The organism is Bythopirellula sp., from assembly GCF_041737835.1.
Lineage (GTDB): Bacteria > Planctomycetota > Planctomycetia > Pirellulales > Lacipirellulaceae > Bythopirellula.
Window position 1 is genome coordinate 230,686 of the sequence record NZ_JBGSQY010000001.1, and the last position, 57,671, is coordinate 288,356.

Annotated in this window: 45 protein-coding genes and 1 tRNA gene (2 of these 46 only partly in view); 22 read left to right on the forward strand and 24 right to left on the reverse strand. The window is 55.2% G+C overall.

From position 1 onward, the window contains the following. The 3 genes from AC6T8Q_RS00950 to AC6T8Q_RS00960 form a co-directional block, all read right to left on the reverse strand. Positions 1-592: the 5' portion of an LLM class flavin-dependent oxidoreductase gene (locus AC6T8Q_RS00950; protein ID WP_500677303.1), read on the reverse strand. Its footprint begins 395 nt before the window's first position; the window shows 592 of its 987 coding nt (coding positions 1-592); its start codon is at positions 590-592; its stop codon lies off the left edge, out of view. Positions 593-721: 129 nt separating this feature from the next. Then, the gene (locus AC6T8Q_RS00955; RefSeq protein ID WP_500677304.1) at positions 722-1,885 is read right to left on the reverse strand and encodes an NADH:flavin oxidoreductase/NADH oxidase; all 1,164 of its coding nucleotides are present in this window, start codon (positions 1,883-1,885) and stop codon (positions 722-724) included. A 39-nt stretch (positions 1,886-1,924) separates the two neighbouring features. Further along, a complete protein-coding gene (locus tag AC6T8Q_RS00960) occupies positions 1,925-2,452 on the reverse strand; it encodes a GNAT family N-acetyltransferase (RefSeq protein WP_500677305.1) in 528 nt (175 codons plus the stop codon). A gap of 132 nt (positions 2,453-2,584) precedes the next feature. Here AC6T8Q_RS00960 and AC6T8Q_RS00965 point away from each other — a divergent pair, with 132 nt between their 5' ends. Next, positions 2,585-3,883, forward strand: a complete 1,299-nt coding sequence (locus AC6T8Q_RS00965) for an amylo-alpha-1,6-glucosidase (protein ID WP_500677306.1) — start codon at positions 2,585-2,587, stop codon at positions 3,881-3,883. Here the strand turns inward: AC6T8Q_RS00965 and AC6T8Q_RS00970 are convergent. The 3 genes from AC6T8Q_RS00970 to AC6T8Q_RS00980 form a co-directional block, all read right to left on the reverse strand. Then, on the reverse strand, positions 3,870-4,631 hold the full coding sequence (locus AC6T8Q_RS00970) for an HAD-IIB family hydrolase (protein ID WP_500677307.1): 762 nt from the start codon (positions 4,629-4,631) through the stop codon (positions 3,870-3,872). The genes AC6T8Q_RS00965 and AC6T8Q_RS00970 overlap by 14 nt on opposite strands. Before the next feature lies 1 nt (position 4,632). Next, positions 4,633-5,958, reverse strand: coding sequence for a glycosyltransferase (locus AC6T8Q_RS00975; protein WP_500677308.1), 1,326 nt, complete (start codon positions 5,956-5,958; stop codon positions 4,633-4,635). A gap of 138 nt (positions 5,959-6,096) precedes the next feature. Further along, positions 6,097-6,903, reverse strand: coding sequence for a M90 family metallopeptidase (locus AC6T8Q_RS00980; protein ID WP_500677309.1), 807 nt, complete (start codon positions 6,901-6,903; stop codon positions 6,097-6,099). A gap of 196 nt (positions 6,904-7,099) precedes the next feature. On the opposite strand from AC6T8Q_RS00980, the gene AC6T8Q_RS00985 reads away from it, so the two are divergent. Both AC6T8Q_RS00985 and AC6T8Q_RS00990 read left to right on the forward strand, forming a co-directional pair. Beyond that, complete coding sequence (locus AC6T8Q_RS00985) at positions 7,100-7,462, forward strand: STAS domain-containing protein (protein WP_500677310.1); 363 nt, start codon at positions 7,100-7,102, stop codon at positions 7,460-7,462. Positions 7,463-7,646: 184 nt separating this feature from the next. Continuing rightward, entirely contained in the window at positions 7,647-8,027 is a 381-nt protein-coding gene (locus tag AC6T8Q_RS00990; RefSeq protein WP_500677311.1) for a winged helix-turn-helix domain-containing protein, read from the forward strand. A gap of 89 nt (positions 8,028-8,116) precedes the next feature. Here AC6T8Q_RS00990 and AC6T8Q_RS00995 read toward each other — a convergent pair whose 3' ends face one another. After that, positions 8,117-8,776 (reverse strand): PEP-CTERM sorting domain-containing protein, encoded by a 660-nt coding sequence (locus AC6T8Q_RS00995; RefSeq protein WP_500677312.1) that lies wholly within the window; start codon positions 8,774-8,776, stop codon positions 8,117-8,119. Between the two features lie 191 nt (positions 8,777-8,967). Here AC6T8Q_RS00995 and AC6T8Q_RS01000 point away from each other — a divergent pair, with 191 nt between their 5' ends. Further along, positions 8,968-9,420, forward strand: coding sequence for a hypothetical protein (locus AC6T8Q_RS01000; protein WP_500677313.1), 453 nt, complete (start codon positions 8,968-8,970; stop codon positions 9,418-9,420). 255 nt (positions 9,421-9,675) lie between these two features. On the opposite strand, the gene AC6T8Q_RS01005 is transcribed toward AC6T8Q_RS01000, so the two are convergent. Beyond that, on the reverse strand, positions 9,676-10,227 hold the full coding sequence (locus tag AC6T8Q_RS01005; RefSeq protein WP_500677314.1) for a cysteine hydrolase family protein: 552 nt from the start codon (positions 10,225-10,227) through the stop codon (positions 9,676-9,678). A 295-nt stretch (positions 10,228-10,522) separates the two neighbouring features. On the opposite strand from AC6T8Q_RS01005, the gene AC6T8Q_RS01010 reads away from it, so the two are divergent. Then, complete coding sequence (locus tag AC6T8Q_RS01010; protein ID WP_500677315.1) at positions 10,523-13,108, forward strand: dynamin family protein; 2,586 nt, start codon at positions 10,523-10,525, stop codon at positions 13,106-13,108. Between the two features lie 852 nt (positions 13,109-13,960). On the opposite strand, the gene AC6T8Q_RS01015 is transcribed toward AC6T8Q_RS01010, so the two are convergent. Next, positions 13,961-14,338, reverse strand: a complete 378-nt coding sequence (locus AC6T8Q_RS01015) for a hypothetical protein (RefSeq protein WP_500677316.1) — start codon at positions 14,336-14,338, stop codon at positions 13,961-13,963. A gap of 436 nt (positions 14,339-14,774) precedes the next feature. Here AC6T8Q_RS01015 and AC6T8Q_RS01020 point away from each other — a divergent pair, with 436 nt between their 5' ends. The 6 genes from AC6T8Q_RS01020 (at position 14,775) to AC6T8Q_RS01045 (ending at position 23,843) form a co-directional block, all read left to right on the forward strand. Beyond that, on the forward strand, positions 14,775-15,734 hold the full coding sequence (locus AC6T8Q_RS01020; protein ID WP_500677317.1) for a serine O-acetyltransferase: 960 nt from the start codon (positions 14,775-14,777) through the stop codon (positions 15,732-15,734). Between the two features lie 88 nt (positions 15,735-15,822). After that, positions 15,823-17,586 carry an ABC transporter permease gene (locus AC6T8Q_RS01025; RefSeq protein WP_500677318.1) on the forward strand — a complete coding sequence of 588 codons (1,764 nt, stop codon included), beginning with the start codon at positions 15,823-15,825 and terminating at the stop codon, positions 17,584-17,586. A gap of 87 nt (positions 17,587-17,673) precedes the next feature. Then, entirely contained in the window at positions 17,674-19,389 is a 1,716-nt protein-coding gene (locus AC6T8Q_RS01030; protein ID WP_500677319.1) for a vWA domain-containing protein, read from the forward strand. Between the two features lie 450 nt (positions 19,390-19,839). Beyond that, positions 19,840-21,705: a hypothetical protein gene (locus AC6T8Q_RS01035; protein ID WP_500677320.1), complete on the forward strand. Its 1,866-nt coding sequence runs from the start codon at positions 19,840-19,842 to the stop codon at positions 21,703-21,705. Positions 21,706-21,993: 288 nt separating this feature from the next. Then, positions 21,994-22,896: a PEP-CTERM sorting domain-containing protein gene (locus AC6T8Q_RS01040; RefSeq protein WP_500677321.1), complete on the forward strand. Its 903-nt coding sequence runs from the start codon at positions 21,994-21,996 to the stop codon at positions 22,894-22,896. A gap of 59 nt (positions 22,897-22,955) precedes the next feature. Further along, positions 22,956-23,843 (forward strand): DUF4394 domain-containing protein, encoded by an 888-nt coding sequence (locus AC6T8Q_RS01045; protein WP_500677322.1) that lies wholly within the window; start codon positions 22,956-22,958, stop codon positions 23,841-23,843. A 79-nt stretch (positions 23,844-23,922) separates the two neighbouring features. Here the strand turns inward: AC6T8Q_RS01045 and AC6T8Q_RS01050 are convergent, their stop codons facing one another. Beyond that, positions 23,923-26,307, reverse strand: a complete 2,385-nt coding sequence (locus AC6T8Q_RS01050; protein WP_500677323.1) for a carboxylesterase family protein — start codon at positions 26,305-26,307, stop codon at positions 23,923-23,925. Between the two features lie 258 nt (positions 26,308-26,565). On the opposite strand from AC6T8Q_RS01050, the gene AC6T8Q_RS01055 reads away from it, so the two are divergent. The 3 genes from AC6T8Q_RS01055 (at position 26,566) to purB (ending at position 29,811) form a co-directional block, all read left to right on the forward strand. Beyond that, positions 26,566-26,796 carry a hypothetical protein gene (locus AC6T8Q_RS01055; RefSeq protein ID WP_500677324.1) on the forward strand — a complete coding sequence of 77 codons (231 nt, stop codon included), beginning with the start codon at positions 26,566-26,568 and terminating at the stop codon, positions 26,794-26,796. A gap of 63 nt (positions 26,797-26,859) precedes the next feature. Then, complete coding sequence (locus AC6T8Q_RS01060; protein ID WP_500677325.1) at positions 26,860-28,257, forward strand: HD domain-containing protein; 1,398 nt, start codon at positions 26,860-26,862, stop codon at positions 28,255-28,257. Between the two features lie 126 nt (positions 28,258-28,383). Further along, positions 28,384-29,811 carry an adenylosuccinate lyase gene (gene purB / locus AC6T8Q_RS01065; protein WP_500677326.1) on the forward strand — a complete coding sequence of 476 codons (1,428 nt, stop codon included), beginning with the start codon at positions 28,384-28,386 and terminating at the stop codon, positions 29,809-29,811. Here the strand turns inward: purB and AC6T8Q_RS01070 are convergent. Both AC6T8Q_RS01070 and AC6T8Q_RS01075 read right to left on the reverse strand, forming a co-directional pair. Further along, the gene (locus AC6T8Q_RS01070; protein WP_500677327.1) at positions 29,808-30,311 is read right to left on the reverse strand and encodes a Fur family transcriptional regulator; all 504 of its coding nucleotides are present in this window, start codon (positions 30,309-30,311) and stop codon (positions 29,808-29,810) included. The two genes, purB and AC6T8Q_RS01070, sit on opposite strands and share 4 nt — an antisense overlap. Before the next feature lie 206 nt (positions 30,312-30,517). Further along, on the reverse strand, positions 30,518-30,796 hold the full coding sequence (locus AC6T8Q_RS01075; protein ID WP_500677328.1) for a flagellar biosynthesis anti-sigma factor FlgM: 279 nt from the start codon (positions 30,794-30,796) through the stop codon (positions 30,518-30,520). A 653-nt stretch (positions 30,797-31,449) separates the two neighbouring features. Between AC6T8Q_RS01075 and AC6T8Q_RS01080 the strand changes: the two genes are divergently transcribed. Next, positions 31,450-32,520 carry an EF-hand domain-containing protein gene (locus AC6T8Q_RS01080; RefSeq protein WP_500677329.1) on the forward strand — a complete coding sequence of 357 codons (1,071 nt, stop codon included), beginning with the start codon at positions 31,450-31,452 and terminating at the stop codon, positions 32,518-32,520. A 289-nt stretch (positions 32,521-32,809) separates the two neighbouring features. Continuing rightward, positions 32,810-32,959, forward strand: a complete 150-nt coding sequence (locus tag AC6T8Q_RS01085; RefSeq protein ID WP_500677330.1) for a hypothetical protein — start codon at positions 32,810-32,812, stop codon at positions 32,957-32,959. A 60-nt stretch (positions 32,960-33,019) separates the two neighbouring features. Here the strand turns inward: AC6T8Q_RS01085 and AC6T8Q_RS01090 are convergent, their stop codons facing one another. Beyond that, positions 33,020-35,149 carry a M56 family metallopeptidase gene (locus AC6T8Q_RS01090; RefSeq protein ID WP_500677331.1) on the reverse strand — a complete coding sequence of 710 codons (2,130 nt, stop codon included), beginning with the start codon at positions 35,147-35,149 and terminating at the stop codon, positions 33,020-33,022. After that, positions 35,146-35,526 (reverse strand): BlaI/MecI/CopY family transcriptional regulator, encoded by a 381-nt coding sequence (locus AC6T8Q_RS01095; RefSeq protein WP_500677332.1) that lies wholly within the window; start codon positions 35,524-35,526, stop codon positions 35,146-35,148. The genes AC6T8Q_RS01090 and AC6T8Q_RS01095 overlap by 4 nt, the downstream gene beginning before the upstream one ends. 359 nt (positions 35,527-35,885) lie before the next feature. Between AC6T8Q_RS01095 and ispH the strand changes: the two genes are divergently transcribed. Further along, on the forward strand, positions 35,886-36,821 hold the full coding sequence (gene ispH / locus AC6T8Q_RS01100) for a 4-hydroxy-3-methylbut-2-enyl diphosphate reductase (RefSeq protein ID WP_500677333.1): 936 nt from the start codon (positions 35,886-35,888) through the stop codon (positions 36,819-36,821). A gap of 23 nt (positions 36,822-36,844) precedes the next feature. On the opposite strand, the gene AC6T8Q_RS01105 is transcribed toward ispH, so the two are convergent. The 3 genes from AC6T8Q_RS01105 to serC form a co-directional block, all read right to left on the reverse strand. Continuing rightward, entirely contained in the window at positions 36,845-37,144 is a 300-nt protein-coding gene (locus AC6T8Q_RS01105) for a BON domain-containing protein (protein ID WP_500677334.1), read from the reverse strand. Between the two features lie 301 nt (positions 37,145-37,445). Next, positions 37,446-39,068 carry a phosphoglycerate dehydrogenase gene (serA, locus tag AC6T8Q_RS01110; RefSeq protein WP_500677335.1) on the reverse strand — a complete coding sequence of 541 codons (1,623 nt, stop codon included), beginning with the start codon at positions 39,066-39,068 and terminating at the stop codon, positions 37,446-37,448. Between the two features lie 63 nt (positions 39,069-39,131). Beyond that, positions 39,132-40,229 (reverse strand): 3-phosphoserine/phosphohydroxythreonine transaminase, encoded by a 1,098-nt coding sequence (serC, locus tag AC6T8Q_RS01115; protein ID WP_500677336.1) that lies wholly within the window; start codon positions 40,227-40,229, stop codon positions 39,132-39,134. A gap of 265 nt (positions 40,230-40,494) precedes the next feature. Here serC and AC6T8Q_RS01120 point away from each other — a divergent pair, with 265 nt between their 5' ends. Beyond that, complete coding sequence (locus tag AC6T8Q_RS01120) at positions 40,495-42,312, forward strand: chloride channel protein (RefSeq protein ID WP_500677337.1); 1,818 nt, start codon at positions 40,495-40,497, stop codon at positions 42,310-42,312. A gap of 16 nt (positions 42,313-42,328) precedes the next feature. On the opposite strand, the gene AC6T8Q_RS01125 is transcribed toward AC6T8Q_RS01120, so the two are convergent. Further along, positions 42,329-43,780: an Nramp family divalent metal transporter gene (locus tag AC6T8Q_RS01125; RefSeq protein ID WP_500677338.1), complete on the reverse strand. Its 1,452-nt coding sequence runs from the start codon at positions 43,778-43,780 to the stop codon at positions 42,329-42,331. Between the two features lie 123 nt (positions 43,781-43,903). On the opposite strand from AC6T8Q_RS01125, the gene acnA reads away from it, so the two are divergent. Continuing rightward, positions 43,904-46,735 carry an aconitate hydratase AcnA gene (gene acnA / locus AC6T8Q_RS01130; RefSeq protein WP_500677339.1) on the forward strand — a complete coding sequence of 944 codons (2,832 nt, stop codon included), beginning with the start codon at positions 43,904-43,906 and terminating at the stop codon, positions 46,733-46,735. A gap of 35 nt (positions 46,736-46,770) precedes the next feature. Here the strand turns inward: acnA and AC6T8Q_RS01135 are convergent, their stop codons facing one another. Beyond that, the gene (locus AC6T8Q_RS01135; RefSeq protein WP_500677340.1) at positions 46,771-48,459 is read right to left on the reverse strand and encodes a SpoIIE family protein phosphatase; all 1,689 of its coding nucleotides are present in this window, start codon (positions 48,457-48,459) and stop codon (positions 46,771-46,773) included. 924 nt (positions 48,460-49,383) lie between these two features. On the opposite strand from AC6T8Q_RS01135, the gene AC6T8Q_RS01140 reads away from it, so the two are divergent. Further along, positions 49,384-49,941, forward strand: a complete 558-nt coding sequence (locus tag AC6T8Q_RS01140) for an REP-associated tyrosine transposase (protein ID WP_496922056.1) — start codon at positions 49,384-49,386, stop codon at positions 49,939-49,941. A gap of 48 nt (positions 49,942-49,989) precedes the next feature. Here the strand turns inward: AC6T8Q_RS01140 and AC6T8Q_RS01145 are convergent, their stop codons facing one another. Beyond that, on the reverse strand, positions 49,990-50,598 hold the full coding sequence (locus AC6T8Q_RS01145) for a sugar O-acetyltransferase (protein ID WP_500677341.1): 609 nt from the start codon (positions 50,596-50,598) through the stop codon (positions 49,990-49,992). 230 nt (positions 50,599-50,828) lie between these two features. Here AC6T8Q_RS01145 and AC6T8Q_RS01150 point away from each other — a divergent pair. Next, positions 50,829-50,899 (forward strand) — tRNA-Gln (locus AC6T8Q_RS01150). Between the two features lie 201 nt (positions 50,900-51,100). Here AC6T8Q_RS01150 and AC6T8Q_RS01155 read toward each other — a convergent pair. The 4 genes from AC6T8Q_RS01155 to AC6T8Q_RS01170 all read right to left on the reverse strand — a co-directional run bounded on the left by AC6T8Q_RS01155 (position 51,101) and on the right by AC6T8Q_RS01170 (position 56,492). Then, positions 51,101-51,634 carry a hypothetical protein gene (locus AC6T8Q_RS01155; protein WP_500677342.1) on the reverse strand — a complete coding sequence of 178 codons (534 nt, stop codon included), beginning with the start codon at positions 51,632-51,634 and terminating at the stop codon, positions 51,101-51,103. Positions 51,635-51,644: 10 nt separating this feature from the next. After that, a complete protein-coding gene (locus tag AC6T8Q_RS01160; RefSeq protein WP_500677343.1) occupies positions 51,645-53,171 on the reverse strand; it encodes an OprO/OprP family phosphate-selective porin in 1,527 nt (508 codons plus the stop codon). 217 nt (positions 53,172-53,388) lie between these two features. Continuing rightward, positions 53,389-54,828 (reverse strand): aldehyde dehydrogenase family protein, encoded by a 1,440-nt coding sequence (locus AC6T8Q_RS01165; RefSeq protein ID WP_500677344.1) that lies wholly within the window; start codon positions 54,826-54,828, stop codon positions 53,389-53,391. A gap of 8 nt (positions 54,829-54,836) precedes the next feature. Next, positions 54,837-56,492: an acetolactate synthase large subunit gene (locus AC6T8Q_RS01170; protein ID WP_500677345.1), complete on the reverse strand. Its 1,656-nt coding sequence runs from the start codon at positions 56,490-56,492 to the stop codon at positions 54,837-54,839. A gap of 211 nt (positions 56,493-56,703) precedes the next feature. Between AC6T8Q_RS01170 and AC6T8Q_RS01175 the strand changes: the two genes are divergently transcribed. Beyond that, positions 56,704-57,671 carry the 5' portion of an ABC transporter ATP-binding protein gene (locus AC6T8Q_RS01175; RefSeq protein WP_500677346.1) on the forward strand. Its footprint extends 163 nt past the window's final position, so the window shows 968 of its 1,131 coding nt (coding positions 1-968); its start codon is at positions 56,704-56,706; its stop codon lies off the right edge, out of view.

The window sequence follows — 57,671 nt, forward strand, 5'->3', positions numbered from 1 at the left end:
CAATGGCTTCCATCAACGCCGCGGGGGCAAAGTGCGATGCAAACGCATAGGGCAGTCCCAACACCGCGGCGAGTTGAGCGCCGTATAGACTCGAGCCCAAGATCCAGAGCGGCACTTTGAGCCCTGCTCCTGGCACGGCTTGCACTTTTTGACCCGGCTCGGCGGGTTCAAAGTAGTGCTGAAGTTCCACCACGTCGTTGGGGAACCGATTGGCCGATTCGATGTTGCGCCGTAAAGCACGCACGGTCTCTTGATCGGTTCCTGGTGCGCGCCCCAGGCCCAGATCGATCCGCCCAGGATAAAGCGAAGCGAGCGTCCCGAACTGTTCCGCGATCACCAGCGGCGCGTGATTGGGGAGCATGACACCCCCTGCCCCGACGCGAATCGTTTTTGTGCCACCGGCGATGTAGCCAATTACGACCGACGTCGCCGCGCTAGCGATGCCGATCATGTTGTGATGCTCCGCCAACCAAAAACGATGGTATCCCCACCGCTCGGCATGCTGTGCGAGATCGAGCGAGCGCTTGAGCGCCTCCCCCGGCGTCGAACCCGCCGGCACAAACGCAAGATCAAGAATCGATAGTTGAGCCATTTTTTGGTAACCATTAAGACACAAAGGGCACGAAGAAAGATAGAGATCAAATTATTGTCATTCAAGCGTCGGTAGAATCATTCACAAAAGTCTTCTTAGTGCTCTTTGTGCCCTTCGTGGTTAAATAAATTACTTACTCCGTCTGACCACGGCATAGCCATATTGCGTCGGCCAACTCGGATCGGCGTGCAGTGCTTGTTGCGCTTTGATTGCCCAATACGGTTCGCGCAACATCTCGCGGGCTAACAACACCAAGTCGGCCGCTCCCGAGGTGATAATTTCATTCGCTTGGGCTGCTTCTGTTATCAAACCCACCGCTCCGGTCATCATCCCCGTTTCCGTACGAATCGCGGCTGCTAATGGCACTTGGTAATTCTTCTCAACTGGAATCTTCGCATACGGCACGATCGCGCCGCTGGAGGTATCAATCAAATCGACGCCACATTTCTTGAGTTCTTTGGCCAGCGCGATCGATTGCTCGATATCCCAGCCCCCTTCGACCCAATCCGTGGCCGAGATTCGCACGAACAGCGGCATCTCTTTGGGCATCAATTCACGCAGCGTCGTGGCAATCTCGATCACCAAACGCATGCGATTCTCCAAGCTGCCGCCGTATTGGTCGGTGCGTTTGTTGGTCAACGGCGACAGAAATTCATGCAGCAAGTAACCATGTGCAGCGTGGATTTCCAAAATGTCAAAGCCCGCCTTAATCGCGCGCTCCGCTGCGGCACGAAACGAGGCAATCACTTCGCGAATGCCCGCTGCATCGAGTTCGCGTGGCGGCACATCCTGTTCGTAGAAGGGAATTGGGCTCGGCGCCACGGTTTCCCAAGCCCCTTCACCATCTTTCAGTTGTGCGCCACCTTTCCAAGGAACGTCGGTGCTCGCCTTACGTCCCGCGTGGGCCAGTTGAATTCCCGCGGCGGCCCCCATCCGCTTAAGAAAGCGCACGATCCGCGCGAGGGGCTCGATATGTTTCTCATCCCAAATGCCCATGTCACCGGCCGTGATGCGGCCTTCTGCGCTGACTCCCGTGGCTTCGACAATTACGAGTCCCGCGCCACCAACGGCACGGCTTCCTAGATGGACCAAATGCCAATCATCGGCGAAGCCATCCACGGCACAGTACTGGCACATGGGCGAGACCGCGATCCGATTGCGCAGCGTGACACCGCGAATCGTCAGCGGGCTCAAGAGATCGATATCGGTGTCGGTGCGGTCGTGATCGACGTGGGAGGCACAACCGGCGGAGGGGTGGGAGGGGCCGGCATCAACGCGCGAAGACTCGCTCATACGTTTTCTCCTAGTGAGGTGGGAAACGCATTATACGCTTTATGAGTCTCCCTGGTTCGCTAGATAAGCGTACAGCCAACGGTCCAGCAGCACACCATCTTTGATGACACTTTTTCGTAAAATCCCCTCGCGCTCAAAGCCCATCTTTTCCAGCACGCGGGCCGATGCGGGATTCCACGAAAAGACGTAGGACTCGATTCGCGAGAGGCCAAGGTTTTTGATCGCGTATTCGGTCACCCCTCGAACGGCCGACGAAATAATGCCGCGGCCCCAATAAGGTTCACCGAGCCAATAGCCGAGTTCGGCGCTGTGACGGCGTTCCCCTTCCCCCAACGTGAGACCAATCACCCCCACGGCTTTGCCATCGACTTCGATTGTAAAGACGCTCGTGGGCGATTGCCGCAAGGTGTTGTCGATATATTGCTGTGTGTCGGCGAGCGTCAATGGATGGGGAAAACGGTCGCGAAGATTTCGCCACACGTTATGATTGTTGCCATGCTGCGCAAGCGACTGCGCGTCTTCAGGCCGCAGCGGTCGTAAGCTAAAATTGTCGTATTGGCGCAGCATATTGTTTCCAGATCTCTCTTGGCGTGACACTCTATTGGAATCAGAGTTGCACACACATGCAAGCAGGCCCATGTCCCGGGGCCGATCTTGCGGGAAACCTGCAACGATTATAGCAATCACAAGGAGTTGATTTTGCCTGCACCCATCCTGTTTGATCCCAGCGACTATGCCGACCTCAGTTTAGGCGATCAGGCCCTGTTGCAGTTGGGGTATGTCCGCGCTAAGGAAGCACTTGAACGGAATATCACGCCGGTCGGTTTTTCGGCCTGCTCGCTCGACGACAATCAGGTCCACGGGACCGACGTGAATTATCGTTCGGTGTGGGCGCGCGATGGGGCCAAGACCGTGATCTGGACGCTTGACCTTGAGGACGAACGCATTCGCAAGTGTCAGGAGCAAACACTCCGCACGATACTTTCGCATCAAGCCCCCGCGGGACAATTGCCGGCGCATGTGTTGATCGACACCAACAAACCCGAATACGGCGGTGTTGGCGGGATCACCTCGATTGATAGCGCGTTGTGGACGATCATCGCTGTGTATCACTTTTGCCGTCACGCGCAAGATTGGTCGCTCGCGGATGAATATGGTGAAGTCCTACAAAAAGCCATGGATTGGCTCAGTGGACTCGATGCCAATAATTGCGGTCTCCTCGAGATTCCCGAAGCCGGTGACTGGACCGATTTGTTCGCACGCAGTTATCACGTGCTCTACGACGAAGTGCTGTGGCATCGCTGCTTGGAATGTTTCGCAGAGATTCAAGAACATTGGGGCAACGCAGAGCGTTCGGAAGGCTATCGCAAGTGGTCCATTCATGTGAAGGAAATTATCCTGCGTCGTTTCTGGCCTTCAACAGCCATCGACGACACCAAAGTCGGGCCCAGCTTTGCCGACGTGCAATACGAATTGGGCGATGCGCAGTATCTTGTTGCGCAGATTTCGCCGTTCGGTTACAGTTGGCGTTGTGACGTGTATGGCAACTTGCTCGCATATCTCACGAATCTTTCCGACAAAGATCGCGCGATGAAAACGTTCCGCTATCTGTGGGGCGTGGGGGTCAACTTGCCGGGACCGACGCGCAATATGTATCCCACCGTGCATGCGGGCGACCCCGAATGGCGTGATTATTTTGCCGTCAACTTGCTGAACCTTCCCAATCACTATCACAACGGCGGCATCTGGCCCTTCATCGGCGGGCTGTGGGTTCGTTTCATTCACAAATTAGGACTCAAAGATGTGGCCCGCCGCGAGCTGGTGAATCTCGCCAATCTGTGCTCCCAAGGCGTGAGCTTCGAATGGGAGTTCAACGAATGGCATCACGCCGAGACAGGCCGCCCGATGGGCAAAGCATATCAGGCCTGGAGCGCGGCCAGCTTCATCAAAGCATGTCACGATTTGCACGTCGAACCCGACCGGATCACGCACTTTTAATCGACAGCTCAGCCAAGTTGCTGTCGCTCACAGACATCCAGTGCTGAACTCCCTCGAGCACGCCTGCCGCGAAATCTGCCTGCGCGAGATAAATGTGGGGGGCGTCGAGCACCTTGAGTTCCTCGAGCGCGTTGCCAACGACAACACCGCGGAACCCTTGCGTGAACATGGCCGAATCGTTGCCTGTATCGCCGCAAGCGATCACACGATCCGGGGGTAATTCCCATTTCTCGGCAAGAAATGCCGTGGCGGTGCCTTTGTCACAACCGTACGGCAAGAAATCGAGATCACGCTGCGAGCTGTAAACCATGTGAGTTTTCGTGCCCGCGCTGTGAAGTTTAAGCTGCCAGGCGGTCAGTTCTTCGATCGTGGCCCGCTCTGCGTAATAACTCACTTTGTACGGCGAAAGAAACTGTGCAGGCTGCAACTTTAACCGTGGTTCGTCGCCGAGCAATTCGTGTATCGTCCGGGCATCCCAGTGAATGTCATGTTCGGGCCAACCGGGCAGTGGTTCGCCCGAGTCAAACATTTCGATTTGCGTCCCCACCCCGCCGATGATGGCATCCGGTCTAGGAAGCGCCGATTTCGCGATCGATTTGCGCACCGATTCTGGAAAGCGCCCCGAATTATAAACGAGGCGCACTTGCTCTCGCTGTGGCGCAAGCCATCGTGCGAACTCCTCCAAGGCCGTCTCATCGCCTAACAGAGTGCCGTCGAGATCACTCGCGATCATGTAATTCTCTGGCACGCTACTCTCCGACAAGGCTTTCCGATTCTAAGGGAGTGCTCCAAGAGAAATCCAAATTCGAGCCGGGAATTGCATCGACCAAATTGAGCAATTGTTGCGCAATGCCGGTCCAAGTGAAATGAGCCCGTGCTTTCTGGCAGCCATACTTTGCCAAGCGGTCGTAGATCGCGTTGTACTGCAACACAAACGACATCGCGTGACCATACGCCGCGGGATCAAACGGATTGGCAAAGAGCGCTTCTCGTCCCCAAGTGACTTGCTCCCACAAGCCCCCTTCGGTCGTAACAATCGTCGGCGTGCCACAAGCCATCGCTTCCACGGCTGTCATGCCAAACGGTTCGTAACGACTGCTCAGCGCGAACAAGTCCGCCGCGCGATAGTAGTCGGCCAATTGATCGTCTGGAATGTAATCTAGAAATTGCACCTGCTTAGCGATTCCCAACTCATGGGCGAGCCCCTTCAGCTCCGCCAGCATTTTCTCTTCTTGCGGAGTCAGGCTCGTTGAGCCAACGGCTAACACCAGCTTGGCATCGGGAACGCGATTACAAACTTCGCTCATCGCGCGAATCAATAGATCGTAGCCCTTGTTCTGCGCGAGCCGTCCCAGTGCCAAAACAATACGCCCTTCAAGGCCGAGTTGCTGTTTAAGCGAACGCCGTGAAGCCTGGGAAACTGGGAAGAAACGTCGATCATCATACCCCGGCGGAATCACTTTGACCTTATTCGTGGGAACATTGTATTCCCCATCCCTTGCGGTCAGGATGTCGCGCTGAGCCGGCGTGGTGGCGATCAGCAGATCGCATTCGTCATAGACGACCTTTTCTTCGCGAATCCGCCGCCGAAAATTGTACTTCTTTTCCAACTCGGCGGGTTCGCCATCCATGTTGTCGCGTTTCCACGAGCCAATCGAATGTGGCGTATGAAAATGGGGAATACGAAAACGATTAGCCAGCGCTTGTCCAGCAAGACCCGCATCCCAGTAGTGGCTGTTGATGAACGTGTATTCATCGGGGCTGGCCGCAACGAATTTGCCCACCCGCTGCACCCATTCGGGAATGCTGTTGCAGAGCGTTTCCTTCGGGATAAATTCGTTACCTCCACAGGGAAATCGCAGCACGCGCACGCGCACGTCAACTTCTTCTTCCAGTGGCTGATCTTCAAAGCGGCGGGTGAGAATGTCGACTTCATAGCCCAGCTGTGCTAGGCATCGCGACAACTCCAAAACATAGACGACTTGCCCACCGGTATCCGGTTTGCCAAGTTCTGGTTCCGCGGCCACATACCCATGCGTTGAGATCATCATGATTCGCTGCGTTGGTTGGCTCATTGCTTCCTCCCACGGTTAAGGGTGTGATTCTTAATCTGGTTGGTCGTGCAAAGAATATACCAAATTTCATCGGCAGTGTCGTTTCATTCCTCCTGGATAATCGAGAAAAACATCCACAAACTTTTTTTCTTTGATCACTCAGTGCGCAACTTGATGCGAAGTTAACCACTCCGCCGGGTCTTGCCCAAATAACCGCACGAGCACTGAATACAAATCACTATGCTCCTGTTTCAATTGCTGCGGCTGCGTGAAAAAACATTCGCACGTGACGGCAAAAAATTCCGCGTGATTGGTCGCGCCGTATTTATCAAGCAGCGTCCGTTCACCGTGCCGCGAGCGTTCCACAAGTTGATCGTATTCCTTGCTCGTGATGTGATACCACTGCCTTTCGAATTTCAGATCGGTCATCGGCGGCGCGCCGTTGGTCGAGCCGTCGAGGCTATCCATGTGATGCGCGAACTCGTGAATCACCACGCACCGAGTGGAGTTTGGATCGCGGCCTTCGTGGATCACCGTCTGCCAGGCCAGGACAATCGGCCCCCCCTGCCACGATTCGCCTAAACGCGTGTCAAATTGTTCCTCGGGCAAATTGAACCCGCCCATGATGAGATCGGTCGTCGATTCCGGCGTCGCCGAATAAGCCCCTTTGTAAACGATGATCGTGCGCAGCCGATCGAAGTACCAAGGCTTCTCGAACCCCAGCGTCATCAGCGCCGCTTGCCCGGCGATGGTCACCCGCATTTCGTCGGTCACGATCAGCCGATTGCCGCCGACCCAATCTTTTTCGTGCAGCATGATGCAGACGAATTCGCGGACCTTGCGCTGCTTGTGCTCGTCGAGATGGCCATACTGCCAGACGTTCAGCCGCAGCCAGGCATCCCACTCGGCGGGAATCGGTTGCGCTAAAAACTTCTTACGGCGGCGGTTCGTTAACCAGTCAAACATGGCGTCATCTCAGGGGGATCGAAAACAAGACTTCAGATTATATCCGTCCCCGAGAAATGAATAACGCCAATCTCACGGTCTGCCACGCACTCTTTGTGCCCTGCGTGCCTTCGTGGTTCACGATTTTACTTGCCAGCGAGCGAAACTCATGCCATGCTGGTGGCTAATCATTCACTTTTCCCCTGCGAACCGTGCCATGGCCATTCAAACCGCGAGCAAAGACGGCATCCTCACCATCCACATACAGGACGATCGCCTCGTTGATCCCGCGCAGCTCACCCGACTGTTCGACGACATCAACGCCGCGCTGGGCAAGTCCGACGAAGACCGCGTAATCGTCGACTTTACGCCGGTCGATTTCATGGCCTCGTCGGCCCTTGGCAAGCTCATCCAGCTCAACAAGAAGGCTACCGAGTTCAAGGCCAAGCTCAAGCTTTGCGGCATCAATCCCCAGATCTACGAGGTCTTCAAGATCACGAAGCTGCACAAGGTGTTTGACATCGAAAAAGACGAAGCCGCCGCGCGGAAATCGTTCAACAAATGGGGAATCTTTAAGTAAGAGATGAGAGGTCTGAGGTCAGAGGCCAGGAATTTTTTTGCTACTGACCTCTGGCCCCCGACCTCTGACCTCTTTGCTTAGCTAGTTGGCTTCGCTCCCCGTCTGAGCTACAATGTCGGCTCGGCTTGATGCCGCCCTGCCTGGCCCGACCTTGACTGCCTCGACCGAAGATTGGAGTCCTCCCATGGCCAAAAAGACCACTCCCAAGAAGACAGCCGCCGCCTCGGCGGCTGCTGAACCCAAAGCTACGACCAAAGCCCCCAAGCCCGCGGCTGCCCCGAAACCAGCCGCTGCTAAAAAGCCACCCGCCAAGTCGGAATCCAAAGCGGCGAGCAACGGCGATTCTTCGACCGCTGCCACAGCGCTCGGCACTCATCAGATCGGCGAAACCGCCGGTGCGGTCTGGTACTATCTAACCGAGAACAGCGAGGCATCGCTGGCCACGATCAAAAAAGATTTGAACCTCTCGGCCGATCTCCTACTCGCCGCGGTGGGCTGGCTCGCCCGCGAAGAAAAGCTCGAGTTCAACGTCTCCGGCAAAAGCGTGAAGCTCTCGCTCAAATAATAAAGCGTTTTGAAAAGCATTTAGCCCGGCGTGATTGCGAAGTCCTGCTTCGCACACACGCGGGGCTATTTTTTTACCGCGCTATATTTTTACCGTCGCCGCCACAACATCCCCGCGCTCGCCAACGCAATGAGCGCCAACGACGATGGCTCGGGCACGGCCCCGAAGGCGAAGATGCTGAAGTGATCGGTCGTGCCACAGTAAAGACCGTCTTTGGTTTTCACACCGCTCGGCATCACTTCCCACACGGGCGGGCTGACGCTGGTGTTCAAAGTGCGAAACGCCAAATCGCGGTGCACGATTCCTTCTTTGTGCAAATGCGCGAGTTTGGGAACACTGAAGCTAATATCAACACCGTCCGGAAACCGCGTGAGATTTTGTCCCGTCGCCACGTCGATAATATTCACCTCAAAGACCAAACTCCCCCCCGGCACGGGCGGCACGGGTATCGAGATCGAATCGCCAAAGGCTACGCGCAGTTCTACGTCCTGAGCGCTGGCAAATTGAAGGGGATTGAAAATCAGCAGATCCGTCTGTCCCTTAATCTCCACATTCTCGCCCGCGTTGCTGTTTCCTACGAAATAAGGATTAGTGATACCGACAGCATCGTCTTTGTCGTCGCAATCTTCGTTGCTTCCCCCTTCGCCGCAACCGCCCAGTAGAATTGCAAAGTTGGTAGCCCGAGCCGGCGCGTTGTGCATAAGAAAAGAGCAGACACCCAACAGAATGACGAACTTAAGCGACTTCATTAGCGGCACTCCCAGATTCCATGTTTCGATAATAGGCCGAATGGCAGGCCCATTATGAGCGCGCTGCCGCCCCTCGTAAAGGAAAATCCCCCGTTAGCCGGCAGCGTCCCGCTGCCGCGTGCTTTTGGCCCACCACTTGCAACAACTAATCAATTCAAGTGGAGCTCTGAGTGCAGAGGAGGGCCAAAATCGTGTCAAATCAAGTGCCGACATTGTCGGAATATGGCGATTTGGTCGGCACTGTGGAGATCGACGGTCATTTGAGCACACCCTTAGCTGAGTTGGCGGCGCTGACGCGCATGCCGACGCATTGCTGTCCAGTAGGAGTTGAAATCGAACTCTTCGAGTCGTTTGACACCATCGTGCATTTTTCGGTGCTCGCTTACGACTCACGCATCATCGGCTGCGATCCCAACAGCATGACGGCCTATGTCGAACAAACGGGCAGCTTGCCGATCCAGCGTTTTCCAGGCCTGATCAGAAACGCGTCGGCTCATCGCTTTTTCAAACATTTCTCGATCGTGGCCCTCGATCATCGCACGGTCCACATGGGCGACCGGCTCCGTGTGATCGACAATGACGACCAATATTCCCCACCTCACGATCCGCCAAGCAATGGCATAAACAAAGCCAAGCCAATATAAAGGCCACAGCGCGTATGTTCGGCTTCTACTCCAATCGACTCGGCTGTGCAGGCTCGCTGCTGATATCGGTGATCGGCACGGTCGTGCTTCTGCTACTGATGAGATCCTGCAGTTAGATGCGTTAACAGTGGGGTGGCATGCCCTCTGAGGTACTCCGAAGTGGACATGTTGGTTAAAGCTCATCATGCCCACTTCGTGCCTCAGAGGGCATGCCACCCTGGGAATGACTTCTGGCTAACAGCTAACAGCCAATAGCTAGCAGCTGATCCTCCCCAACCATTCCCGCTTATCTATCACATCGCTAATAAACATCTGCTGGGCGACCAGGATCGCTTCGTGCAGTTGCTCCGCGGTGACCGAGCCCGCTTTGTTTTCGACGTCGAGCGTCCCCGTGGCGTCGCGCAAGAATTCGACGTTGTACCCGCGATGAAAGGCCTGCCGGGCCGTCGTGTCGCAGCAGATCTGCGTCATGTAACCGGCGATCGAAACCGTGTCGATGCCCCGCTCTTTCAAAAACTCATCGAGCGGCGTGCCCGTAAACGAGCCCGGCAATTGCTTGTCGATCAAAATATCGCGCGGCCGCTGGGCGACTTCGTTGTGCAGTTGCCACAGGTCGCTCTCCTTACGAAAGACGGGCGACTCGGGATCGGGCTGGTGATGCCGCACCACGACGGTGGGAATGTTCGCCCCATGCGCGGCATCCATCACTTCCAGGATCGCTTCCAAATGCCCCACCGGATGCCGAATCGGAAAGGCGCCGTCGAAGTATTCCCGCTGCACGTCGATAACAAGGAGAGCACGATTCATCTGACAAGCCTTTCTATAGCCGAGGTCCTTCTATCCCTCTCCCTCCGGGAGAGGCTAGGTGAGGGTTTTTCTTCGCGTAGCCGAGGTCTGCGACCTCGGAGTGTGGCACGAGTCTCCGAACTCGTAATGCCGAAAATACAAGCCTGGTTGAGATAAAATACCCTTATTACTAGGAACGCATTGCACTATAGCTCTCTGGCCAAAAATCGCAACTTGTCCACTTTAAACCGATATGCATACTTTTCAGAGTGTGTGCGCGTGTTCGGTTACCGAAGACATCTTCAAGAGGACCAAAATGAACAAGCAGTTAGCTGACGTCTTGCGTGAGCAGATAACCTGCATACGTCATGCGCTAGAAGAACCTGATATTAAAGCTGCCGAGGCGAAGATTCCAGGTTGCAGAGGCGAAATACTGCGATTACGCGCTGTATTAAAAGAGCTAGAGTGCAAGCTAGATATTACCCCAGAAATTCAAATAGTCTTTCTAGGTCCGAGTCGTCACGGCAAAAGTACGTTGCTAAATGCCTTAGCCAGACAATCGTTGCTGCCAACTTCTGACGTCAAGCCATGTACAGCCTCAATACTACGTTTGAAATGGGCGCCTGATTGGTTTTGCAAGTTGAGTTTTGTACGACGTAGTGAACTGCTTTCAGACCGAACCACAGCAGTTGAAGAAATCGAGGATTATTTGAAAAGGGCTAAGGCCCACTATTGCGAAGAAGAATTGCCTGATGATCCTAAGTATGTACTGAACACCTTACAAAGGTTCATTCATCTATTTGGAATCGATCCATCGAGCGACCCCCAAACTCTTGTTGAAAAAGTTAAAACCGCTGAAATTCCATCAAACGTACTCGAAAAACTTGGCAGACCTCACGAAGCCAAAGCAGGATCATTTGAAAAGCTAAAGGAAGGTTTATCACCTTACCTATCTACGGCTGGTGTCTATTGGACAGTCGTTGAATCTTGCGAAATATCTGGACCATTTGACAATTGGCACCCCAATCTAAGCTTGGTTGACTTACCGGGTACGAATGATTCTAACCCACAACGCACTGCTATAACGAATAGCCTTCGCGATAAAGCACAAGCCGTAGCGATTGTAACCAGTGACAGTAACATCGGCCCTGATATCTTGTCATGGTTAAAATCATCTTCTGTGTTGTCAGATTTCCTTGAATCGTCTGCCAACAATCGACAGCGGCTTTTTATCATTCGCACAAAGCTTGATAGTTTTAATCCGGAAATAGATGATGTGGAGTCCGAGCAAGAGGAAGAAGCTCTTAGGCAGCAAGGATTCGTAAAGTATAAGAACGAACAAGAGGCTGCTTATCGAGAAATGCTACGAGAGATTGTTTATCCCAGGTTATTAGCGACATCAGATATCGACAATCTCAAGAAAGCTGAACTCTTAAAGCGAGTGGATGAAATCCCTGTACATTTCATTTCCGCACAAGCATATGAAGCTTTTGAGGATCGAATTAAAGTTGGACCTACTGCAAAAAGGCGCTTTAAAGAGCACTTCGGAGAGGATTCTTCAGCCACAGGTATCCCCGGTTTGCGAGATTTCGTAAATCGAATGGCTGCGGAATACCTCGCAGTCAATTTTTATGAAGATATTCAACTTCGTCTAGAAAGAGAGGTGGGCCTTTTGGCCCAATACTTTCAACGCGAAGAAACTACCCTGCAAGCTCAACGCTCAGGCGCAGGCAAATCCGTTGGCGCCTTGGTTACACGCGTCGAGAAGGAAATAGTGCCATGGATTGCGGATACTGTACAAACACAAGTTCAAAAGTTTAGTCATCAAGCGCAATCGGGTGGAGAAGGAATCCGCCACAGAATGGACCAAGCATGGCGAATGTCTGATTTGCGATTAAAAGACAAGCAAGAAAAATGGGAGCTTTTACATTGGAATACACTCCGTGCCACAGGTCGCAAGGGTGGAGAACATATGACCGCAAGTGGTCAATATGTTGATATCAACGAAGATATCTGTAGCGTGCTACTTGGAGATGTCATTTTAGCCTGGACATCATACCGCGATTATTTGATTCAAAAGGCAATTGATGAACTTACGGATCGATTTTCAAGCGAGCTTCAATTGAAATTCCAACAGCTTGCTGAGCAAGTTGTTGATATTCGCGCTAGAGAGGCTATAGCAAACGTTTTATCGCAACTCGAAACAATCACCCTTAGTCAACGCGATGAACTTTTGCGAGTCATAGACAAAAACGTCCGAAAATTGGAGTCGATTAGGACACCCGCAAAAAACCATATTAAAACGTGTTTATCACCAACATTTGAACGCATTTCCAGGGAAGCTGGAGTTGGGTGCCAATCGCGAATGCGAAACATCCTTGTTCAAGGCTTTCAGCAAAACCTTACTGAAATTCGTGAGCACATCAACAAGCTAGTACTCAATGCTACTCATCAACTACTTAGCTCCTGTTCGACTGCACTACTTCAATTCAGCGATAATGCATCGCTACAAATTACAAATTCTTTACATGCGGTTGAAGCAACAACTAAAGTTGAGGATGAAAAAATACTCGATGAGCGTGAAATCGCTATTTCTGCCGCAAAAGAATCTCTTAAAAAGAATCGCTATCGCTCTCAAGAAGACTACTGGGCTTGGCACGACACGCTTTACCCTGGAGGCAGCTCCAACTCGCCAGAGTGGTTTGAATTGTCGAGATCAGTGAAAGAACTTGACGGATGGAAATGTAGAGTCTGTGGAGACCAAGAAGAGTTACATGCTGACCATATTACTCCACTATCAAAGGGTGGGGCTAATGATCTTGGCAACTTACAAACACTTTGCGTTTCATGCCATGAAAAGAAGACTGGCAGGCCATTGAAAAGGTGGCAAACAACTCGTTGAGCATTGTGATTATTTTGGCTTCGATCAACAAACTGATTATGAGTTCATCCCACCGCCACAATCCGAGGTCACAGACCTCAGCCACAGAAATTTGTTAGCCGCGAGGCGGAGCGCGTCGCAGACGAGCGGGTGACAGAACGTCGTAGCATGGGCCCCCGGTCCGTGTTTTCAAAAATTCCCACGGCCGAGGCGGCCATGCTACTCATTATTTAAGAATCCGCGGCTAGCGCCTTGCGGCTTAGTGGCCAAAGTTTTTTGTCGAATTTGGCCGCGCGAATCCATATAATGCGTTTCGAGGCGCGAGAAATTCGTTCGTCTCCAGCCCCAAGTCCCTAACTCCCAGTCCCAAATTCAGCTTTGCAACAACCGGAGGCCTGCAAACCAAGCAAACCTCGTAAACCTGGCAAAGCAGAGGGGGGAGCTATTAGCTGTTAGCCAGAGAAGAAGCTGGATTCCTGCCTGCGCGGGAATGACGGAGATACTGCGAAGACACTGTTGGGCGAGCCGACAGTGGCACTCGAATGTCTGCGCAGACTAGAAAACTAACGCCTCGCGCCTAGGAATTCGCGACTCGAATACGCAACTTGATCAATTCCAAGCGTTGATAAAGTTGATGAAGTTGAACAAGATGACAAAGTTCGGAGGAAGAAGCTGTTAGCTGTTAGTCAGAGGAATCCACGGAGAGAAGAATATGGCTTCAAACCTTGAACGTCTGGAGGCTAGATTCTTCGGTCGCCTAGGCTCTCTCAGAATGACTGAAATTTTCTCGCATTCCAAAACCAAAACCACCACATCAAGTAGAGAGTATAGCCCCACAACACCCAGCCCCAAGTCCCGAGCCCCCCTCCCCTCCTACATCACCACCGACATCAACATCGAGAAACCAATAAACAGCACCGCGCAGATGCCTCCTTCGCAGATCGTCACCATCAACGCTGAGAAGGGGCCCGTGCGGACCATGATCGCGATGATGCCGGCGGTCATGGCGACTGGTCCCAGGACCTGGCTCCCCAGGCCGGGTTCCAGGATCGAAACGTTCACCCAAAACCGCAGCAGCACGTTGGCCACGACAACTAGGAACATGCAAAGCAGGCTTTGCCAATAGTCGGGGGGCTCGACCGCCGCGAAGGCGCAGGCCATTTGCAATGCCCAGGCGGAAATAAAGAGGGCCGCCGGAACGAGGACGAGAAAAACCAAGGTCGGATCGAACATCGCGAGCAGCTGCGCCATGGGTGATTCTCCTTTCCGCTCAAAGTGCGAATCACAAGACGTGTCCCTTTCAAGAATATGTCACGACAGGCCGTGGTAAGGCGAGAATCGCTCGGCCGGCGCGGGATTTTTCTTGAATGGGAGTGTGGAAATGCCTCTGCCGGGGCAGTTGGGGGCAAGATTTGGCTGCTGGTAAGTCAGATCGCTCTCGCACCAGCGGGGCCAACGCCGGTAAAATGGTTAAACTCGCCAAGGCCCCGATGCCGACTGAACTCATGGTGACCGGTCGGTGTCAGCTTGGGCGGGAACGGAGTTTTTCGATGACATCTCGCTACGAAATCTGTTGCTGCTGTATGGGCCCGGCTTAAGCCGGGACTTTCTTCTGACCGTGCGCCACGGCCGGCGCTGTCTTACCAACATCCCACCGATCGCTTTTGACTCGCGAAGAGAGAATACGATGGCCACCGATTTTCGGCTGAAAGACCAACTGCCGGATATTACCGAGCGGATTGTGCAAACCTACGAAGGCCTGGGCACGATCAACCACCTCGATCATTGCCCGCTGCCTAGCTACGACGAAGTCGTCGCGGCGATGCACGAGCTGACCGAAATCCTGTTCCCCGGTTACCGCCGCCGCACCGGCCTGCACCGCGGCAACATTACTTATTACGTGGGCGATCTGGTCGACCGTTTGCACGATCGGCTAACGACACAGATCGGCCGCGCCTTGCGCCACGACGCCGGCGCTTCGAGCGATTGCGACAGCGAACAAGATTACGAAGCCCTCGGCCAAGCGAAGACCTTGCAATTCTTGGATCAGCTTCCCGAACTGCGGAAAATGCTCGCCACCGACGTGCAAGCCGCGTTTGAAGGCGATCCCGCCTGCAAGAACGTCGATGAAGTGATCTTCTGCTATCCGGGGTTGGAAGCGATCACGATTTATCGGCTCGCCCACTTGCTGTACGAATTGCAGATCCCGTTCATCCCACGCATGATGACCGAATGGGCTCATAGCCGCACGGGCATAGATATTCATCCCGGGGCGACGATCGGCAGCTACTTCTTCATTGACCACGGCACGGGCGTCGTGCTGGGACAGACCTGCGAGATCGGCGAGCACGTTAAGATCTATCAAGGCGTGACGCTCGGTGCGCTCAGCTTTCCCACCGACAGCGATGGCCAATTGGTCCGCGGTCAGAAGCGGCATCCGACGATCGAAGACCGTGTGGTGATCTACGCCAACGCCACGGTTCTCGGCGGACGGACGGTCATCGGCCACGATTCGGTGATCGGTTCCAACGTCTGGCTGACTTCGAGTGTGGAACCGCACACGACCGTGCTGCTGGAAAAACCCAAGCTGAAAATGCGAAACGAAGTGGTCGACGAGTTGCGTCCCGAAACGCAGTATCAGATTTAAGCGGATTACTCATTTTCGCGCTGGTGATTTCCAGCCGGTCTCGCTACGATGATTTCCTTCACAGGAAGATCACCACGGCGACCGTGTCATGCTGCTTGGGCCCATATTTCGCGTCGAACTGGTTTCCGTGGCCCGCCGCCGGCGCTATTTTGTGTTGCGGGTGCTCTACGCCCTGCTGATTCTGTTCGTGCTGTGGACGACCTACAGCTCGGCTTATTATCTCCGAGCGGGCCAACCGTCGATTCGTGCTTCGGCGATGCTGGCCGCTGGGTTCTTCGTAAGCTTTAGCTGGCTGCAAGTGCTTTCGATCCTGCTGGTCGGTCCCGCGATGGCCGCCGGAACGATCGCCACCGAGCGCGAACGCCGCACGATTGAATACCTGTTCGCCACCGACTTGTCGAACACCGAGATCGTGCTCGGCAAGACCGTGGCTCGCCTCACGCTGCTCGGCCAATTTATCTTGGTGGGTCTGCCGATTCTTTTTCTCTTTCGCCTAATGGGAGGAATTCCCGCCGAGGCGTTGCTCGTGACATTCCTTTCCGCGGCGGGCACGGCAATCATGGTCACAGGCTTGAGCATTGCGATCTCGGTTTGGTCGCCGAAAGCACGGGATGCAGTCGGTCGAGTTTACATGCTGTTGCTCGCGATGCTTTCGCTCCCGGCAATTTTGATGGGCCTACAAGCGGCTAGAATCATTCCCCCCTGGCTCTGGGATACGATTGGGCAGCCTTTCAATAGTTGGCTGCTGATGCTCAATCCCATGAGCGTGCTGATGAACGCGATGGGGAACGTTTCCGCCATCGGTGTTGGACTCGATCTCACGAAAGTTCTCCAGGCCGTGGGCAATCAATTGCTCGTGGCGGTTGTCAGTTTGTCGCTGGCAGTGTTTGCGGTCCGGCGCGTTCATCTCTCCGAGTCGACCCGCACTGCCGAGAAACTTTCCAAGCAACCGACGGAACCAACCCGCCGCCCGCCCGGTGAGTATCCGATGATTTGGAAGGAGATGTATTCCAAAACGTCATCAACTCGCATGGGCAAGATTGGGTGTTTCGCAATGGCACTCATTCTGATCGGCGTGTTAGCTGGAATGTTTTGGGCATTCATGGAATCGATTACGGCCCAAGATAGCTGGCGCCGCGACAACTACTTTGAATTCCTCATGGGAATCACCGGCTATTTGGGCTGCGGCATGTTGCTGCTCCTCGGGGCTCGCAGCGCGGGGCTTATCGCTCAAGAGCGCGAACGCGATTCCTGGATCACGCTGATGTCGACGCCGCTCACCGCCAAGGAAATTATCTTGGGCAAACTTTGTGGCAATCTTTACAGTGCCCGTTGGATGCTGATCCTTTTGGCCCTCAGTTGGATCTTGGGCATCATTATCGACCCATCAGCGATTCTACCGATGCTGGGAACATGCCTGACGTTTGCCTTGTTGGCTTGTTTCACGACCTGCCTGGGTTTGCTCTTCTCGCTGCGCTCGCAGACCAGCTTGCGCGCGATGGGCCAAACCTTGGGGACCTTGATCTTCGTTGGGGGTGGCTATCTCTTCTGTTGCTGCACGGTCATGGCAGGCGGAGGAAGCGGCGGGGAATCGTGGGCATTCGTCCTTGCTATTTGCATACCTTTCCTGCTGGTCTATCCTAACATCGTGTTTTTGATGTCAGACAATTCCATAAATCGTGAAGCTCCTGTTTTTATGGGTGCCTTCATCATCGGAATGACCTGCTATGCTATCGCCACTTATGCCATCTACAAGTATCTTGTCACGGAGTTCGACCAACACGCCGGCCGCACAAAGTCCCAGCCGGATGGCCTGCCCCTTTTTCCTTCTCCGACAAAGGTAACAGCGTGAAAATAGCTGATATTCGCTTCGGTGGTTTTCTCTACCCCGTCTGCGTATGATGAATTGGTTCAAGACGAACATCATGCGGGGGAAGACATGGCCAATCGCGATACGCTCGGCGGGATCATCCATACCTATCAGAAATACGATCCCCAGCGGTTTCCCAGTCCCACCCAACCACCCCCCGACATGGTTTCTTCGGCCTTTGAGCATCTGCTCATGTACGGCCAGCACCGCGAGTTGACCGAAGAGGAACTCGCCCGCGCGGTGCGGATCGATCCCAGCCAATTCGCCGGACTGGGCCCCAGCATCGAAGCCCTGCTGGCGATTCTCAAGGAACGCAAACGCAAGATTCTCGAACGCTTTGAAACGCGCAAAGTTCGCCGCCGTGCGCATAGTGCCTACGTCGAGCAGGCGCAAAGTATTGATCCCCCCCGCCGACATCGCGACCAATTTCGCGCGGCGATTCACAATGAGCAGCTTCGCGACCTCCAGCGACTCTGGTACGCCGCGGGAGACGACAATTCTCCTTTTGCCCGTGGCTTGGTTGGCTTGATCGAAGCACTCGGCAACAAGTACGAAATCGAAGAGCTAGCCGCGCGTTATGAGTTCACGGGCCGCGAAGCCATGACCGTTCCACTGGCACTTGAGGTGAAGGAAGAACTGGAGCGGATCGACGAGCTCATCAAGCAACTCGAGGAAGCACGCGAGACGGCTCAAATCGGCATCATCGATATGGAGGCTCTCGCCGAGTTTGCCGAACCCGGCGATATCGATCAACTCAGTGCCTTGCAGCAACAGATTCAAGATTTCTTGCGCGAAACGGCCGAACGTCAGGGACTCGAACAACACCAAGGCCAATTCCGTGTCACTCCCAAAGCCTATCGCATCTTTCAGGCGAAGTTGCTGGAACGATTGTTCAGCGAATTGGAATCTTCCCGCTCGGGGAGGCACCAAGGCCCCGTGCTTGGTGAAGGTGCCGTCGAACTGCAAGCCACCAAAGATTACGAGTTCGGCGATTCGATCACGCACCTCGACATTCCCGGCACGTTTGTGAATGCGTTGATTCGTCAAGGAACGGAAGGTCGGACTGCAGGCGATCCAATACGTTTTAATTCCGACGACATGCAAGTTCATCGCACGCGTAACAATCCCAAGTGCGCAACCTGCGTGTTGATGGATATGAGCGGCTCGATGCGCTACGACGGGCAGTATATCAATGTGAAACGCATGGCCCTGGCGCTCGAAGGGTTAATTCGCAGTGAGTATCCTGGCGACTACGTTCAGTTCGTCGAGATGTATAGCTTTGCCAAACCCGTGGAACGGGGTCGCATTGTCGAGCTGATGCCCAAGCCGGTGACGGTGTTTGATCCCGTGGTCCGTTTGCGCGCCGACATGAGTCGCGACGACGTAAGCGAATACCAAGTGCCGCCGCACTTCACCAATATCCAACACGCGCTCTCAACGGCTCGACGGCTCTTGGCCACGCAAGACACTCCCAATCGGCAAATCATCCTCATCACCGATGGCCTTCCCACGGCGCATTTTGAGGGTGAGATGCTCTATCTGCTTTATCCGCCCGATCCGCGGACCGAATCCGCCACGATGCGCGAAGGCCAACTCTGCCATCGCGAAGGGATCACGATCAATCTTTTCCTGCTTCCCAGTTGGTCACAAACCGAGGAAGACGTGCGCTTCGCCTACCGCCTTGCCGAATCCACCAAAGGCCGTGTTTTCTTCACCGCCGGGAACGACCTCGACCGCTTCGTCGTGTGGGATTATCTGCGCCGACGGCGCGAGATTCTTGCCTGATCATTTGAATGCAGGTGGCTCGGCACTCGAATTGCGTTGACCCTAGCGACTGCCAAAACCTTGAGGCTTGTTGCTGTAACAGATTTCATAATGACTGCCGAGGGATCAATCATGCGACATTCCAACACCAAATTCCTGCAAAGTCTGCCTATTTTAACACGTCTCGCTTTGTATTATTCGTGCTTTTTGGCCGTATTAGGCAAGCTCTGCTGCCGTTTGCTAGCTTATAAAGATAATCCTTGCCCCCCAGACGATAAATCACTACATTCCACCGCGTTTTCCCGGTCAGGCTCATTCCTTACACGTCCACGACTCGTACCAGGCAGGTTCATCGTGCAAATTGAAAGACTCCGGAGTTTCGCTCCGCGCACCCTTCGTATCACGGCATGTTTCACAATCGCGGCGTCCATGTTGGCTGCGCAAGCTTGGGGGGTGCCGAGCGATCAGCTTATGTCCGCCGAAACGCAAGGCTTTGCCTCGGTTGGAGATATTAACCTTTTGATCGAACATTGGCACCAAACCCAATTGGGCCAACTTGTTCAAGACGATGCGATGCGACCGTTCGTCGATCAGATGAAGAAGCAACTCGAAGAAAAGATTTCCGGTGCGAAGGAAAAACTTGGCATTACTTATTCTGACCTCCAAGAGATCGCTGGCGGTGAAATTGGCGTTGGCATGGCATCGGTTAAAAATGGCCGTGCCGCGATCGCGATGACCGTCGACACCACCGGTCATCAACGTCAACTTGAAAAGCTCTTGAAGAAGGTCGATGCCGATATCGAAAAAATGAGCGGCAAGAAAAGCACGGCCAATCACGATGGGACCGAGTTCGTGACGTTTGATATCCCTCCTCAAAAGGAAGGGGATATTGCTCGTCAAACGATCTATTTTATTAAAGACAATATCTTGGTGGCCACTGACAACGCCCAACTAGCCAACGAAATGTTCCAGCACTTCCAAAATAAGGAAGGGAGCCTTTCGGAAGTCGTCGGCTATCAACAGACCATGGAGCGTTGCCAAAAAGAAGCTGGCGATCTCAAGCCTGACATGCGTTGGTTTGTGAATCCCTTCGGTTATGCCAGTGCTGTTCAAACCTTGGAACCGGCCGACGCCAAGAAAAAGGGGAAGGACTATGTCAAGATTCTCTCCGAGCAAGGCTTCGACGCGATCCAAGCTCTGGGTGGTTTTGTGAATCTCTCAGTTGACGGTAGCTACGAGTTACTGCACCGCACTTCGGTTTACGCTCCCCCCATCCCTGGCGAAGAGCAAAAGTACGAGTTGGCCATGCGGATGATGAAGTTCCCCAACCAGACTGAACTCACGGCCAACAAGTGGATCCCCCGCCAGTTGGCCTCGTTTCGCACGATGAGCTGCGATCTGCAGAATGCCTACGACCACGTGAGCACGCTGTTTGATGCGATCGCTGGCTATGAAGACGCCTTCGCCAATATGGTCGAAGGGTTGGAACGCGATCCTTACGGTCCGCAAATCAACGTGGAACGCGACTTGGTCGCTCACGTTGGCGAGCGTGTCACCTTCGTGACGGACTACGAATTGCCGATCAATCCTAAATGCGAACGCTTTATGATCGTCTTGGAAGTGAAGGACGAAAAAGCCATGGCTGCCACGGTGGCCAAGTTGATGGAAAGTGAACCCAACTCCGTGAAGGGTGAATTCGAAGGCAAAACCATCTGGGAGATTGAAGAAGCTCAGGATGATATTCCTGAAATCGATATCGCTATTCAAGACCTCGATCTGCTGGAAGAAAATCCCGAAGCTGTTTCCGAAGACCAACCCTTGGGTGGTAATGCACTTGCTTCCTCGGCCGTCTGTGTGACCGACAATCACTTGTTCATTGCTTCACATGCTGATTTCTTAAAGAAGATTCTCGCCGCCGAGAATGCGGAAGACAAACTGAACACGGCAACGGACTTCAAAGAAGTTGAGGGCACGATGACGGAATTGCTGCCCGGTCCGATTTCAGCCCGATTCTTCGTTCGCACCGATGAAGCCTATCGCCCAATTTACGAATTGATCAAGCAAGGCAAGATGCCTGAATCGGAAACTCTACTGGGTCGCGTGCTGAATCGCATGTTGGCTCCCGAAACCGACGACGAAACCGTCTTGCGTGAGCAAAAGATCGACGGCACGAAGCTGCCTGAGTTCGAAGTCGTTCGCCGTTACTTTGGCCCCTCGGGCACGGTCGTGCGAAGCGACGAAGACGGTTGGTTTGTCGTGGGTGCGACGCTGAGCAAGCAGACCGCTCAAGCACGGGCCAGCAAATCAGAATCGAGCGACGAGAAGACAGTTCGCTAAGAGCTATCCGCTTCTGATTGAAATGAATACTTATAGACCACGTTGGACTCTTTGGGTCCAACGTGGTTTTTTGCTTTAATAAATTCTCTTTTCTTTGATGATTTCGCTCATCTATCTTTACTTCCACTCGCGTAGCTATCTACAGCTTGCTTTCTCGATTGAACTGTGGCGGCGAGATGCTCTTCGTTGAAATAGATTGTCAACGCAGTATCTCTGCATCCTTTTTGCTGCAATTAGCAAGTTCAAGAAAATTGCCACCCACTTTCTCCTACCTGGATAAAACAGCTCATGATTCAACAACTACGTTTGCGGTATCTATCTAACTTGCTAGTCCTGGTTGTCGCCGGCTCGGCGTCGCAAAGTTTTGCAAACCATATTTTAGGCTACGCTTTTAACGATTCACCGGGGGCCGTAACGGCTGTAGCTGATGGCAGTGCTGCTGGGTCGGCACCCGCGTTAAACATCATTGCTCCTGGCGTGATCGGAGGGGATGGCAGTGGGGTGTCAGGTCTACTTGGAGACCGCGCCTTCAACAACTCGGCCGCCACCAGCATGGGCGGAACCGTGAACAGTTCCGGTGGTCGAGGCACTCATGCTGCCGATTTCGACGCGATCGACGGCCTACTGAAATTCACCATTGGCGGCTGGTTCAAAACAGCCACGAATGCGCCCATTGGCGCCAATGCGGTGCTGTATGCGAATCGTTCCGGAGTTGCCGGCGTCAGTATCCATGGCGATCCCAACATCCCGGGAAATCTAGTGTTGGCCGTGGATAATAGTTCGAGTACCTCGGCTGGTTTCGGTGCCACTCAAGAGTGGGTCAATTTTGCTGTGACCTACGACGGCACGATATTGCAGCCAGGCCCGAACGTATTCTTCTATGCCGGTGGTGTCAATACTCCACTCGCTCTGGTCGGTTCGGGAACGAACACCAATGGTTCAGGAAATGATCCAGCATCAAACGAGACCGCCGCTCTCAGCTTAGGTGCGCGTGTCTTGTTTGGGGCGGTTGATGCCGACCCCTTTGATGGGTTGCTTGATAACTTACGGGTTTGGGGCGAGGTGGTGCCTCTTGCCACTTTGGAAGGGATTCGCCGGATGGATGCCGGAGTTGTGCCCGAACCAGCCACGTTCCTCACTCTTTTGCTCGGCCTCGGAAGCCTGGCTATATCGCGCCGCAACATTCGCTAGTGATTGTTAAATAATCCATCACGACACAATAGCACTCACCTTTGATTAAAGGAACTTGTATGAAATCGATCATCTTTTCCGCCGCAGTCTTTATTGCCGCGGCTGCCCCCTGTTCCGCAGAATCCATCTACGGACTAACAAACCTACAACAGCTCGTCACATTTGATAGCGAGACGCGAGCAGTAACTTCCACGACAAGTCTGTCTGGATTTAGTTTGCTTGGCGAAATTCTCTTAAGCATCGATGTCCGCCCCGCGACTGGCCAGCTGTATGGCTATAGCAATCAAAACAATCTTTACGTTATTGATCCCATGACAGGTGATCGGAGCCAAGTTGGCTCGACACTTTCGACGGTGCCCATGGGAGCTTACAAGGCGATCGATTTCAATCCCACGGTCGATCGTATTCGTCTCTTAGCCAGTGGTGGCGCTCCCAACAATCTTCGCGTCAATCCCGATACGGGCACGGTTGTGATGACCGATGGCACGCTGGCATTCGTGGCCGGCGATACGAACGCTGGCGATGCCCCCGCCGTTGTGAATGGTGCTTACACCAACAGCTTTCCTGGCGCAACAACGACGACTCTCTTCGATCTTGAAGCGGGCAATGACGTGCTCGTCACTCAGAATCCGGCGAATAACGGAACATTACAGACCGTCGGCCCGCTGGGATTCAATCTCACCACGAGCGGCGGTTTCACGGGATTCGACATTTCGGGCGAAACCGGCAATGCCTATCTGGTCGGCAACAATCTTGCTGCTGGCGGACTTGCAGTCAACTCACTCTATGAAGTGAATTTAACAACTGGTGCGGCCATGTTGCTTGGCCCTGTGACAGGTGTAAATGGCAGTTTCCGTGATATCGCGATCGCTAATGTGATCCCCGAACCATCGAGTCTGGCAATGTTGGCACTCGGTTCATTTTGTTGTTGGCGCCGCAGACGCTAGTTCACGCGTTCAAATCTGAAACGTTCCCCAGAAGACAGCACAGTTTGGCCTCTCGCCAAGCTGTGCTGTCGTCATTTGATCACGGTGATTGGATCTTTGCCCAGAATGGCCGTTGACGGTCGACGCGAGTGCGTGCGTCTTCCAAGATGACATCCAAGCTAGGAGTCGTATCACCAGTTAAGCGCTTGCCGTTGAGTTCCACGCGGATCGGCTTGCTGAAATCCACCAACTCGGGGCGAAGCCAGATCGTGGTTTCGTCGGCAGCGGAACGGGCGGAGAGTTTGTTGCCGATGAGCACTTCGCCTTTCAGAATCGTCGGCCGCGCTGAACCGCGTGGCCAATTTCCCGGTGTAATCGAATTAGGAAATCCACGGGCTTCGACCCACCAAAAGAAGTTGTCCCAATCGCGCATTGTGTTGCACTGAAAATTCTTCGGCCATTCACGCTTTTGGCGACCCATCCAATCGAAGATGTTCAGAATCTCGTCGTGGTAGGGCTCATAGCCGCGGCCATGATATTCCACGACCGTGGCATTAAATGGTTTCTTGTCGATACGCCGACTGAGGAATTGATCGAAAAGTTGGCTGTTGGTCTTCATTTTCAGCCCGTCTAACTCGCCTGAGACGAAATAGAACGGCACGTAAGCCGCATTCTCCCAATAGTGCTGAATGAATTTTTCTTCCTTGTCGAGCTGGGCAAGAAAAGGAATCGCCCCGGCCCACAGATCGGGATGCGCGATTGCGAAATCCCAAGCCGCATCACCGCCGATGCCATGACCCGAGAGAAACACGCGATCGGGATCGATGCTAAACCGTCGGCTGGCGTCGCGCATCACGGTTAACACGGCCTCATGCTCGCGCAAGGAAAACTCGTAGTTGTATTGCCGTGGTTTGAGCCACTCAACCGCGATCGTGATATAGCCATGCCGCATGGCCTGCCCCTGGCGTGGCCCAGTGGGCTTTCCCTCTTCATCGCGCGGTTGTGGACCTGTCCAATATTCGAGTTCTTGCTCGGGCGAGTTGTAAGCTCCATTGAGAACCACAAGCGTGGGATAATTTCGATAGGGATCATACTCCGGCGGCAATTGCACGAGATAACGAAAATCCCCGCTCTCCGAATAACCGGCGGCCATCAATTCGTAAGCACCAAAACCTTGAGATGCCTCCCGGGGGACGGACCAGGGTGGAGTGAGTTGGGAAAGAATTGCCGCCACCCGAGGCACGGTCAGCCCTTCGACGCTGCGAATGGAATCCAACAGAATGGTTCGTTCGTGAGCGGATGGCTCGGTCAAATATTTGCGGACGACGTTGCGGACAGCGATCAGCGGCACTGCCTCGCCGAAACTTTGAATCGCTTCGCCGGGTCCGAGGATCCAACCCGAAATGGCGAGCGCAATCTTATCTTCGGCCGTCAAATTGGGATCGTCAATCAGTTTGGTAAAGGACAGCAAACGCCCCACGTTGTTGTAGTTGAGGTCCTTGACGATTTCATCGACGACCGACTTTACTAATGCTCGCGTGTCGTCGCTTGCCAGTTGGCCGTATTGAGCCAACAACTGGTCGCGTACGACCTGCATTCCCGACATCTCCGCTTGGTAATTAGCCAAGGCCTCGCGAACTTGCTGCAATGCATCGCCGGGAACGTCATCCACCGGGAAACCCTCCAGCAAGCGGCCGACCAGCTCGTGTTGTCCCGCTTCACGGCGCAGCTGGATCTCCTTCAAAATTCGCCGCGCTCCCATTTGACGAATTTGTTTCGCTTCGGATTTCAAATCTTCTTTATCCGGAAACGCTTTGATGATCGCTTCGAGTTCTTGGCTGGCTTCTCCGTATCGCTCGGCCTGCAAATAGAATCGCACGACCTCCAGCCAATCCTGGGGATCGTCATGCGAAACCGCCTTATCAAGAATCATGGCCAAGGTTTCTTTAGGGATTGAACTCGTGGCGATGCGCATGTCCCAGACGACGGCATCCGGCCGACCCAACAAGCCTTCGACCTTGGCATACCGCGGAGTTAACTCAGTGATTCCCTGCACAATGGCCAGCGGACCTCGGCTCGTCTGCATCTCGTAAATCCGACGCCCGAATTCGTCGAAGCGTGAGATACCAAGACTTGGTCCCACGCTCGCCACGGCTTGGCCAGACTTGGCCGCTTTTTGCCAGAGTTTAATGTTCGCTAAATTTTCAGGGGCCGCGTCGATGATGGCAGCCACATTGGCCCGGGGGACAAAGACACGCCGCAACTCGTCGTCGATCAACAGAATCGGTGTGGCCTTGGCTTCTTCATTCTTATCCGGAGCTGGAGGCACGGGGGCATCTGCCACGCCCGTCATCAACAAGATCCGGCCCGGCAAAATGCGGCCGTCCCTCATCTGGATTTTCTGGGCATACGTCGACGAAACGCACAGCGCCACACACACGCCAACCATGGCCAGCAGAATTCGCAATCGGAAAAACGATGTCATGCCGTGGTCTGTTCTCATGCCATTAATGCCAATAGCAAGCCAAGGATTCGAGACTCAGCTAACTCCTGTAGTTTTCATTGTGGCTTGACCCAGGGAACAGTCAATTTCGCGTTTCGTGTCCCAGAATTGGCGGCACCGGCAAAAAGCCCGCAAAGGCGTGTATTGACAGTCGCTTGGGGCTCGCCGGAAAATGACACCTCAACGCCGACTTTGCCGATTAGGCCGATTGCGCTGCACACCCTTCGAGTTAAACCCACTGTGAACCTGCGGACCGCCCTGAAATGCTTGTTGTTTGCCGTGCTGGGGTTTCCCCTGCTGTCGGTGGTGCTTACCTGGGTCGTCGGGCTACTCGCCGCAATGGGCGACTCCGGTGGGGCCAGTGCTTTCAAGTTCATTAACACCGCGGCGCAAGTGTTGTGGCTCGTATCGCTGGTCGGGCTGGTGGTCGTTTTGGCTCTGGAAGCCTTGGAGCGTTCCCGCGAAGAATAGCCTTTTTCCGGCTCGGATTTCGCCCCATTGCCCCCCTACCCTGCGTGCGCGACAATACCCCGCATGACAGACATTTCACGCCAAAGTTTGCTGCACGACCCGATCCACGGCTACATCCCATTTGTGTCCATCGTCGAAGATGGCGAGACCTCGGAGCGTGTGCTGCTCGATCACCCTTGGCTGCAGCGGCTGCGCCAAATTCACCAACTTCAGACCGCTTGGTGGGTCTATCCCTCGGCTGAACACACGCGATTTCAGCACGTTGTCGGCGCCATGCACATGGCTAGCCGCGTTATTGATTCGCTCTATCCAAGTTTGCAGCAGGTCTGCCCCGATGTCCCCAGTCGGGGTTATGTGGAATGCCTTTGCCGTTTGGCGGCATTGCTCCATGATGTTGGCCATGGCCCCTTTGGTCATTTCTTCGATGCACATTTTCTTTGCGATTACGGTTTAACCCACGAAACGCTCGGTTCGCATATCATTCGCTTCGAGCTCGGCCCCTTGTTGCGGAACGTTCGCACCTGCCCGAACAGTAAACTAAGCGATGGCGAAGCAATCGATCCCGAACAAATTGCCTGGCTCATTACGCGCCCCACCGACAATGACACAGCCGATAAACCTCGCTGGCTGGTGATGCTGCGGAGCTTGTTCTGTGGCTTGTACACCGTCGACAACATGGATTTTGTCCTCCGCGATGCGTACATGTCGGGTTACAGCTCCAGGGTGTACGATTTGGAACGGCTCCTGCGATACACATTTTTCAGCGAGCAAGGGCTCACGATTCATTCCCGCGGCGTGAACGCGCTCGTTCGCTTTCGGCAAGCGCGTAGCGAGTTGTTCCGCGCCGTCTATTTCCATCGTACCGTGCGAGCGATCGACAAAACGCTCGAAGATTTGTTCCGCGAGGGCAAACAGTTCCTCTTTCCGGGCAATCCGCTTGATCATATGCAGGAGTACCAACTATTCACGGAATGGTCGCTCTTAGTTGACGTTGCCCGCTGGCACAAAAGCGATAATCCGGCACAACAGGCCTTGGGGGCTCGCTGGCTAAGGCTATTGCACCGACAAGTGGATTGGGAGCTGGCTGATGAACGGACGCGGCTCGATCCCAAGTCGACCGATCTGTTCCGCAAGGGACGTGAAGTACTCGCCGAACAAGCAATCCGCGCCGAATTGCCCCCCAACTTGCGCGAGATGCCTCTGAAAGTTGACCTGCCGAATTACATCGATCGCCCCGATCCGAAAACGGCCGCCGCGGGGCAGAATTTTCTGTTCCGCTCGGCATCGCATCAAATCCGTCCGCTCACCGACGACGAACTCTACAAGCACTTGCCGATGAGCCAGCTCGTTTGCCGCGTCTACCTGCCCAAGGGAGCCGCTGAGAGCCACTACGCCGCAGTTTCAACGGCCCTCGATAAACTGCTCGGCAGCAACAGCGACGACGATCTCACGAATATGTAGATGAGAGAGGTCAGAGGCCGGAGATCAAGGGCCAGGGGAACTGGGCAGGCCATACCGACGAATGACAAATTCCACTAAAATAGCGGACTCACTGACCTCTTGACTCTGACCTCCGACCTCTCGCGCATGTCTCACGAAATCTACGACAATCCGCTGATTACCCGCTATGCCTCGCCAGCAATGAGCCGGCTATTCAGTCCCCAACATAAACACAGCACCTGGCGGCGATTGTGGGTGATGCTGGCCGAAGCGGAAGCCGAATTGGGTCTGCCGATTTCAGCTGCGCAAATTGCGGAACTACGTAAGCACGTCGACACGATTGATTTCGACGCCGCGGCCAAATACGAACGGCAACTCCGTCACGACGTGATGGCTCACGTTCATGCTTATGGCGATCAATGCCCCACCGCGCGGCCGATCATCCATTGGGGCGCCACCAGTTGCTTTGTGACCGACAATGCGGATTTGATAATCTTTCGCGAAGCGCTCAATATGGTCTGCGCGCGTTTGGCTGCCGTGATCGATGCCTTGGGAACTTTTGCCGAGAAGTATCGCGACCTGCCGACTCTCAGCTTCACGCACTTGCAACCCGCCCAACCCACGACCGTCGGTCGCCGGGCTTGTCTCTGGGCCTACGATCTGGCGCTCGATTTGGCGGAGCTTGAGCATCGGTTGTTCGCGCTCGCCGCCCGCAGCACCAAAGGCACGACGGGAACTCAAGCCAGCTTCCTCGAAATCTTCCACGGTGATCACGACAAAGTTCGCAAGCTCGAACAGTTGGTTGCCCAGAAGATGGGCTTCACGATGACTTACGCCGTGACGGGACAAACCTATCCGCGCAAAGTCGATGCTCAGATCGTCGATTCACTCGCCGGAGTGGCCGAATCGGCTCACAAGGCGGCAACCGATCTTCGCATCCTGGCCCACCGCAAGGAGATCGAAGAACCGTTCGAGAAAGACCAAATCGGTTCCTCGGCGATGGCTTACAAGCGCAACCCCATGCGGTCGGAGCGTATCTGCGGCCTGTCGCGGTTCGTGATGAGCCTGCAATCAAGCACCGGTGCCACCGTGGCCACGCAGTGGATGGAACGCACGCTCGACGACAGCGCCAACCGTCGGCTGGTGATACCCCAAGCCTTCCTGGCCGTCGATGCGGTCTTGATCCTGTATCAGAATGTTGCGAGTGGTTTGGTCGTCTATCCTGAGGTGATTGCTCGCAACTTGCGAGAAGAACTGCCGTTCATGGCAACTGAAAACATTCTCATGGCAGCCGTCGCCGCGGGAGGAGACCGCCAAGATCTGCACGAACGAATCCGCCAGCACAGCCAAGCCGCCGCCGCCGAAGTCAAACAACTTGGCAAACCCAACGATTTGCTCGATCGCTTACGCCAGGATTCTGCGTTTGCCGAAGTAGATCTCAACGCTGCCGTCGACCCAACAAAACTGACTGGCCGCAGCCCCGAACAAGTCGACGAATTCCTCGCCGAAGTGGTGACGCCGATTCGCGAACGTTACGCCGACCAACAGTCACTGGCAACAGAATTACGCGTTTAAATCAAATCCAACGGCGAACTGCGGCGGTGGCGTTTGGAACTGCAATCGCCGCAAATACCTGAGATGATCAGCCGATGGCCGGTCACGCGGAAGGAATACTCGCCTGCCACGGCCTCGCGCAGCGATTTGAGCTCGCTACTTTGAAACTCGATGAGCTGATCGCACATCGTGCAGTGCAAATGATCGTGCTGGGGATAGCCATAATCATGTTCGTAGACCGCGCGGCCGCTTAGATTCATGCGGCGCAGCAGGCCGGCATCGACGAGCTCGTTCAAGGTTCGATAAACCGTTGGGCGGCTAACTTTGCCACCCTCGGGAAGACTGGCCAGATTGTAGATCAACTCTTCGGCGTCGAAATGGTCGTGCCGCTCGAAGATGTAATCGATCAGAATCCGCCGCTGCTGGGTGATCCGCTTTCCTTTGCTTTGCAGGAATTCGGAAAAGCGATCCTGGGGCGAACTCGAAACTTCGACCGTGCCTAAGGAATATCCGCTTGCCATGATCTGCCTGCCTTTCTTGATCGTCAGGACAGTCTCATTAACACGCGCTAAGCAATCGTTATTGAGACTCCTGCTGACACGCCACTCGCCAGAAACACTTATCAGGCAAGCATGTGAGCAACCACGCTCCGTGCTTATTGATTCTAAGCGAACTGGTGCTGAGTCTCAAGATGCCACAAAAGTCGCGTGGCAAAGCGGTTTACGGCTTAGGCCACGTCGTCGAGCAATCGCTCGAGTGCGGCATCCAGTTTGTCGGCTGTTTCGTAGGTCCCGGCGGCAATTTCGTTCTTGATGCGAGCCACCAGATCGGTGCGTACGTCGCCCATTTCAGCTTGCTCAATGGCAGCTTGGGCGGCGGCCGAAATGTCGAGTTGATCATCCATCCCCGTTACGGAGAACTGAGGACGCGCCGCTTGGCTGCGTGCCGAGTAAGGGCCTTGCAGAGCATGAGCACCATGAACATGAGATGAGCTTTGGATTTGCATTTTCGTACTCCGGTGTTGAACACCTTGTTTTGCACTCGCGGCGGACGCTGGGTTTAGTGTATCGCCTGGGAAAAGTCGAGCCAATCGGGTTAATAAAGGAAGAACATGCTGTCAGCGGATATCGCAGTCAGGTTGGGGAGAAGATCGCCGAAGCAAACCTGATGACGAGATCGCGGTTGCGATTTCCAAAAGTATCATCGGCGGTCTGCTAGCAGCCTTCCAAAAAATTCTTCCCGAGGCCGGTCGCTCGTGCAAAACCTCCTGTAACAAGTGTGACAATCGTGATCCGTCACGAGGCGTTCTAAACCTCGCAATTGTTGACTTTTCGCAACCGCAGGCATGCCGATTACGACTTGCCAACTTGTCGTAGCAATCAAGTCCACGACGGGGATTCTAGGGGCCAAACCGCGTGTGCGGTTCATGCCGCCCAGGCTTAGTTACGCGACGGGGCGGCAGCCTGTTCGCGTGTTCTTTACGCGGCTGCGATCTGGCTAGACTTACGGGTTTGCGGATCGTAAAGGAACGCTTTTTCCCCGTCAACGGCATCTTTCAGCCCCCAAAATCAACAATGCTGGCATGTGCGGCGGAACCTCCGCGGTGGCCGGGGGTTTGGTAGAATAAGTATGACCACTCCCACAATCTAGACCATCGCTATGAATATCCACCGCCCATTGAATGCCGTGGTTTTGTGCGTCCTCATCTTGTTGGCCGGCCCAGCGCTGGCAGACGAGCAGGACGAGTTGTTCAGACGGCTCGACGCCGACCGAGATTTGCAAATCACCAAGGGTGAGATTTCCAAAGAGAATGCTCCCCTGTTCCAACGGCTGATTCGCAAAGCCGATTCCAACAAGGATGGCCAGCTTTCCGCCAAAGAATGGAAGGCAGGGCTCATTTCAACTCGCCCCGAAAAGCCGATCACCGAAAAAGCCGACAGCGAACTGCCGGGGGCCGACGCCTTGCTCTTGGTGCTGGCGTGGATGGACGAAGACGCCGACCTGACGATCACCTCGGCCGAGGTTCTCCCCGAGATGCGACCCCTGTTCGATCAATTTATCAAAGTGGCCAACCTCAAAAACCCCGACCGTCTGCCTGTGCCCCAGCTTAAACAGCAGTCGATTCGCTATTTGGGCATCACCAACCGTTTCATCAGCAGTCAGGGGATCGATCCCGAAGTCGAGCTAGCGCTGCTTAACGACAAACAAGCGGCCTACGTCGAACGCCTGCGTACCTCGCTTCGCCCGGGAAACATGATGGAGAACCCCGACAACGCCATGATGTTGTTCAGCGAACTGGACACAAATGGCGATGGGAATGTCACGGCCGACGAGGTCCCCGAGCCATTCGCTGAACGGTTTACCGAGTTGCTCCAGCGAGCGGACCGCAATCAAGACAAGCAGTTGAGCGAGCAAGAATTCAAGTCGTTCAGCAAGCGAGTCGCGGGGCTCGCTGCCAACCGCCCGCCGCTGGCTGAAACCAACCAACGTGTCCAAGAAATTCTCAAACGTTCCGACCGCAATGGCGACGGCCGACTCAGCCGCAAAGAAGCGCCCCCGCGAATGGCTCAGCGGTTCAAACGGCTCGACCAAAATGGCGATGGACAACTCGATTCCACGGAGCTTTCGCGTGCTGTGGAAATCCTCGCGACGCTGCGGAATTCCGCAGGACTTCAACCGGCTTCGCTGCCTCTCTCCGACGAAGCGCCCAAAAAGAACCGAAAAAAATAGGGTTCTTCTCACAGCGATCGACGTAACAAACGCGCAAGTGTCTACGCTTCAAAAGACGTAGGCCAAAATTGCGTTGAACCGCGAACTTTCTTAACGTGTCCTGCGTATGATTCAGTAACACGAGCGGGATCGTTCGCCCCAGTTAATGGGTTGTTTCGAGGGATCGGCGGAACAGAGTTTAGTATCCCCCGTTTTGCGGCGACCCTGCCCAGGAGTTTTTACAATGGCAAGTTCACAGTCTCCTCTCCCAGCTCCCACCCCAGCGGACACCGGTCACGAACTGCCTCCAGTGACCGTCGATGGTCATGCCCTGTTTGAATTCAGTCTGCAAATGAACCGGGCCATCAAGAAAATGGAAGCTCGTTTCGGCGCCACCGAAAAGGCCCGGATTCCGTTCAACCGCATCAGCTGGCAGCAACCGCCCAAGAACCCGCGCTGAAACTGCACAACACGGCGAACGGGGTTGCGTTAGCTCCCTGCATGCACGACTCCACGCTCATCACTTGGCTGTACGTTCGGCAACGGTATCTGGAAACCAAGTCGGCGTGATCGCGTAATAATGGATTTCCGTCTCGGCGTCAGGCTCCCCGACGGCATGCGGGGCGATCAGCAATGTTTCGCCTCGCGCCAATTGGCAACTTGTCGAAATCGTTCTGCGCGACTGGCGAGGGTTCTGCACCACAATGTCTTTTCCCGGCAACTTAACCTCGCTCACTCCATCAATCTGCGACATCGTGAGTTGACAACTTAATTCGATTGCATTGGCATCCACGACCCAAGGCTGAACTTCGAGTTGAACCCCTTCCGAAAGGACCACGATTTCAGGCTGAGCAGCGGTCGCGAGTTCGCCTTTGATATATTGAACCCCCACGACAAACGGACGCTGGGATTCGTCTCGCACATGCCCCCTCTGTCCGTTGAACAACGTTACCTTAGGGAATGCTAGGTAGGAATTTCTTGGCCCCCGCCGAGATCGCTCGACGATGCGCCGCAACTGGTCTTGGTCAATGACCATCACCATGTACGGACCATACTCCCAAGAACCCGACTCGACGACCGCTGAAATCCCTGACTCAGGCTGCGAGCCTTCCCTCTTAACCCGTTGAGGCCAGCGAGATGTTTTTGTGGCGGTCGGCAAGACGAATTTGACGGCTTCTTCCCAATTGATATCGCCGAGCGCTTCAATATCCGACGCACCAAAAACTCTCGATTCGACGGACACTTGCCACGGCCCGGCAAGTTCTATGGCATCGAGTACGTTGGTAAAGAAGTCGTGGCCCCACTGCGACATCGTCACACGAATTCGGTCCGTATCGCCAGCCAGCTCAACAACTGATTCGACTTGCAAAAATGGCATCTTGAGAAACGAGAGAATATGTAGCCGGGCATCGCGGCCGGGATCCGCTGCTACGATTTTCTCCAAGGCGGGCGCGAGGTTGTAGATTCGTTCCTCAATCGCTCCTTTGTCTTCCTCTTCTAAAGGAGGAATATGAAATTGATGCAAGGCGGGTTCAACGCCCACCATCGATTCCTCAAGCGACTTGTCTTTCGCGTCCCAACTCGCCGCGTCGGTCAATCCGACAACCGCCAATAAACCAACGAGCCCACTCATCGCCAATCGCGTAAGCTTTCGCTGGCCAAGCTGGTCGCCGTGAAAGGCCTCGATGCGGGCAGTCAATTGATTCATCGGTTGAGCGAACCACAGTCCCACAAAGCCCAAGCTTGTTGGTGCTTGCCCCGTCGCGAATCGCAGGAGCAGCTCCGTATAAGCGGGCCGCTCGGCGGGTGTCGTGAATCGCCGCACGGCATCGTCACAAGCCAACTCTCGATAGATCGCAATCCGCTTTCTCGTCAGCCAAGCGATCGGATTAAACCAATGCACCGCTTGCACAAAGGTCAGCAACCAGGAGATCAATCCATCGCGGCGTCGCAAGTGGATGACTTCATGCAGCATGATCAAACGAAGTTGGCTCAGGTTGAGCTGTGCGCTCGTCTCAACTGGCAGGCATAGCGTCGGACGCCAGACGGCAAACAAGGCGGGTGTAGACAACTCGGGGACATATTTCAGCCGCGGGCGTCTGCCGACGCCGACCTGATCGCAAACTCGCAGCAACTGATCAACCACTGGGCCATCTTGGACAAGCTCAATGCCGCGCACCCGCCAAGCGAACCTCGCCGACGCAACAACGGCTCGCAAAAGGACAATCGCCACGCCAACGAACCAGACGATCGCGAGACAGAACAGAAATCTATCAACCCAATCGACAGCTTTCGCAGGAGCTTGTGCGAAAGGATTCGCCATCCACTCCCCGACATTCACCGGTTCACCGGCAAGGCGCCCGATAAGTCCGTCCGACGCCACCGCAGCAAATCCAATTTCAGTCTGCGATTCGGGTTGCGCATCAAATAACCGCCAAACACTTTGTAGGCTCAGCGAACTTTCCGGTGCGTAGGGCATCAGCAACCGCACGGCGACCAAGGTCCATAACACACACCGATAGCGAGCAGCAACACGACGACAAACCGTGTAATCGAGCGCTAGCATCACGAGAACCAATGGCACACTAGCCAAGGCCGCACTCAGCGTCATCGCAAATCCGTTGGCAATCCCCACGAAAATTTCGCTCATGACTTAACTTCCTTGTGATCGAGAAGGCGACGAAGTTGGTCAACTTCCTCGCTGGTAAGCTTCGACGTTTTGACAAGATGCATGAGGGCCGGCGCGGCGGACCCTCCGAACACGCGATCCAAAAACGACCGGCTTGCTTGCCGCACGCAATCCGAACGTTTCACGCAGGCTCGGTACAGATATCGCTTGCCTTCTTGATCGAAGACTAGCACCTTCTTCTTGATGAGCCGGTGGAGCATCGTCTTGATCGTCGCACTCGACCAACCGTTGGGTTCAGCCAACTGATCGATCACATGCTGCGCTTCGACGGGCTGATCCCGCCAAACGACGTTCATGACTTGCCATTCGGCCTCGGAAATCGCCAATGCTTCAGACATTTTGCAGGACCTCCGTAAAGTTGGCCCCACAATAGATTACATTTGTAATCGATGTCAAGATGAGTCTTACCGTGTTCGCGGGCCAGCTCATTAGTATTCAAACCGCCAAGGTCGCCAATTGCGCCAAGGATGAGTTAGCAACGAAACTGTGTGAATTTCACGAACTACATGATTCGTTAAATTCGTGGAGATTCGTGGTTAAAAAACTATTTCCTGGCGTCTGAGGGCGTTCTTGGCGGTTCGAATATTCAACCGGTAGTTTTCCTGCTCTCTAGGTAGGCCAAGTTGTCGATACCGCGCTACTGCGGTTATGATGTGAGCACGCACTCGTTTTCACATCGAACCATCGGATAGTTTTCATGCGGGTTTTGCTGGCAAGTCCTCGCGGTTTCTGCGCGGGGGTCAATATGGCGATCGACGCCCTCGACTTGGCGATCCAGTCGCTCCCCGCGCCGATTTACGTTTACCACGAAATCGTGCACAACAAATACGTGGTGAATCGCTTCAAGGAACAGGGAGTCGTGTTCGTCGACGAGCTGACCGACGTTCCGCCGGGTGCCACCCTGCTCTTCTCGGCTCACGGTGTGTCGCCCGAGATCCGCCGCTTGGCCCGGGAACGCAACTTGCGCGCGATCGACGCGACCTGCCCGCTTGTGACCAAGGTCCATCTCGAAGCCATCAAGTATGCCAATCTCGGCTACACGATTTTGCTCATCGGCCACGACGGCCACGACGAAGTGATCGGCACGATGGGAGAAGCGCCCGAAGCGATCCTGCTGGTCGAGACTCCCGAGGACGTTGACAAGCTCGCCATTGCCGACGAAACAAAAGTCGCGTATCTCACGCAAACGACATTAAGCGTCGACGATGCCAACCGCATCATCCGCCGGTTGAAGGAGCGTTTTCCACACATCGCCGCGCCGCCGAAGGACGACATTTGCTACGCCACGCAAAATCGGCAAGAAGCGGTGTCGGTCCTCGCTGCAGAAGTCGATCTCACGCTAGTGCTTGGCAGCCAGAACAGTTCCAACAGCCAACGCCTCGCGGAACTTTCCCGTGAACGCGGCGTGACGGCCTACTTAATTGACGGCGTCGAGGACATCGACCCTGCCTGGTTCACCGAGGCCCAAACCGTGCTCGTCACCGCCGGTGCCAGTGCCCCCGAAGTTGTGGTCGAAGCCGTGCTTGATTTTCTCTGCGACAAGTTTGGCGCTAGCGTGCAATCGCGGTCGCTCCGCACCGAGGACGTGTCGTTCCCCCTGCCCAAAGAGCTGCGAATCCTGACCACAAATTAAAAATCACACATCATTAATTCTTTTCACTGCCAACTGACTTGCAGTTGGTTCTCGATGCGCTCGACGCCGTCCACCCGGCGCAGCACTTCTTGAGCCATCTGCTTTTGGTGGAACGAACTGACCGTGCCTTCGAGACGCACCAAACCATCGGCGGCTTCAATGCGAAATTGTTTTGCCGAAAGATAGGGGCTGCTCGTTAAGGCACCCCGAACCTGCTCAAAGAAGGGACATGCTGTGGCCATAGCTGGCATGATTCCAATCCGGTAATCGAGGAAGAAGGAGGGAGTTTCCCAGAGAGGGCCATCGACTCGGTGACACATCATGGCCCGAAAAAATATCGGCCATGTTTTGGGTCCGTGTCGGCGAGGGGCTCGTCTCCCAGCTGGAAATCTCTGAAAACTCGGCCGGTCGTGCTGGCAGTGCCGTTTGGACGCGGCTAGCTAGCACCCAAGACACAAACAGCAGACGGCTGCCGTTTAAAATCGGCATAACATTGGGGCGGACTGTAGCCGAGCGTGGAGACCCACTCCAGGGCAATTTCCCGTGGAGCAGCGCAATTTCCCAAGGGATTTACCCTCGAAATTGCCGAGAAGCGGTGGCCGGTTGGCGTGACAGCCCGCCTAGTTAGCTTTGTAGCCAAGCAGGCAGTTCGCCGGATTCGGGCAGGTGGATCACCCGGGCGCTGCTGATCGACGGGAGCTTTTTCATGGCTTCCAAGGCCTCGGCCGAGGGAGCCGCGTCGAGGTTGAGGATGCCGATGGCGTCGCCACCGGCCTGATCGCGGCCCACCGCCATCTGGCCAATGTTTACGCCGTGCTCGCCGAACAGCGTGCCAACCTTGCCAATGATGCCGGGGACGTCCTTGTGGGTGTATACCAGCAGGCAGCCGTCGAGATAGGCTTCCAGGCGGTAGCCGTCGATCGCCACGAGCCGCGGCATCGACTGGCCAAACACCGTGCCAGCAACTTTGTGGTGGCTGGAATCGGTCTTGAGTTCGGCGGACATCGTCGAGCGGAAGGCCCCCATTTCGCTGTGGGATTCGACCGTCAGCTCGATCCCGCGGTCGCGGAGCATGTACTCGGCGTTCACGAGGTTCACTTCCTCGTCGAGGGCGTTCTTGAGCAACCCGGCCGCAAACACGGCGGTCAGCACCTTGGTATCGCGGTCGGAGATCTCGCCCCGGTAGTTGATTTTGCACTCGCGGACATTGCCTTCCTGCAACCCGGCGATCAACATGCCGAGGCGATAGGCGACGTCGACGTAACCCTTGAGCGATTCGAGTGTTTTGGAATCGAGCGGCGCGACGTTCACCGAGTGGCGGATCGTGCCGTTGATGAGGTAATCAGTCAGCAGCTGAACGGCTTCGACGGCCACGGAGGTTTGAGCTTCCTCGGTGCTGGCCCCCAAGTGCGGCGTGCAGAGAACGCCCGGCTTGCCAAAGAGCGGACTGTCGGTGCAAGGTTCTTCGACGAACACGTCGAGCGCGACGCCAGCGATCTTGCCCGATTCCAAGCCTTTGAGGAGGGCTTCCTCGTTGTAGATGCCACCGCGAGCGCAGTTCACCAGCCGCACGCCGGTTTTCATGACTTCAAGCTGCGGCAGGTCCACGAGATTGCGAGTTTCGTCAGTGAGCGGCGTGTGAACGGTCAGATAATCGACGCTCGGCAACATAGCCGCGACGGTTTCAACGAGTTCAATGCCAAGATCTTGGGCTCGTTCCTTAGACATGAAGGGGTCGTAGCCCATGACCTTCATTTCAAGAGCGAGAGCGCGTTGAGCCACAGCCAAGCCGATGCGGCCCAAGCCGACGACGCCCAACGTCTTGCCAGCGACTTGCGTGCCCATGTAGTTTTTGCGATCCCAACGGCCTTCGCACAAACTTTGGTAAGCAGGGGCGACGTTCCGCGACATGGCCAGCATCAAGGTGATGGTGTGCTCGGCCGTGCTCAGGGTGTTGCCCGCCGGCGTGTTCATCACGACAACGCCGGCGCGAGTAGCTGCGGCTTTGTCGATGTTGTCGGTCCCCACCCCGGCACGCACGACGGCTTTCAAACGGCGTGAGCCGGCCAGCGATTCGGCGGTGATTTTCACGCCACTACGGCAAATCGCGCCATCGAATTCCTGCAGCGCCTGGCGGAGGTCATCACCTTTGAGCCCAGTGCGGACTTCATATTCAATGCCGGGCGCGGCATTGAGCAAATCGAGGCCTTCTTGGGACAAATCGTCGAGAACAATTACTTTGTGCATTTGGTGGGGAATCGTGTTGGAGGAAGTTGAAAGGCCTAGCCGCGATGCAACGCACCGCCGGTCTTAAGTCGCGTGCTTGTCGCGGAAGTCGATCATGAAATCTCGCAAGGCTTCCACGCCCGCGACGGGCATGGCGTTGTAAATCGAGGCGCGGCAGCCACCCACCGAGCGATGGCCAGCCAGAGCGGTTAAGTCTTGAGCTTCCGACTTCGTGAGAAACTCTTTGGTGAGCTCTTCGCTTGGCAATCGGAACGACACATTCATGAGCGACCGGCATTCCGGCTTCGCGTGGCCATCGTAAAAGCCGTTGCTGCCGTCGATGACGTCGTACAGCATTTTGGCTTTCGACTTGTTGATGGCGTACATCTTGTCGAGCCCGCCGATGTCGTTGACCAGCCAATCGGTCACCAGCCGGACGACGTAAATCGCGAATGTCGGGGCCGTGTTCATCAGCGAGCCTTCGTCGGCGTGCAGCTTGAAGTTTAAGTAGGCACCCAGGTCGTCGCTCGAGCGAGCCAGCAGGTCCTTGCGAACAACGACGATCGAAACGCCTGCGGGGCCGAGATTCTTTTGGGCACAGGCGTAGATCATGCCATAGCGGTCGATGGGAATCGGTTTGTGCATGAAGTCGCTGGAAGCGTCGCACACCAGCGGGGCGTTGCCGGTGTTGGGTTCCGTCGGGAATTGCACACCTTCAATGGTTTCGTTGCAGGTGTAATGAACGTACGCCGCGTTGGGATCGAGCTTCAGATCGGCATCGGCAGGCGTGTAAGTGTATTTGCTGTCGGCTCCGTCCCAGGCGACGTTGGTCTTGCCTTCTTTCTTGGCTTCTTTGAGAGCAGCCTTGCCCCAGGTGCCGGTAAGAATATAGTCGGCGCTTGGCTGATCCTTGGTCAGCAGGTTCATCGGGATCATCGAGAACAGCAGCCGGCCACCCCCTTGCAGGAACAGCACCGAATAGTCGTCGCTGATGTTGAGCAGCTTGCGGATATTGGCTTCCGCGGCTTCGATGATCTCCTTGAATGTTGGCGAGCGATGGCTGATTTCCAAAATCGAAGCCTTCGGTTCAGGCAGCACCATAATCTCGCGCTGAATCTGAGCCAGCACCGACTCTGGAAGCACGGCCGGTCCGGCCGAAAAGTTGTAAGCCCTTTGGGTCATGTGATGAACGATCCTTTCTTGTTCCCTCGGTGATCCCCGTCGCCCAACAAAAGGAACTATTTTAGTGGCTTGTGGCGCGGTTGGCGATGGGGCAAGTTTTGCTGTGATTTGGGCGGATTCGCGCTCTCGCGCAGGCGGCTCTCGTCTGACGCTCGCCAGCATTCAGGTTGTTCAGAGGCAGAAGTCGCATTAGACTGCACAGCAACAAAGACCGAAGAGCGTTTTCAGAAGTTCACGTTGGAAATTCCGCCTGCAGAGGAGCAGAGTGCTCAAGAAAATTCTTGACAATTTTGCCGCGATCTTTGACATGGGATCCTCGGGAAGGCTGCTGATTTACAGCGCCTTGGTGGGAATCGTTGCGGGCTTAGGGGCCGCGGTCTTTTACGCCGGCTTAATGACGGTTCAGACGCTCGTGCTGGGCGACATTGTTGGTTACGTACCGCCCGCGGCAGGAACAGAGGGTGTGCCGCGCCCCACGCAATTGCCCACCCAATGGTGGCTGACTCTGCTCGTGCCGACGATTGGCGGCCTAGCTTGCGGTGCTATTGTCTACACATTTGCCCCGGAAGCAGAAGGGCATGGCACGGATGCGTTGGTGAAGGCCTTCCACCGCTTGCGCGGCAAAATTCGTGCGCGCGTCCCCGTCGTCAAAACGATTGCCTCGATCATCACGATTGGCACCGGTGGTTCAGCAGGCCGTGAAGGGCCCATCGCGCAAATTGGTGCCGGCTTTGGATCGTTTCTCGCGGATCGTTTGAAACTGTCCGATCGCGACCGCCGTCTGCTGATGCTATCGGGAGCCGCGGGGGGAATCGGCGCGATCTTCCGCGCCCCGTTGGGTGGTGCATTGTTTTTGAGCGAGGTGCTCTACGGCTCGACCGCGATGGAAACCGCGGCGGTGATTCCCAATTTTATCGCCTCGATCACTGCCTACATGGTGTTCACTCAGATCTTTGGAACAGGCTTGGCTATCAGCATTCCTCCCGGCCTAACATTTGGCGGCATGAGCGAGATTCCCTTTTACTTGGTCTTGGCACTCCTTTGCTCGATCTTTGGATATCTCTATGTGATTGTTTTTTACGGTGTGCGTGATCGCATTTTTCGACCCATGCCGATTCCGATGATTATCAAGCCAGCCATTGGTGGTCTGATGCTCGGCGCGCTAGCCATTGCCTTGCCGCAGGTCATGGCTGGCGGATACGGTTGGATTCAGATGGCCATCGACGGCAAATTGGCGTTTGGACTGATGTTGGTCCTTTGTCTGGGTAAGATTTTTGCCACGGCTTTTACGATCTCCTCGGGCGGCAGCGGCGGCGTTTTTGCCCCGTCACTCTATATTGGGGCCATGCTTGGGGGCGCGTTCGGCGTTGCGGCAGAGAAATTCTTCCCCGACATGATTTCCCACCCCGAAGCCTTTGCGCTTGTGGGTATGGGCGGGCTGTTTTCTGGAATCGCCCGCGTGCCGCTGACGGCCATGTTGATGGTCTGTGAAATGACCGGAAGCTACAACCTGCTGATTCCTCTGATGCTTGTTTGCATGGTGAACATGGCGATTCTCTCGCCGCGTTGGACCTTATATGAACAGCAAGTGTTTGGTTTGGTTGATAGCCCGGCCCATCAGGGCGATTTTGTCATCGACGTGCTTGAGCAAATGCATGTTCGCGACGTCATGGATTTAGCGAGAAAAGTCGATTTGATCCCAGAAGGCATGCCATTGGTTGAAATTCTGCGGATGGCTTCGCTATCAAACAACAGCTACTACCCGGTCGTCGATGCTGACCAGAAGTTAAGCGGCATCTTTTCTTTGCGAGACTTGCGGGCCGTGCTCGCCGGGGATCGTACGGGGACACTGATCGTGGCAGCAGATATCGCGACGTCGCAGGTCATCACCGTAAAACCGGACGATGATTTGCACACGGCACTGCGGCGGTTCACACAAAAGAACGTCGACTATCTGCCGATTGTCGAAGCCGATTCGCCCCGTGAGGTGGTTGGCATGCTAAGTCGGCATGATGTGATTTCTGCCTATCATCGGCGGCTGTCGGAAATCCAACGCGACGATATCGGTCCGCTTGAAGATTAGCGATTTCCTAAGCGGATCACGCTTCGATTGCAAAGGCTTGCCAGATCCCATAGCCTGCCAAAGCCAGAATTGAAATGGCGCTGATCCAAAACGCGACTTTATAAAGTCGCGTTGGTTCAAGTTCGGGGAGAGATCGAAACAGGCGAAAATAGATCGCGGCGAAGACGACGATCAGCAGAATGGCCGCCGTAGCCAATCCGCCAAGCATGACCATGAGGACAGGCTGTTTGATTCTCAGAAAGACGATGGTCCACAGGGCTGGAAAGACGCAGGAAAGGACTTTGATGGAAAGACTGCGCTGTCGGGGATCGTGAAAGCGGATCAAACCAATCTGGCCGAAGGTGTCGGAATAAATGCGAGTCCATGCTGCCAGCGCGGAGAAGACCGTTGAAAACAGCACAAAAAATGCACCGGCCAGAAAAACGTCCTTAGCCCACGGACCGAGCGATTCGGTGTACATGTTCGAAAGCGTGTTAATCATCTCATATCCATCGGGGACCTCACCCTGCTGGTGCAAGACGGCAGCCCCCAAAATATAGAAGGCGGCGGTTACCGTTGTGTAAGCGATCATCGAAGCGATCGCGTCGAACGTCATCACGCGAGTCCAGCCGCGAGCCCGGCTTTGCCAGGCAGGGCTATTGGGTTCATAGGGTCCGACGCGCGCAGCGTATCCCTTCTCCAGCAGCCAATACGTGTACTGCATAATCTCATCGCCCCCGACGCCTGTCAGTCCAAAGGCCGCGAAGGCAAACAAGATCGAGTTGGCGGGAAGCTTACCTGTTAACCCTGATGCTATTTGTTCCCAACGAATAGCGTATTGCGTCCACTGTAACGCGAATACGCAAATCAATGTGAGAATCGTGAATGCCAACGTCATTGTCAGCGACGATAGTTCGATCAGTCTATATTTTTCACTGAAGATCAAGGCGGCAACACTCGCGGCGGTGATCCAACACCACGCTGTCACAGAAATCGCAGGGAAGATTAGGTTGAGCAGAATGCCCAATCCGCCGATGATGCCGCCAACTTGCAGAATTTTGACCGGAAGCAGCGCCAGCCAAATCCAGATCGTCCAGTGGGCGCGTCCGAATCGCCAACCGGGCAGCTTGTTCAACGCCGTCAGTGAAGTCTCGCCGGTTTGAATCGTGTGACGGCCAAACTCCAATTGCAGTGCCACTTTGACAAAGCAACTTAAGAGGATAATCCAAAGCGTGATGAAACCAACTTTGGCACCCAGCGCCGTCGTCGCGATCAATTCGCCCGAACCGACAATTGAAGCCGACAACACAAAGCCGGGGCCACAATATTTCAGTTGTTCCCAAAACCGCGCCGGCGGATCTTGGATTTGGCTGTGGTCAAGATGATAAGGATCCCGCTGTGTCAAAGGGATTAGTTCTTTGATAAGGAGCGATTGATGAGTGAGTTTTGCGAGTGTAAACGCTAAGCGATTCTGAAACAACGTCCCCACGAAGGCGTTGATTCCCTAGCAGACAAGCCCTGCGGAAAACGCTAAAATGCCCGGCGAGCGCCGACTTGGCGGCGTTCCGCGGCTTGATCTTCCCCGCCCCTTTGTAGGAATAATTGAGAGACAATGGCCACTGCACTTAAGACCGACCCATTCTCCGCCCGCGACACGTTTGAAACTGGCCATGGCCCCGCTGGCATTTACCGCCTCTCAAAGCTCGAAAGCTTAGGGCTCACCAAAGTCGCCGCCCTCCCCTACTCGATCCGTGTGCTGTTGGAATCCTGCCTACGGAATTGCGACGGGTATGTCGTCACCGAAAAAGACGTCGAAGAGCTTTGCAAGTGGACCGACACGTGCGGTGTGTTGGCTCCCGGCGACAGCGGCGTGGAAGTCCCTTTCAAACCAGCTCGCGTCGTGCTCCAAGACTTCACAGGCGTGCCTTGCGTGGTCGATCTCGCGGCGATGCGTGCGGCCATGCAACGGTTGGGGGGCGATCCAAAGAAGATCAATCCGCTTGTCCCCGTCGATCTGGTGATCGATCACTCGGTGCAAGTCGATTACTTTGCTTCAGGACAGGCCTTGGATCTGAACATCGAATTGGAATTTTCGCGCAATCGCGAACGCTATGAATTTCTGCGTTGGGGCCAAGACGCCTTTAACAATTTCCGCGTCGTGCCACCGGGCACCGGTATCGTTCACCAAGTGAATTTGGAATATCTGGCCAAGTGTGTGTTCTTGCTCGACGATCACGCCGGCAAGGTAGCGATTCCCGATTCGCTCGTTGGCACTGACAGTCACACCACCATGATCGACGGCCTCGGCGTCGTGGGTTGGGGCGTCGGTGGTATCGAAGCCGAAGGGGTGATGCTCGGCCAACCCATTTATATGTTGATGCCGGAAGTCGTCGGCATGAAGTTGACGGGTAAACTTCCCGCGGGCGCGACGGCCACTGACTTGGTGCTCACGGTCACCGAAGTTTTACGCAAGGAAAAGGTTGTCGGTAAGTTCGTTGAATTCTTCGGCGATGGCGTGTCGACGATGTCGCTCGCCGACCGGGCCACGATTGCCAACATGGCGCCTGAGTACGGTGCCACAATGGGCTTCTTCCCGGTCGATGCCGAAACGCTCCGCTATCTCGAACGCACTGGCCGCACGAAGGCGGAAGTCGAACTCGTTGAACGCTACACCAAGGAACAGGGTTTGTTCCGCACGGATAAGGCACCGATTCCCACTTTCACTAAGACTTTGGAACTCGACCTTTCCTCGGTCGAGCCCTGCCTCGCTGGCCCCAAGCGTCCGCAAGATCGCGTGGCGTTGAGCGCCATGAAAACGAGCTGGCAGCGTGATTTGGACGAGGTTTACGGCAAGCGGCCTGCAACTAGCGCTTCGCAAGGACGCTGGGAAGGTGAAGGTGGCCAGCCGATTGAAGAAACGGCGACCGCCGCGGTTGAAGAAGCGATTGCTGTGGCTGATCCGGGCTTTGATGGTGTGGAAGTGACATTGAATCACAAAACTTTCCCCATCGAACACGGTAGCGTCGTGATTTCCGCCATCACGAGTTGCACGAACACCTCGAACCCCTCTGTGATGATCGCCGCGGGGTTGTTGGCTAAGAAAGCCGTCGAGAAAGGCCTGACCGTCCCGCCGCATGTGAAGACCAGCTTGGCTCCCGGCTCGCGAGTCGTGACCGATTACTTTGAAAAGGCGGGGCTCGATAAATATCTCGATCAGATCGGCTTCAACACCGTTGGCTACGGCTGCACAACTTGCATCGGCAATAGCGGGCCGCTCCCCGATCCGATTGCTGCCGCGGTGAGCGACAATGATTTGGTGGTCGCTGGCGTGCTGTCGGGCAATCGCAATTTCGAAGGCCGCATCAATCCTCACGTGAAGGCGAACTATTTGGCCAGCCCGCCGCTAGTCGTGGCCTACGCACTGGCCGGCACGGTGGATATCGATTTTGAAACCGAATCGCTCGGCATGGGAAGCGACGGCAAGCTCGTGATGCTTGCGGACATTTGGCCGTCGCAGGCGGAAGTGCATAGCGTTGTCGAAAGCAGCGTCTTGCCCGAGATGTTCCAGGCTCAGTACGACAATGTCTGGCAGAAGAATCCCAAGTGGAATGCCATCGAAGTCACCGGCGGTGAGCTTTACGCATGGAACGAAGACAGCACTTACATCCAAGAACCGCCGTTTCTGGTTGATCTCAAGCCCGAAGTCGAACCGATCAAGCCGATCATGGGAGCCCGCTGCCTAGCGACGTTGGGGGATTCGGTGACCACCGACCATATTTCTCCCGCGGGGTCGATTGCCACGAGCAGCCCAGCAGGGAAATTCCTGCAAGCCTCTGGCGTCGAGCCGCATGATTTCAACAGCTACGGCGCGCGGCGTGGTAACGACCGCGTGATGACCCGCGGCACATTCGCCAATATCCGCATTCGCAACCAAATGGCACCCGGCACCGAAGGGGGCGTGACGCGGCATTTGCCTGATGGCGAAGTCATGAGCATCTACGACGCGGCCATGAAGTATCGCGACGATAAGATTCCTCTGGTGGTGCTCGCTGGGAGTGAATACGGCACGGGAAGCAGCCGCGACTGGGCCGCTAAGGGGGCATTCCTGTTAGGGATTCGCGCGGTGTTGGCCGTGAGCTTCGAGCGGATCCACCGCAGCAACCTGGTGATGATGGGCGTACTGCCTTTGGAAATGCCGCCGGGACAAACGTGGCAAACTCTTGGTCTAACGGGCGAGGAGATTTTTGATTTCCCTGAACTCAAAGACGATTTACGACCACGGCAGGCGTTGATGGTGAAGGCGACTTCCCCCGACGGCAAGATCAAGGAGTTTCCCGCGACGGTCCGCATCGATACACCGGTGGAACTCGACTACTATCGCAACGGCGGCATCTTGCACACGGTGTTGCGAAAGTTGATGAAGGATTCAGAGCCGACGAAATAACTAGCTTCTTGAATCCCGATCCAATCGCTTCGTGTTCAATCGCGCCCTAAACAAACGAGACACATGTCATCGCTTTGGGGAAAGTCACCGGCGAATTCGCGGACGTCGGTCAGTAGGTGATTGCCGATCTCCATCGTTTTGACATCTTTAACGCTGATGATCTTGGTCATCCGCTCGATGCCATAAAGTTCGCGCTGCGAGTTCATCGCTTCGCTGAAGCCGTCGGTGAACAAGGTGACCAAATCGCCCGGCGCAAGATCGTGCTGATACGAATCGAACTCGAAATCGTCGACCACACCTACGGGCAGGCCCGCTTGTTCGCCGCCGATTTCGGTGACTTCGCCCGCCGCGTTTCGCAGCATCGGCGGCATGTGCCCCGCATTCACCAGCGTCAATTGATTCTTATTGCCGTCGATCACGGCGATGACCATCGTGACAAAGCGGTCATCCCAACCATAGCCCGAGAAGATTTGGTTGATCTTGCCGAGAGCTTTGGCCGGATTTGGTTCGATGGTCAACCATTGCCGTACGTCGCTCGAAAGCTTGGCCATCAACAACGCGGCGGGAACGCCCTTGCCGGCCACGTCTCCGATGACCACGGCCACGCGGTTGTCTGGCAGGGTGACGTAATCGTAGTAGTCGCCGCCCACTTGGTAGGCCGATTCGTAAAAGGCAAAGAAATGATAACCGGCGATCTCCGGCGGACGATTGGGCAGCAACGTCCGTTGCATTTGCTTGGCCACTTCCATGTCGCGTTGCAGGGCAACTTGAGAAAGGGCTTCTTGATGCAACCGGGCGTTATCGAGCGCTATGGCCGCTTGATTGGCGATCCCCGCGAGCACTTGCAGGTCGAGATCGGTGAAACGACTCATCTGGTTGTTCGTGTCGATTTGAATCACGCCGAGCGACTCGCCGTTGCTAGCGATCATCGGCGCGCAAATCAGCGAGCGAATCTGAAAATCGGCGATGCTCTGCGCCATCCCGAAGCGTTCGTCAGTCGAGGCATCGGCCGAAAGAATCGCCCGCTTGTCTTGCATCGCTTTGTTAACGATCGTGCGGCTCACTCGCATTTTTTCTTCGTCGCTGCTCTTGCGGGCCTTCGTGGCGACAGGCACGAGCGGTGCATCGGGTCGGGGACGCATCACGACAAACCCGCGATCCGCTTGTACGAAAATCTTGAACAAACTGTCGAGGATCTTCGGCAGGATTTCCTTGACCGACAACGTGTTCCCCAGGTTGTTGGAAATCTCCACGAGCGCTTGCAATTGCACTTCAGGCTTGGCCGACATCTGCCAGATCGATCCCGCACCGCGGCTCACGTCGAACGTGGCCATGATCTGGCTCGTGGCGTCCATGTCTTCTTCGGCATCGGTGAGCAGTGGGGCCAACAACGAGGCATGTTCGGGTTCTTCACCAGCCAGTTTCGGCGGCGCGGTTTCGTCGTAAAACTCAAACAGGATGTCGCAGATCAGCATCCGGTCGCCGTTACGCAACGGCCCGCGATCCTCGACCCGATGAGCGTTGATGTAGGTGCCATTGCGGCTGCCCAGATCCTGAACAAAGTAGAGACCCTCTTCCTTGGTGAGGATCACATGCCGACGGCTAACCGCGGCGGCGTCGAGCACAAGGTCGCACTCGGGGCTGCGGCCCATGACCCAGCGTTCTCCATCGAGCGGATAGACCTTGCCGATCTCCCCCCCTTGAACAATTGTGAGATGAGCCATCGATCACGAGCGGCCAACCGGCCTGCACCCTTATAAATTCTGGCGACGAATTTTCAACACAAAGCGTCAAAACGAACGATTTTACGGCTTACCGCGCGGCAGCGTCAACCAACGGCTAGCAGCCATCGATTCAAGGCGTCCAACTTGTCCAACTCTTCCAACTTGTCGGGGTTTATTTCAATAGTTGCGAGTCGTTAGGCGCTAGGCGTTAGTTTTTCGTAAGCATGGCAGGTACGAGGAAATCGTCATTCTGAGAGAGCCTAGGCGACCGAAGAATCTAGCTTCCACAATTTCACGGTTTGAAGCCACATTCTTTTCTCCGTGCCACTCCGCTCTGAATGGACATAATAAGTCTGTTTTCCACAACCCTGCCGTACACAGCAGTCCTTCAACTTTGTCATCTTTCTCAACTTCAGCAACTTAGTCACCGCTCGGAATTGACAAAGTTGCTGAAGAACAGGGAAAGCAGCATCCCTTCTGGCTCATAGCTAACAGCTAACGGTTAATAGCGCACTTCAGCTTTGCCAGGTTGGCGAGGATTGCTTGGTTTGCAGGCCTCCGGTTGTTGCAAAGCTGAATGGAAGCGACTGTAGACCATGGACTGTGGTGTTTCTTAAAGTCCACTGTCTACAGTCCACCGTCCATCTACGTCCGACACGGCTTTCACTGCTCCCCATTATCGCGATTTGTGAGAGCGTCGCCACAAGTATTTTTGGCCATCACTCAAGTCATTCCCGGGTAGCCGGGAATCCAGATTCTCACGCAGAGGCTTTGGTCGAACCGTAGGCCGGAACAAGCCGTGCGCAGTTCCGGCAAAGCGCCATTCTTCGCGTGGTAAGCGTTCAATGCTTCATTGCCGGAACTCACGTTGCTCGGTCCGGCCTACATGTTTTCGGGCCGTGTTTCGCTAATTAGAATACTTACATGTCCGACTACCGACGTTATTTCGTTCCCGGCGGAATGTATTTCTTTACGGTTGTAACTTACGGCCGGCGCGAGATATTAACGACCACGCAAGGACGCCTGTTTCTTCGCAAAGCAATTGCTGACATAGCACAAGATCGAAAGTTTCAAATTTTCGCCACAGTCTTGCTGCCGGATCATTGGCACTTGATCATGCAATTGCCTTCGGGTGACCTCGACTATTCAATTCGTCTCAAGCGAATCAAGGAGACATTTACTCGTCTATGGCTTGATGCTGGATTGGCTGAAGCTTCGATTACCGATGCACAGCATTCCAAGGGCGAGCGTGGAATTTGGCAGCCAAGGTTTTGGGAACATACAATCGAAGACGAAGCCGACTTGGAACAATGTGTTGATTATATTCATTGGAATCCACGTAAGCACAATCTCGTCGAACGTGTCCGAGATTATCGCTGGTCATCATTTCATCGTTTTGTTCGGCAAGGGCAATACGATCTTAATTGGGGAGGAAGTGAGCCAAAGACGATAAACGGTAATGAGAATTGGGGGGAGCCGTAGGCCGGAACAAGCCGTGCGCAGTTCCGGCAATGCGCTACGTGTTCCGTTTCATTGCCGGAACTCGCGTTGCTCGGTCCGGCCTACGGTTCGCACAATTCTTGCCGGGTTGCCGACGGCGACTACGTTGGCGGGCAAGTCACGAATCACCACCGTGCCTGCACCCACGACCGTGTTGTCGCCGATTGTGACTCCGGGGCAAACGATCATCCCGCCGCCGAGCCACACGTTGTTGCCGATAACGATTGGCTTGCCCCCTTCCCATTTCGCCCGGCGTGTTTCGGGATCGAGCGGATGAGTCGCAGTCAGGAGTTGCACGTTGGGTCCAATCAGCACGTCGTCGCCAATCGTGATCTTGCCCACGTCAAGCGCGACGAGTCCCCAGTTGGCGAACACGCGATCCCCCAGTGAAGTTTGGTAGCCATAGTCGCAGCGAAACGGTGGCCGAACCGTGCATTCAACGCCGACATGGCCGAGTAGCTCGCGCAAGATTTCGTCGCGCTCGGCATCCTGATCACCCAGAGTGACATTGAACTTGGCCGTCAGGATGGCCGCCCGGCGGCGCTCGCGATTCAGGTCGGGGTCGTCGGCAAGATAATCTTCGCCCGCGAGCATGCGATCACGATGCGAGCGGGCAGCGAGTGGAAGTGGATCATCCATGAAGTTTTCTGGTCGGGAGACTTTGTTGCGAATAACACGCCGTTGGACGTATTTTAGCGACGCGACCAAAGGACCAGCGACCAAAAAAAGTCCGAGGGGCCGGCCAGCTTGGCTACCATAACAGGCTGGAAGCCTGCTCCACGAGGTTTTTCTCGGGCTTTGGCTTCGGCGGGGAATTCGTTAGAATTGAGAGTCTGTGAACGGTAGGCCAGAGCAAGCCGCACGCTCACTGGGGAATAGTGTAACGGTAGCACTCCGGACTCTGACTCCGTCAGTCTAGGTTCAAATCCTAGTTCCCCAGCTTTTTGTTATAGGCGCTAGAAGTGAGTTGCTAGCCGCTGGCCAAGAAATTGTCATCTCGAGTGAGGCTTGCTCAACCGGAGACGGATGGGATCTGGATTCATGGCCAGTGCGTTCTCTTGTGCGTGTGACGATAGAGGCCAGATTCCTCAAGTCGTAGAACTCCTTTCGGAATGACAAAGCTGGCTAACCGACATACGCACTATTTTGTCACCGGTTCTTCTGGCGTGATCTCGTACTTCAACCGCGCATCGGCCACGGGGACTGGTGGCAACTCGACGTCGGGTGTGACTGACGCGCAAGGCGCGTTCGCTTCGCAATTCTCGCAGAGGTCTTCGACGACCCATTTGTAGGACGGCACTTTTTTCGACGTGATCTTTTTCATCAACTTTGTGCGGGTGTAGATCGTGGGACCCCGCTTGGGGATCCAGTCGAACCAGACGAATGGCTTGGGTTTGCTGTGGACGCCGTCGGCATTGGGGCTGCATTCTTCACAGACCATTTCGCAATGTTTGCAGCCGCGACAACTGGGGCCAGGAACACAGAAGTCTTCGCACTGATAACCCCAACAGATGACTTCCACTTTCTTGTCTTCACAAACCAGGCGGCAAATTTTCTCGCACGCACGATTGCAGCCACAATGAGAACAGAAACCTTCGCGTCCATAGACCAAGCTCGCCGCGCAGAAGAGCAGTGCCGTGGCTAGAACCAGATTGAGTCTGTTGTCGCGTCGCATGAAGTCACCTTTAGAAACTGAAGTCCAGTCGCATACCCAGAATGTCGGACTCGGTGGCGCCGTAGACTGTTTCCGGCGTCGTTACCGGACGAATCCAGTCGAACATCACGCGCATGCGGTCGCTCCAATACCAGTTGAAGCCGAGCGTCATATCGTTATAAGCACCCGCGTTGACTTCATTCAAATCTAGATACGACCAACGCCCTTTGAGTTCCCACGCACCGGGGCCACATCCGCCAGGAACCAGGAAGAAATTCGAGTACGGCATTGCCCGACCAAACTGGGCCCCGTGCTGGCCAAAGCGTTCGTAATTGCGATTCTCACCGGTGAGAAAATAGCTGGCGTAGACGTAGGCACCATAGAACGTGGCATCACCGGCTTCGAGCGCCGAGTGGTCGATGTACATTTCGCTCTGCACGGATAATGGACCCCAGACGGTTGCTAGCTCGACGTTGCCTGTGGTGAAATCGCTGCCAGGCATCTGGCCGGTATCGATGAGGAACGGTCCTTCATGAATTTGTGGCCGAGCACGGAAGCGAATCAAATCGTCTTGATCGTGCGTATAAAGCACGCCACAACCTGTGTGCAGCAAGTAACGGCCGTTGGAGGGTTCGTCGTAGTAAGGGAGCCAAGTGAATCGCGCACTGGTGCGCAGGCCTTGGTTGCTATCGATGCGTTCTTTGAGCGATTCGCTGATGCTGTCGAAGAACGCCCCGAATGTCCACGTGCGGTCGAGCGACTTACTCACGCCGTAGAATGCCGTGCCGACTTCACGATCGGCTGTGAAGATGCCTTGCGTGGGGATCGAGCGTTCGAGAAACACAGAAAACGTGTCGTTGGTGACTTGCTCCAAGCCAAACGGCACAAAAAAGTTGCCCCAACGAATGCGATTGAAAAACGGCACTTCGTTCATCGTGAGGTAGGCGTCTTTGATATCAACGACGGGTGTGGTGACGCCGTCACCATTTTCAGGCTCGAACTCCACTTGAATGCGGAAGTCGTAAACGCCGTAGCCCACGCCATCGGCCAAGAGCCGTAAACGGCGGAATTCAAAATAGTTTTTAGCGAGCGGGCTCGTGATTGCGGGATCTTTGTAGGGCCAAAGGATTTGATCCATCTGGCATTGCCCGCCGAGCTTGACGGTCCATTTCTCAGAGGAAATGTCCATCCACTCCGGTTCGATGATCGTGCCGTCGGGTCCTTCCTGTTCGGCCGTGATTTCCTCTAAAGACTGGACGCGTTGCCGTAGTTCCGCGAAGTCATCATCCTTATCGTTTTCGTCGAAGAGCGGATCAGGATTGTTCGGCGCAGGAAGTTCCCCCGACGAGCTGAAGACGCTCAATTCCTCGCGCAAGCGGGCGATCTCTTCGTCTTGTTGTTTGAGTCGTTCGTAGATATCCGCGATGTCGACGGGGGGCAACTGTTCTTGCGCACGCGCAGGCGAAACGAGGCACGCAGCAAGTGCGATTGCAAGCAATATGCGCGCACCAAGCACGGTGCCAGTTAACTGGCGATAAGTCCAAAGCCGGCGAATCACGCGTGAATTCCTTCGGATCGCGAGAGCCTGCGTGGGTACGGTTGGCGGCTCGCAAGCGCGGGTGGTGCCTCCCTCGGGCAGGGTCGGCTGAGGTGCTGGGTCTAAGCACCTATTAGCTAATGTCGGCAGAAGAGTTGCCGTAATCTGAATAACTCGTACAAATAGGCGCGCTTACAGCAGGCATTGCTAGCATGGCTGGATGTCAATCAGCGAAAAATTACATTTCGCTAGCAGGCGTGCGAATCACCAACAGCCGCTCTTCGGACATATCTTTCATCGCGTAGCGGATGCCTTCGCGTCCGAGGCCGCTGTCTTTCACGCCACCGTAAGGCATGTTGTCGACCCGCCAAGAAGGGACGTCGCCGATGATGACCCCGCCGACTTCCAAGCGATCCCACGCCTTTTGCATCTTGTAGATGTCGCGCGTGAAGATGCCGGTTTGCAAACCGAAGACGCTATCATTCACTTCCACAAGGGCTTTGTCGAAATCCTCGAACTTACTCAACACGGCGACCGGGCCAAAGGCTTCGTTGGTGCAGAGCGTTTGATCCTTCGGAACGTCTTCAAGTAGCGTGGCTTCGAGCATGGCCCCTTCGCGTTTGCCGCCACAGAGGAGCTTGCCCCCCGCCGCGACCGCGGAATCGATCCAATTTTTGAGCCGTTTGGCTTCCTTCTCGTCGATCATTGGACCGATGAAGGTGTCTTCATTCTTGGGATCGCCGCTGATGAGCTTCTTGGTCTTCTCGACGAGCCGCTGCTTCAATTCTTCGTAGACCGAAACGTGAGCCAAGATTCGTTGCACGCCGATGCAGCTTTGGCCCGATTGATAGAACGCTCCGATAATCAAGCGATCCACGGCATCGTTCAAATCGGCGTCGGCATCGATCACGCACGCCGCGTTGCCGCCGAGTTCGAGCACGACTTTTTTCTTGCCCGCGCGGGCCTTGAGATCCCAACCGACTTCGGGGGAGCCGGTGAAGCTCAAGAGTTTTAAGCGGTCGTCGGTCGTGAACAAATCTGCCCCATCGCGATGGCAGGGCAAAATCGAGAATGCCCCGGGCGGCAAATTGGTTTCAGCAAGTATTTCGCCAATGATGATCGCCCCCAAGGGCGTGCGACTGGCCGGTTTCAACACAAAAGGACAACCCACCGCGATGGCGGGGGCAATTTTGTGCGCCGCCAAGTTCAGCGGGAAGTTGAACGGCGAAATGAACGAGCAGGGTCCGATGGGAACATGCTGCACCATGCCCCGATAGCCGCGTGCGCGGGGCGAGATTTCCAGATTGAGAATCTCACCTGTGATCCGCACCGATTCTTCAGCCGCAACGCGAAACGTGTCGATCAGCCGGCCCACTTCGCCACGACTATCGCGAATCGGTTTGCCAGCTTCCAGGCACAACAGCTCGGCCATTTCGGCACTGCGTTCTTGGAAGCGTTTCACGCAATGATTCAAAATGTTTTGTCGTTCATACGCCGGCAAGCGGCGCATCGGTTCGGTCGCTTCAACAGCCGCTGCGATTCCGCGGTCGATGGCTTTGGCATCCGCGATTGCCACGCGCGTGACAACTTTGCCCGTGTATTTGTCGGTGACTTCGAGATCGGCGTTAGGCTGCTCGGCTTTGTTCGCCAGATAATACGGATATTGTTCGAGTGGCATGCGGGGCCTCACACAAGTTGGCTGCGTTCTTGGATTTCGCGATTCAAAATGCGGTCGTTGTCGGAGTAATCAACCGGCACGTCAATAAGATGAACGCCCGAGCGTTCGTGGCACTTGGCCATCAACGGGGCGAGCTGATCTACCGATTCCACACGATGCCCGACGGCACCGTAGCTCTCGGCATATTTCACAAAGTCGGGGTTGCCATAATCGAGCCCGTAATCGCCGAAGCCCATGTGGCTTTGTTTCCATTTGATCATGCCGTAGGCATTGTCGCGAAGGATCAAGATCACGAGTTGCATTTTCAAACGGATGGCGGTTTCGAGCTCTTGCGAATTCATCATAAACCCGCCGTCGCCGCAAATGGCCATGATTTTCTTGTCGGGATAAACCAGCCGCGCGGCCATCGCCGAGGGCAACCCGGCCCCCATCGAGGCCAGGGCGTTGTCCACCAAAACTGAGTTCGGGCAATGAGCCGGGTAGTTGCGGGCGAACCAGATTTTATAGATGCCGTTGTCGAGGGCGATGATGCTGTCGCTCGGCATGACTTTGCGAACGTCTTCGACCAAGCGTTGTGGGGTAATCGGAAAACGTGGATCGTTCGCCGATTCGTCTTGATACTTCTTCGCCGCGGCGCGGACTTTGTCGAAGTAAGAGAAATCCCAGTGGGAGTCTTGCTCAACTTCCGATTCCAACAGCTTTTGCCAAATCTGCCAGATGCTGTTGCCGATGTCGCCGACGACTTCCACTTGCGGGAAGTAGACCGCGTCGACTTTGGCGGAAAAGAAGTTGACGTGGATCACGCGCACCCCGCCCTGCTTCATAATAAAAGGTGGCTTTTCGATAACGTCGTGGCCCACGTTGATGATCAAGTCGGCGTGTTCGATCGCGCGGTGGACAAAGTCGCCCGACGAGATGGCCGCGTTGCCCAAGAAGCGTGGATCGCGTTCGTCGACCACGCCCTTACCCATTTGTGTGGTCACAAAGGGAATGTTCGTTGTTTGAATGAGTCGCCGGAGCATCTTGCTCGAGATGCGGCGGTTCGCGGCAGCGCCGATCACCAGCAGCGGATGCTTGGCTTCGCGGATCAGGCTTACGGCCGCGCGAATGGATTTTTCTTCCGCGACGGCCCGGCGGACACTGCTGGCTTGCACGGGTTCGCCGTCGACTTCCTCGCGCGCGATGTCTTCCGGCAATTCCAAATGACACGCGCCGGGGCGTTCTTCTTCGGCCAGACGAAACGCTTCGCGAACACGGAACGGAATGTTCGAGCCGCTGACGATTTGCAGCGTCTGTTTGGTGATGGGGTCCATCATGTCGACCACGTCGACGATTTGAAACTGCCCCTGCTTGCTGCTTCGCACAGGTTTTTGGCCGGTGATCATCAGCATCGGCATGCCGCCGAGCTGGGCGTATGCGGCGGATGTCACGAGATTCGTCGCGCCAGGACCGAGCGTCGCTAGGCACACGCCCGCCTTGCCGGTGAGCCGGCCATAAGTGGCAGCCATGAATCCCGCCGCTTGCTCGTGCCGGGTGAGAATCAGTTTGATTTTCGATCGCGAGAGCGAATCGAGCAGGTCGAGCGTTTCCTCGCCGGGAATGCCAAAGATGAATTCAACCTTTTCATTCTCCAAGGAGGCGACAAACAGATCAGAGGCTTTCATTACGAAACCTTCGGCACGGCCGGGAGGGTCCTATTCCGCAGGACATTGGTGGCTGCCGTTCATGGGTGGGGCTATGAATCACGTATTGTAGGAAACTCGTTGGTTCTCTGAAACCGCCTTACGACATATTGACGGGCTGGATGGGCAGGTCAGACTATATTTCAGGGCGGAACGGCCCTTTCACTTTTCTTTTTCGATGGAAAGACGATCTATGGCCTCGGTCACTCTCGATGGTGTGGCGAAAATCTACGCGGGCGACATCTATGGCGTCCGCGATCTCGATCTGAATATTGCCGACGGCGAATTCCTGGTCCTCGTGGGACCTTCGGGCTGTGGCAAGAGCACGACGCTGCGGATGATTGCTGGACTGGAAACGATCTCGCGCGGTACGCTGCGAATTGGCGATCGCGTGGTCAACGACGTGCATCCGCGCGACCGCGACATTGCCATGGTGTTTCAGAATTACGCCCTCTATCCCCATATGACGGTGCGCGAGAACATGGCGTTCGCGCTCAAGATGCGAAAGACCGCGCAACATGAAATTGACGAGCGCGTGCAGTGGGCCGCGGGGTTATTGGGTTTGGAGCCCTACTTGAATCGCAAACCCAAAGCGCTTTCTGGCGGCCAGCGGCAGCGGGTGGCCCTGGGGCGCGCTATTGTTCGTAAGCCGGCGGTGTTTTTGTTCGACGAACCGCTGTCGAATCTCGATGCCAAGTTGCGAGTGGAAACCCGCGCCGAAATTAAGCGGCTGCATCGCCAGCTGGGGACGACGACGATTTACGTCACGCACGATCAAGAAGAAGCGATGACGCTCGGGGATCGCGTCTGCGTGATGTGCGATGGCCTCAAGCGGCAATGTGCCCCGCCTTTGGAAATTTATCGCAACCCGGCGGATCGCTTCGTCGCGGGATTTTTGGGGATGCCGCCCATGAATTTTCTGGAAGGGGAACTTGAAACCAACGGCGGCCAGTTGTGGTTTGTGAGCCGCGAAGGGCAATTGCGGCTCGAGGGCACCGACGAAGCTTGGCTCGATGGTTCAAGTCGTCGGCCCATCGTCGCCGGGATTCGGCCCGAAAGTTTTCAAATCTTGGATGCCGCCGTCGAAGGGCAATCAATCCCCGCCACGGTGCAAGTCGTCGAGCCGCTGGGCAGCATGATGGATGTCTATCTTGTGCTCTC

Excerpts from the sequence above, each read along its gene's own strand:
- AC6T8Q_RS01045 (WP_500677322.1), top strand. The coding sequence starts at position 22,956 with ATGAAATCGATCATCTTTTCCGCCGCAGTCTTTATTGCCGCGGCTGCC.
- AC6T8Q_RS00990 (WP_500677311.1), top strand. The coding sequence starts at position 7,647 with ATGGCCAAAAAGACCACTCCCAAGAAGACAGCCGCCGCCTCGGCGGCT.
- AC6T8Q_RS01105 (WP_500677334.1), bottom strand. The coding sequence starts at position 37,144 with ATGATGTGTCACCGAGTCGATGGCCCTCTCTGGGAAACTCCCTCCTTC.
- AC6T8Q_RS00995 (WP_500677312.1), bottom strand. The coding sequence starts at position 8,776 with ATGAAGTCGCTTAAGTTCGTCATTCTGTTGGGTGTCTGCTCTTTTCTT.
- AC6T8Q_RS01025 (WP_500677318.1), top strand. The coding sequence starts at position 15,823 with ATGCTGCTTGGGCCCATATTTCGCGTCGAACTGGTTTCCGTGGCCCGC.
- AC6T8Q_RS00960 (WP_500677305.1), bottom strand. The coding sequence starts at position 2,452 with ATGCTGCGCCAATACGACAATTTTAGCTTACGACCGCTGCGGCCTGAA.
- AC6T8Q_RS01140 (WP_496922056.1), top strand. The coding sequence starts at position 49,384 with ATGTCCGACTACCGACGTTATTTCGTTCCCGGCGGAATGTATTTCTTT.
- purB (WP_500677326.1), top strand. The coding sequence starts at position 28,384 with ATGTCTCACGAAATCTACGACAATCCGCTGATTACCCGCTATGCCTCG.
- AC6T8Q_RS01155 (WP_500677342.1), bottom strand. The coding sequence starts at position 51,634 with ATGCGACGCGACAACAGACTCAATCTGGTTCTAGCCACGGCACTGCTC.
- ispH (WP_500677333.1), top strand. The coding sequence starts at position 35,886 with ATGCGGGTTTTGCTGGCAAGTCCTCGCGGTTTCTGCGCGGGGGTCAAT.
- AC6T8Q_RS01090 (WP_500677331.1), bottom strand. The coding sequence starts at position 35,149 with ATGAGCGAAATTTTCGTGGGGATTGCCAACGGATTTGCGATGACGCTG.
- AC6T8Q_RS01095 (WP_500677332.1), bottom strand. The coding sequence starts at position 35,526 with ATGTCTGAAGCATTGGCGATTTCCGAGGCCGAATGGCAAGTCATGAAC.
- AC6T8Q_RS01035 (WP_500677320.1), top strand. The coding sequence starts at position 19,840 with ATGTCCGCCGAAACGCAAGGCTTTGCCTCGGTTGGAGATATTAACCTT.
- AC6T8Q_RS01015 (WP_500677316.1), bottom strand. The coding sequence starts at position 14,338 with ATGGCGCAGCTGCTCGCGATGTTCGATCCGACCTTGGTTTTTCTCGTC.
- AC6T8Q_RS01170 (WP_500677345.1), bottom strand. The coding sequence starts at position 56,492 with ATGAAAGCCTCTGATCTGTTTGTCGCCTCCTTGGAGAATGAAAAGGTT.
- AC6T8Q_RS00955 (WP_500677304.1), bottom strand. The coding sequence starts at position 1,885 with ATGAGCGAGTCTTCGCGCGTTGATGCCGGCCCCTCCCACCCCTCCGCC.
- AC6T8Q_RS01080 (WP_500677329.1), top strand. The coding sequence starts at position 31,450 with ATGAATATCCACCGCCCATTGAATGCCGTGGTTTTGTGCGTCCTCATC.
- AC6T8Q_RS01075 (WP_500677328.1), bottom strand. The coding sequence starts at position 30,796 with ATGCAAATCCAAAGCTCATCTCATGTTCATGGTGCTCATGCTCTGCAA.
- AC6T8Q_RS01165 (WP_500677344.1), bottom strand. The coding sequence starts at position 54,828 with ATGCCACTCGAACAATATCCGTATTATCTGGCGAACAAAGCCGAGCAG.
- acnA (WP_500677339.1), top strand. The coding sequence starts at position 43,904 with ATGGCCACTGCACTTAAGACCGACCCATTCTCCGCCCGCGACACGTTT.
- AC6T8Q_RS01050 (WP_500677323.1), bottom strand. The coding sequence starts at position 26,307 with ATGACATCGTTTTTCCGATTGCGAATTCTGCTGGCCATGGTTGGCGTG.
- AC6T8Q_RS00975 (WP_500677308.1), bottom strand. The coding sequence starts at position 5,958 with ATGAGCCAACCAACGCAGCGAATCATGATGATCTCAACGCATGGGTAT.
- AC6T8Q_RS01020 (WP_500677317.1), top strand. The coding sequence starts at position 14,775 with ATGGCCACCGATTTTCGGCTGAAAGACCAACTGCCGGATATTACCGAG.
- AC6T8Q_RS01030 (WP_500677319.1), top strand. The coding sequence starts at position 17,674 with ATGGCCAATCGCGATACGCTCGGCGGGATCATCCATACCTATCAGAAA.
- AC6T8Q_RS00985 (WP_500677310.1), top strand. The coding sequence starts at position 7,100 with ATGGCCATTCAAACCGCGAGCAAAGACGGCATCCTCACCATCCACATA.
- AC6T8Q_RS00980 (WP_500677309.1), bottom strand. The coding sequence starts at position 6,903 with ATGTTTGACTGGTTAACGAACCGCCGCCGTAAGAAGTTTTTAGCGCAA.
- serA (WP_500677335.1), bottom strand. The coding sequence starts at position 39,068 with ATGCACAAAGTAATTGTTCTCGACGATTTGTCCCAAGAAGGCCTCGAT.
- AC6T8Q_RS01070 (WP_500677327.1), bottom strand. The coding sequence starts at position 30,311 with ATGGCAAGCGGATATTCCTTAGGCACGGTCGAAGTTTCGAGTTCGCCC.
- AC6T8Q_RS01060 (WP_500677325.1), top strand. The coding sequence starts at position 26,860 with ATGACAGACATTTCACGCCAAAGTTTGCTGCACGACCCGATCCACGGC.
- serC (WP_500677336.1), bottom strand. The coding sequence starts at position 40,229 with ATGACCCAAAGGGCTTACAACTTTTCGGCCGGACCGGCCGTGCTTCCA.
- AC6T8Q_RS01145 (WP_500677341.1), bottom strand. The coding sequence starts at position 50,598 with ATGGATGATCCACTTCCACTCGCTGCCCGCTCGCATCGTGATCGCATG.
- AC6T8Q_RS01135 (WP_500677340.1), bottom strand. The coding sequence starts at position 48,459 with ATGGCTCATCTCACAATTGTTCAAGGGGGGGAGATCGGCAAGGTCTAT.
- AC6T8Q_RS01010 (WP_500677315.1), top strand. The coding sequence starts at position 10,523 with ATGAACAAGCAGTTAGCTGACGTCTTGCGTGAGCAGATAACCTGCATA.
- AC6T8Q_RS01040 (WP_500677321.1), top strand. The coding sequence starts at position 21,994 with ATGATTCAACAACTACGTTTGCGGTATCTATCTAACTTGCTAGTCCTG.
- AC6T8Q_RS01005 (WP_500677314.1), bottom strand. The coding sequence starts at position 10,227 with ATGAATCGTGCTCTCCTTGTTATCGACGTGCAGCGGGAATACTTCGAC.